The organism is Vibrio sp. S17_S38 (genome assembly GCF_014694375.1).
Lineage (GTDB): Bacteria > Pseudomonadota > Gammaproteobacteria > Enterobacterales > Vibrionaceae > Vibrio.
This window is the reverse complement of sequence record NZ_JAAUWW010000013.1, coordinates 57,672-115,342: the sequence shown is the minus strand read 5'-3', so window position 1 is coordinate 115,342 and position 57,671 is coordinate 57,672. Positions and strand designations below refer to the sequence as shown.

46 protein-coding genes and 1 pseudogene (1 of these 47 only partly in view) are annotated in these 57,671 nt (G+C 40.1%); 31 read left to right on the top strand and 16 right to left on the bottom strand.

The window, feature by feature from the left end; all coding sequences use genetic code 11:
* On the top strand, positions 1–883 hold the 3' portion of the coding sequence (locus HC725_RS11525) for an IS256 family transposase (RefSeq protein ID WP_190331966.1). The gene continues 371 nt to the left of window position 1, outside the view; the window shows 883 of its 1,254 coding nt (coding positions 372–1,254); the start codon falls outside the window, past its left edge; the stop codon is at positions 881–883.
* A gap of 129 nt (positions 884–1,012) precedes the next feature.
* Here the strand turns inward: HC725_RS11525 and HC725_RS11520 are convergent, their stop codons facing one another.
* Together HC725_RS11520 and HC725_RS11515 are read right to left on the bottom strand one after the other, a co-directional pair.
* Positions 1,013–1,864, bottom strand: a complete 852-nt coding sequence (locus tag HC725_RS11520) for a patatin-like phospholipase family protein (RefSeq protein ID WP_190331965.1) — start codon at positions 1,862–1,864, stop codon at positions 1,013–1,015.
* 22 nt (positions 1,865–1,886) lie between these two features.
* Complete coding sequence (locus HC725_RS11515) at positions 1,887–3,068, bottom strand: sugar efflux transporter (protein WP_190331964.1); 1,182 nt, start codon at positions 3,066–3,068, stop codon at positions 1,887–1,889.
* A 196-nt stretch (positions 3,069–3,264) separates the two neighbouring features.
* On the opposite strand from HC725_RS11515, the gene HC725_RS11510 reads away from it, so the two are divergent.
* The 3 genes from HC725_RS11510 to udp all read left to right on the top strand — a co-directional run bounded on the left by HC725_RS11510 (position 3,265) and on the right by udp (position 6,459).
* Positions 3,265–4,806: a bifunctional GNAT family N-acetyltransferase/carbon-nitrogen hydrolase family protein gene (locus HC725_RS11510; protein WP_190331963.1), complete on the top strand. Its 1,542-nt coding sequence runs from the start codon at positions 3,265–3,267 to the stop codon at positions 4,804–4,806.
* 177 nt (positions 4,807–4,983) lie between these two features.
* Positions 4,984–5,400, top strand: a complete 417-nt coding sequence (locus tag HC725_RS11505; RefSeq protein WP_190331962.1) for a CBS domain-containing protein — start codon at positions 4,984–4,986, stop codon at positions 5,398–5,400.
* A gap of 288 nt (positions 5,401–5,688) precedes the next feature.
* Positions 5,689–6,459 (top strand): uridine phosphorylase, encoded by a 771-nt coding sequence (udp, locus tag HC725_RS11500; protein ID WP_190331961.1) that lies wholly within the window; start codon positions 5,689–5,691, stop codon positions 6,457–6,459.
* Positions 6,460–6,615: 156 nt separating this feature from the next.
* Here udp and HC725_RS11495 read toward each other — a convergent pair whose 3' ends face one another.
* Positions 6,616–7,776, bottom strand: a complete 1,161-nt coding sequence (locus HC725_RS11495; protein WP_190331960.1) for a DUF1887 family protein — start codon at positions 7,774–7,776, stop codon at positions 6,616–6,618.
* A gap of 500 nt (positions 7,777–8,276) precedes the next feature.
* Here HC725_RS11495 and HC725_RS11490 point away from each other — a divergent pair, with 500 nt between their 5' ends.
* The 7 genes from HC725_RS11490 (at position 8,277) to HC725_RS11460 (ending at position 14,376) form a co-directional block, all read left to right on the top strand.
* Complete coding sequence (locus tag HC725_RS11490) at positions 8,277–8,627, top strand: HIT domain-containing protein (RefSeq protein WP_190331959.1); 351 nt, start codon at positions 8,277–8,279, stop codon at positions 8,625–8,627.
* Between the two features lie 65 nt (positions 8,628–8,692).
* Entirely contained in the window at positions 8,693–10,102 is a 1,410-nt protein-coding gene (locus HC725_RS11485; protein ID WP_190331973.1) for a COG3014 family protein, read from the top strand.
* The gene (locus tag HC725_RS11480) at positions 10,099–10,485 is read left to right on the top strand and encodes a YcfL family protein (RefSeq protein WP_190331958.1); all 387 of its coding nucleotides are present in this window, start codon (positions 10,099–10,101) and stop codon (positions 10,483–10,485) included. Before HC725_RS11485 ends, HC725_RS11480 begins: the two co-directional genes overlap by 4 nt.
* A 15-nt stretch (positions 10,486–10,500) precedes the next feature.
* Positions 10,501–11,091 (top strand): penicillin-binding protein activator LpoB, encoded by a 591-nt coding sequence (gene lpoB, locus HC725_RS11475; protein WP_190331957.1) that lies wholly within the window; start codon positions 10,501–10,503, stop codon positions 11,089–11,091.
* 20 nt (positions 11,092–11,111) lie between these two features.
* On the top strand, positions 11,112–12,011 hold the full coding sequence (locus HC725_RS11470; protein WP_190331956.1) for a phosphotransferase: 900 nt from the start codon (positions 11,112–11,114) through the stop codon (positions 12,009–12,011).
* 160 nt (positions 12,012–12,171) lie between these two features.
* Positions 12,172–12,711 (top strand): alpha/beta hydrolase YcfP, encoded by a 540-nt coding sequence (gene ycfP / locus HC725_RS11465; protein ID WP_190331955.1) that lies wholly within the window; start codon positions 12,172–12,174, stop codon positions 12,709–12,711.
* 375 nt (positions 12,712–13,086) lie between these two features.
* Positions 13,087–14,376 (top strand): NAD(P)/FAD-dependent oxidoreductase, encoded by a 1,290-nt coding sequence (locus HC725_RS11460; RefSeq protein WP_190331954.1) that lies wholly within the window; start codon positions 13,087–13,089, stop codon positions 14,374–14,376.
* Positions 14,377–14,439: 63 nt separating this feature from the next.
* Here the strand turns inward: HC725_RS11460 and HC725_RS11455 are convergent, their stop codons facing one another.
* The 3 genes from HC725_RS11455 to mfd form a co-directional block, all read right to left on the bottom strand.
* Positions 14,440–14,982, bottom strand: a complete 543-nt coding sequence (locus HC725_RS11455) for a GNAT family N-acetyltransferase (protein ID WP_190331972.1) — start codon at positions 14,980–14,982, stop codon at positions 14,440–14,442.
* Between the two features lie 62 nt (positions 14,983–15,044).
* Positions 15,045–15,806: a peptidoglycan binding protein CsiV gene (locus HC725_RS11450; protein WP_190331953.1), complete on the bottom strand. Its 762-nt coding sequence runs from the start codon at positions 15,804–15,806 to the stop codon at positions 15,045–15,047.
* Positions 15,807–15,899: 93 nt separating this feature from the next.
* Positions 15,900–19,382, bottom strand: coding sequence for a transcription-repair coupling factor (gene mfd / locus HC725_RS11445; RefSeq protein WP_190331971.1), 3,483 nt, complete (start codon positions 19,380–19,382; stop codon positions 15,900–15,902).
* A gap of 291 nt (positions 19,383–19,673) precedes the next feature.
* Between mfd and lolC the strand changes: the two genes are divergently transcribed.
* Genes lolC through lolE form a run of 3 tightly spaced genes read left to right on the top strand, consistent with a single transcriptional unit; the run spans position 19,674 to position 22,893 of the window.
* Complete coding sequence (gene lolC, locus HC725_RS11440; protein WP_190331952.1) at positions 19,674–20,885, top strand: lipoprotein-releasing ABC transporter permease subunit LolC; 1,212 nt, start codon at positions 19,674–19,676, stop codon at positions 20,883–20,885.
* 44 nt (positions 20,886–20,929) lie between these two features.
* Positions 20,930–21,646, top strand: a complete 717-nt coding sequence (gene lolD, locus HC725_RS11435) for a lipoprotein-releasing ABC transporter ATP-binding protein LolD (protein ID WP_190331951.1) — start codon at positions 20,930–20,932, stop codon at positions 21,644–21,646.
* A gap of 2 nt (positions 21,647–21,648) precedes the next feature.
* A complete protein-coding gene (gene lolE, locus HC725_RS11430; RefSeq protein ID WP_190331950.1) occupies positions 21,649–22,893 on the top strand; it encodes a lipoprotein-releasing ABC transporter permease subunit LolE in 1,245 nt (414 codons plus the stop codon).
* 162 nt (positions 22,894–23,055) lie between these two features.
* On the opposite strand, the gene HC725_RS11425 is transcribed toward lolE, so the two are convergent.
* Positions 23,056–23,565 (bottom strand): DUF2062 domain-containing protein, encoded by a 510-nt coding sequence (locus tag HC725_RS11425; protein WP_190331949.1) that lies wholly within the window; start codon positions 23,563–23,565, stop codon positions 23,056–23,058.
* Between the two features lie 83 nt (positions 23,566–23,648).
* Here HC725_RS11425 and HC725_RS11420 point away from each other — a divergent pair, with 83 nt between their 5' ends.
* Genes HC725_RS11420 through kdsB form a run of 5 tightly spaced genes read left to right on the top strand, consistent with a single transcriptional unit; the run spans position 23,649 to position 29,668 of the window.
* A complete protein-coding gene (locus HC725_RS11420; RefSeq protein ID WP_190331948.1) occupies positions 23,649–25,919 on the top strand; it encodes a DNA internalization-related competence protein ComEC/Rec2 in 2,271 nt (756 codons plus the stop codon).
* 30 nt (positions 25,920–25,949) lie between these two features.
* Positions 25,950–27,716, top strand: coding sequence for a lipid A ABC transporter ATP-binding protein/permease MsbA (msbA, locus tag HC725_RS11415; protein WP_190331947.1), 1,767 nt, complete (start codon positions 25,950–25,952; stop codon positions 27,714–27,716).
* Between the two features lie 32 nt (positions 27,717–27,748).
* A complete protein-coding gene (gene lpxK / locus HC725_RS11410; protein WP_190331946.1) occupies positions 27,749–28,747 on the top strand; it encodes a tetraacyldisaccharide 4'-kinase in 999 nt (332 codons plus the stop codon).
* Positions 28,737–28,916: a Trm112 family protein gene (locus tag HC725_RS11405; RefSeq protein ID WP_190331945.1), complete on the top strand. Its 180-nt coding sequence runs from the start codon at positions 28,737–28,739 to the stop codon at positions 28,914–28,916. The genes lpxK and HC725_RS11405 overlap by 11 nt, the downstream gene beginning before the upstream one ends.
* Positions 28,916–29,668 carry a 3-deoxy-manno-octulosonate cytidylyltransferase gene (gene kdsB, locus HC725_RS11400; protein WP_190331944.1) on the top strand — a complete coding sequence of 251 codons (753 nt, stop codon included), beginning with the start codon at positions 28,916–28,918 and terminating at the stop codon, positions 29,666–29,668. Before HC725_RS11405 ends, kdsB begins: the two co-directional genes overlap by 1 nt.
* A 367-nt stretch (positions 29,669–30,035) precedes the next feature.
* Here kdsB and HC725_RS11395 read toward each other — a convergent pair.
* Positions 30,036–32,247, bottom strand: a pseudogene (locus HC725_RS11395) (YgiQ family radical SAM protein); the annotation flags it as partial.
* 439 nt (positions 32,248–32,686) lie between these two features.
* On the opposite strand from HC725_RS11395, the gene HC725_RS11390 reads away from it, so the two are divergent.
* Positions 32,687–33,367, top strand: a complete 681-nt coding sequence (locus HC725_RS11390; RefSeq protein ID WP_190331942.1) for a hypothetical protein — start codon at positions 32,687–32,689, stop codon at positions 33,365–33,367.
* Positions 33,368–33,454: 87 nt separating this feature from the next.
* Complete coding sequence (locus tag HC725_RS11385) at positions 33,455–33,655, top strand: DUF4250 domain-containing protein (RefSeq protein ID WP_190331941.1); 201 nt, start codon at positions 33,455–33,457, stop codon at positions 33,653–33,655.
* A 46-nt stretch (positions 33,656–33,701) separates the two neighbouring features.
* Here HC725_RS11385 and HC725_RS11380 read toward each other — a convergent pair whose 3' ends face one another.
* Positions 33,702–34,631, bottom strand: coding sequence for a LysR substrate-binding domain-containing protein (locus HC725_RS11380; RefSeq protein WP_190331940.1), 930 nt, complete (start codon positions 34,629–34,631; stop codon positions 33,702–33,704).
* A gap of 248 nt (positions 34,632–34,879) precedes the next feature.
* On the opposite strand from HC725_RS11380, the gene metE reads away from it, so the two are divergent.
* Complete coding sequence (metE, locus tag HC725_RS11375; RefSeq protein ID WP_190331939.1) at positions 34,880–37,264, top strand: 5-methyltetrahydropteroyltriglutamate--homocysteine S-methyltransferase; 2,385 nt, start codon at positions 34,880–34,882, stop codon at positions 37,262–37,264.
* 112 nt (positions 37,265–37,376) lie between these two features.
* On the opposite strand, the gene HC725_RS11370 is transcribed toward metE, so the two are convergent.
* A complete protein-coding gene (locus HC725_RS11370) occupies positions 37,377–37,814 on the bottom strand; it encodes an META domain-containing protein (RefSeq protein ID WP_190331938.1) in 438 nt (145 codons plus the stop codon).
* A gap of 222 nt (positions 37,815–38,036) precedes the next feature.
* Here HC725_RS11370 and HC725_RS11365 point away from each other — a divergent pair, with 222 nt between their 5' ends.
* Positions 38,037–38,294 (top strand): DUF1289 domain-containing protein, encoded by a 258-nt coding sequence (locus HC725_RS11365; protein ID WP_190331937.1) that lies wholly within the window; start codon positions 38,037–38,039, stop codon positions 38,292–38,294.
* A 278-nt stretch (positions 38,295–38,572) separates the two neighbouring features.
* Here the strand turns inward: HC725_RS11365 and rplY are convergent, their stop codons facing one another.
* Positions 38,573–38,851: a 50S ribosomal protein L25 gene (gene rplY, locus HC725_RS11360; protein ID WP_086959752.1), complete on the bottom strand. Its 279-nt coding sequence runs from the start codon at positions 38,849–38,851 to the stop codon at positions 38,573–38,575.
* 319 nt (positions 38,852–39,170) lie between these two features.
* On the opposite strand from rplY, the gene HC725_RS11355 reads away from it, so the two are divergent.
* Positions 39,171–40,016, top strand: a complete 846-nt coding sequence (locus HC725_RS11355) for a LysR family transcriptional regulator (RefSeq protein ID WP_190331970.1) — start codon at positions 39,171–39,173, stop codon at positions 40,014–40,016.
* Here the strand turns inward: HC725_RS11355 and HC725_RS11350 are convergent.
* The 5 genes from HC725_RS11350 to HC725_RS11330 form a co-directional block, all read right to left on the bottom strand.
* Positions 39,967–40,746 (bottom strand): TSUP family transporter, encoded by a 780-nt coding sequence (locus tag HC725_RS11350; RefSeq protein WP_190331936.1) that lies wholly within the window; start codon positions 40,744–40,746, stop codon positions 39,967–39,969. The two genes, HC725_RS11355 and HC725_RS11350, sit on opposite strands and share 50 nt — an antisense overlap.
* 212 nt (positions 40,747–40,958) lie before the next feature.
* A complete protein-coding gene (gene gndA, locus HC725_RS11345) occupies positions 40,959–42,458 on the bottom strand; it encodes an NADP-dependent phosphogluconate dehydrogenase (RefSeq protein WP_190331935.1) in 1,500 nt (499 codons plus the stop codon).
* 237 nt (positions 42,459–42,695) lie between these two features.
* Entirely contained in the window at positions 42,696–44,486 is a 1,791-nt protein-coding gene (locus tag HC725_RS11340) for a DEAD/DEAH box helicase (RefSeq protein WP_190331934.1), read from the bottom strand.
* A gap of 167 nt (positions 44,487–44,653) precedes the next feature.
* Positions 44,654–46,936: a VolA/Pla-1 family phospholipase gene (locus HC725_RS11335; protein ID WP_190331933.1), complete on the bottom strand. Its 2,283-nt coding sequence runs from the start codon at positions 46,934–46,936 to the stop codon at positions 44,654–44,656.
* A gap of 17 nt (positions 46,937–46,953) precedes the next feature.
* Entirely contained in the window at positions 46,954–48,189 is a 1,236-nt protein-coding gene (locus HC725_RS11330) for an outer membrane protein transport protein (protein ID WP_190331932.1), read from the bottom strand.
* 612 nt (positions 48,190–48,801) lie between these two features.
* Between HC725_RS11330 and rsuA the strand changes: the two genes are divergently transcribed.
* The 7 genes from rsuA (at position 48,802) to nhaA (ending at position 57,299) form a co-directional block, all read left to right on the top strand.
* Positions 48,802–49,500 (top strand): 16S rRNA pseudouridine(516) synthase RsuA, encoded by a 699-nt coding sequence (gene rsuA, locus HC725_RS11325; protein ID WP_190331931.1) that lies wholly within the window; start codon positions 48,802–48,804, stop codon positions 49,498–49,500.
* Positions 49,501–49,611: 111 nt separating this feature from the next.
* Entirely contained in the window at positions 49,612–50,799 is a 1,188-nt protein-coding gene (locus HC725_RS11320; protein ID WP_190331930.1) for a Bcr/CflA family multidrug efflux MFS transporter, read from the top strand.
* A gap of 52 nt (positions 50,800–50,851) precedes the next feature.
* The gene (locus tag HC725_RS11315; protein WP_190331929.1) at positions 50,852–51,499 is read left to right on the top strand and encodes a DUF2913 family protein; all 648 of its coding nucleotides are present in this window, start codon (positions 50,852–50,854) and stop codon (positions 51,497–51,499) included.
* Between the two features lie 164 nt (positions 51,500–51,663).
* Positions 51,664–52,338, top strand: a complete 675-nt coding sequence (locus tag HC725_RS11310; protein ID WP_190331928.1) for an ABC transporter ATP-binding protein — start codon at positions 51,664–51,666, stop codon at positions 52,336–52,338.
* Positions 52,319–54,775: an ABC transporter permease gene (locus HC725_RS11305; protein ID WP_190331927.1), complete on the top strand. Its 2,457-nt coding sequence runs from the start codon at positions 52,319–52,321 to the stop codon at positions 54,773–54,775. The genes HC725_RS11310 and HC725_RS11305 overlap by 20 nt, the downstream gene beginning before the upstream one ends.
* Positions 54,772–55,887 carry a lipocalin-like domain-containing protein gene (locus HC725_RS11300; protein WP_190331926.1) on the top strand — a complete coding sequence of 372 codons (1,116 nt, stop codon included), beginning with the start codon at positions 54,772–54,774 and terminating at the stop codon, positions 55,885–55,887. Before HC725_RS11305 ends, HC725_RS11300 begins: the two co-directional genes overlap by 4 nt.
* A gap of 248 nt (positions 55,888–56,135) precedes the next feature.
* Positions 56,136–57,299 (top strand): Na+/H+ antiporter NhaA, encoded by a 1,164-nt coding sequence (nhaA, locus tag HC725_RS11295; RefSeq protein WP_446751366.1) that lies wholly within the window; start codon positions 56,136–56,138, stop codon positions 57,297–57,299.
* Positions 57,300–57,671: the final 372 nt, after the last annotated feature.

The window sequence follows — 57,671 nt, the reverse complement described above, 5'->3', positions numbered from 1 at the left end:
CTTCAACGAAGCGCTGTCGGCTCTGCTCGGCGAAGGCGCTTCCGGCCTCTCAGCCAGCACCATCAGTCGTTTGAAGGCGCAGTGGTTGGATGAGCACCATGCCTGGGCGCAACGCGACCTGAGCGATACGCGGTATGTCTATCTTTGGGCGGATGGTATTTACAGCAACGTACGGCAAGACGATCGTCTGTGCCTGCTGGTTGTCATCGGCGTCACGGAACATGGCCGTAAAGAGCTGATTGCTGTTGAAGATGGTTACAGGGAGTCGGAGGCGAGCTGGTACGAGCTTCTGAGCGGCCTGCGCTCACGTGGCCTGACGAGCTCTCCTAAGCTGGCAACCGGCGATGGGGCTATGGGCTTCTGGAATGCATTGGCTAAGGTGTTTCCGGATACCCGCCACCAACGCTGTCTGGTACACAAAACGGCGAACGTACTGGCGTCGTTGCCGAAGTCGGTGCAGCCGAAAATAAAAAGTGAGCTGAGGGATATCTGGCTGGCAGAGAACCGCAAGTCAGCAGACACAACGCTGGATGCGATGCTGGTGAAGTATGGCGACAAATATCCGGCAGCGATGAAGAAGCTGAAGAAGGATCGCGAAGAGTTGCTCGCTTTCTACGATTTTCCGGCGGCGCACTGGGCGTCAATAAGGACGACAAATCCCATCGAGTCGGCGTTTGCGACAGTGAGGCTACGCAGCAAACGGGCTAAGAACTGCGGTTCAAGAGCGACGACGCTGGCGATGGTATTCAAGCTGCTCCAGACAGCACAGAAAAGCTGGAATCGACTTAAGGGATTCGAACTGCTGACTCTGGTGGTCAACAACGTGCCGTTCAAAGACGGCGAACAGGTAAAAGATGAAGCATCAGATCGGAGCGTTGCCTGATGGCTTCATACACCAGATTTGACAATAACTCAAAAGTTATCATTGCATGTGATGATTAATTAATCATTAACAATTTGAAACTTTATATATTTATCTGCAAGTATTATGGTTTTAGTCGGTGAAAAAATTTCAGCTGACGATTATTTTGGCCAACCAGTTTTTTGATTGTTCTATCCCCATTTGGTATCCAATATCCAATTTTTGACGATCTTTTGTCAGGCGCCCGACAGGAAAGTTCTCAGGTGGTGCAATGACATGGATAATGCAATCTGACGGAGGGTTGTTAATAAAGGTAATAGTGCGGTTATAAATATTGGCACGTTGAAGTGCGGCTTCTGCCAATTGTGGATATTGTGATAAAAATTTACGAGTGAGCCAAGGGGTTTTACTGGCTTTCTTCACATAGCCGAGAGGCCTAGATAAAATAACTGTAATTTCTTTTGCACCCATTTGGTAGGCTTTTTCAACAGGAATAGAATCTGCAACTCCACCGTCTGTCATGGCTTGTTCTTCAATAATAGGAAAGTTCCGATACGCAAGAGGGACAGAACAAGAGGCTTTTAATAGTTCGACAATATTATCTGGAGTGGCTTGGATATAATGCGCTTTACCAGTATTGATATTGGTAGTGACAACATAAAGAGGAATATCCTGAGCGAATAGAGTGTTAATATCGATGGGGATTTCATCGATAGTAATTCGCCATAACCAATCTAAATCAAGCCAATGACCACCTTTGATAAAACGTTTGAAACTGATGAAATCAGGTCGGCAAGAGTAATCGGTAATCACCGTATAAGTTCGACTTTTTTGATGACTTAACCAAGATGTTAAGCTGGTTGAACCGGCAGAGACGCCAAGACAAAAATCAAAGTTTGTGTAATTAACATCGAGGAAATGATCGAGCACACCAGCTGAAAATATACCTCGCATTGCACCACCTTCTACAACTAATGCATGTGGTGTTCCTCTATGCTTCATATGATTTCCTCTCGAATAAAAGTTAGGCTTCTTTTACGGTCAAAATAGCTAAAAACGCCACGACACTCATAATGCCAGAAACAATAAATACGGCATGAAATCCAAAATACTCAGCAATACTGCCTGCAAATGCGCCGCCAAGTACACCACCAGTTTTGATGGCGTTGGAATAAAGGGTGGTGACTTGTCCCATCTTTTGGGGTTTTAAATCTTGAAAAAAAGAAATTCCAAGGGCTGCGGTTACACCAATAAAAATACCATTGAAGGCTTGCAGTGCAATAAATCCGATTAAAGTGGTATTAATGATTATACCTACATAAAACAGAGTTCCAGCAATGATAGACGCCATGATCATCCGCTTTTTGCCAAACCGTGTTGCGTAACTTCCGCAAAGTAACATTATGGGAATCTCTATAAATGCGGCAGCTCCCATCATTAAACCAGCCACAGACGAATCCATGTTTAAATCGTTAGTAATGTATAAAGGCATACTGATCAAATACATATTATTTGAGCAGTACATAAAAACAAAAGAAATGGACAATAAAATAATATTCTTGTCTTTCCAGAGAGAGTCTTCAATTTCTACTGGATTTTTTGGAGTAGGTTCAATACTCGGTAAAGTTTGGTGAGTAATAAAACATAATAAAAGAAACATCGCGGCGGCGAGTAGAAATAAATGCGTAAAACCAAATCCAGTCGCAATGAAAAAGGCAATTGGAGGGCCAATGACCCAACCCAGTGAAATTTGCGCCCGAAGTACGGCACTGAATTTTTCAGAAGGTTTGGTGCTACGGTCTAATATTTCTCTCGCTAAAGCAAAAATTTGTGGAACAGATGCTGATGTGGTGCTGATAAAAATGGCGGAGCACACGAGTAAAATCCAATAGTTTCGATTAAATGCAAAGATGATAAAACCGATTGCTCCCATAAGGTTGCAGACAAGTATTAAGCGTTTTCTGTCAATGCCATGATCAGACCACCATCCAATAACTTGGCTTATTACTACCCCTGAAATAGTCATTACCATAAAAAATAAGCCGATTAAAAATGGTCTAGCACCAACTTCTTCCGAAATAAAAAGGCTCATGGTTGGGGCGGTGAATGCACCAGCAATACCTACAAAAAAACAGCTGAACAGTAAAGATGTCGTAATTTTATCGGGTTGGGAGCCTGGAAATAATGAGTAAATTAAACGCTTCATGATCACAATAAGTTATGAGGAAAGGGCGATGAATAGTTTAACAAAATCAATATTCTAAAAATATAGACAACTGAAATTAAAAGATAATTTTTAATCAGTTTAAGATTGATGATGTTACGATGAAGATAAGTCCTTGTTTGGTCCGAATAATTCGTTACTCTAGAATACATGAATGGAAAAGAAAGGAATTATATCTATGGAAGAAAATAATACTCCGCTGCTTAATCTTAGAATTGTAATGCCTGAAGATTATCTAGAATTAGCCGCATTAATGGATTTAGTTTTTCCAGATGTTGGGGGAGCATGGCCAGAATCAACGATTATGGAGCTCGTAACTCAGTTTCCTGATGGTCAAATTTGCATTGAAGACAGTGGTAAAATTATTGGCGCGGCGTTAACTATCAAGGTGGACTATTCGCGTTTTTCTCTTCCACATAAGTACACTGATATTGTTGATTTAAAAAATGTCGCTCAACATAATCCGAATGGTGATGCTATTTATGGGTTGGATGTTTTTGTCCACCCTGACTATAGAGGTTTACGCTTAGGTCGCCGTTTATATGAAGCACGTAAAGAGCTATGTCGTGCCGATAATTTAAAAGCCATTTTAACCGGTGGTCGAATTCCGGGCTTCCAACAATATTCAGATCAAATGAAAGTCAGTGACTACATTGAAAAAGTAAAACGCCAAGAGTTCCACGATCCGATTTTATCCTTTCAGCTTTCTAATGATTTTGACGTCAAGCGTCTGATGCGTGGTTACTTACCTGAAGATGAAAAATCTCAAGGATATGGCACATTATTAGAGTGGGATAATATTTTCTATGAAGAAGAGCTTGAATCAATCCACCAAAACGAAAAAAGTATCGTGCGGATTGGTGTTGTTCAGTGGCAAATGCGCCATGTGATGTCGTTGGACGATTTGGTGAATCAAGCTGAATTCTTTATTACTTCACTCGCTAATTATCAGTCTGATTTTGCGCTATTTCCTGAGTTCTTTAGCGCGCCATTGATGGGGCTTGCACCGGATCTTCGCTCGGTTGAAGCCATGCGCTATTTGAGTGAATATTCAGAGGAAATCATCCAGAGGTTTTCGCGCTTAGCGGTGACATACAACATTAATATTATCTCAGGCAGCCTACCAGTGCAGCAAGATGGGAAGATGTATAACGTAGCTTATATGTTACATCGGGATGGTAGTATTGAAGAGCAATATAAAATCCATATTACGCCGCATGAAGAATGGGATTGGGTGATTGAAGGTGGTGATAAGGTTAAAGTTATCGAAACTGATGCAGGCAAAGTGGGAATATTGATTTGTTATGATGTTGAGTTTCCTGAACTTGGTCGCATGTTGGCTGAGCAAGGTGTTCAAATTTTATTTGTTCCGTTCTGGACGGACACTAAAAATGGCTATTTGCGAGTACGCATTTGCGCCCAAGCCCGAGCCATTGAAAATGAATGCTATGTTGCTATTAGTGGTAGTGTTGGGAATTTGCCGCGAGTCGATAACGTAGATATTCAATATGCACAATCCGCGGTATTTTCACCATCAGATGTTTATTTCCCACATGATGCCATTATCGCGGAAGCGGATCCTAATACTGAAATGATGATTTACGCCGATGTGGATTTGTCTAAATTAAAACTTTTGCATAGTGAAGGCTCTGTGACGAACTTAAAACATCGCCGTCCCGATCTCTATAAATTTGCAAAAACTAATCCGGCAAAGAAGTAAATAATGGTCTCATTGGTTTTAACAATGAATAAAATCGTTGAAATCCATTTAGTAAAATCAAGAAATTAGACGACACTTAGATAAAGGGTTAATACATTGTCCAACTAAAATTAATAATAGAGCCAATGATACTTTAAGTAATATGAGTATATTAGGCGATCATAATAGGAGAGAGTTATGGCATCTTTAAAAGTACGAGATTATATGCGTCCTCGCGCTGTGACGTTTACTGAAAATATGTCACTTTCTACTGCCTTGGATAAAGTGTTGAATGCGATCAATATTGGTGGGCCAGTTATTAATGAAAAACAAGAAGTCGTCGGTTTTTTATCAGAACAGGATTTACTCAATCGCCTAGTTCAAGTGAGCTATCACTGTCAGGACACCCATACTGTGGGTGATTGCATGAATAAAGATGCTCTAACCATTAGCCCTGAAATGTCAGTGTTAGCTTTAGCTGAAATGATGGAGGTTGGTAAACCTAAAGTGTATCCAGTGGTTGAAAATAAAAAGCTTGTCGGAATCATTTCACGCCGCGAAGTGCTGAAAGCTGTTAGTGATAATTTTAATAGTTGTTTTAAGAAGCCGCTTTAAATGAATAACCTCATCGAAGGTGATAATTGAATGTTCTTCAAAGCAATGCGGTATTTTTACCAATAGAGGAGCACTCTCATTAGCTTTATAAACCAGAGATGAGATAATCTAAGTCGTAAAATAGTGTGATGGCAACCGTTTACTTATGTATTCGGTTGCCTTTTCTCATTCTGAGATGGGATTTTGATCACTAAATTGCCATGGTTTATTGGCTAGATTGAAGGCAAGCATTTTCCATTGTATTTAAGGATCGTTTTAGCGAATCCATTTTTAGTTAAGGAGCCACACGTGACGGCATCAAATTCTTCTAACGTTTTCCACTTAGGTATTAATCAGCAAGATCTAAATGGCGCAACCTTAGCCATTATTCCGGGTGATCCTGCTCGTGTTGAAAAAATTGCACAGCTGATGGATGAACCTGAGTTTTTAGCAAGCCACCGTGAATATACGGTTTTTCGAGCCAAGCTAAATGGCAAATCGGTCGTTGTATGCTCTACGGGAATAGGTGGCCCTTCGACTTCTATTGCTGTTGAAGAACTCGCTCAGCTTGGTGTGCGTACTTTCTTACGTGTCGGTACGACTGGCGCTATTCAGCCACATTTGAACGTTGGCGATATGATAGTGACAACAGGTTCTGTCCGTCTTGATGGAGCGAGTACGCATTTTGCACCGTTGGAATTTCCAGCCGTCGCAGACTTTGATGTTGCGACTGCAATGAAGTTGGCAGCAGAAGAAACGGGTAGTGTCGTTTATACCGGTATTACCGCTTCGAGTGATACATTTTACCCAGGCCAAGAACGTTATGACACCTATACTGGCCGTGTTGTGTCCCGTTTCCAAGGCTCGATGAAAGAATGGCAACAAATGGGTGTATTGAATTTTGAAATGGAATCAGCAACGTTATTGACGATGTGTGCAAGTTCTGGTTTACGAGCTGGCTGTGTTGCTGCTGTGATTGTTAACCGTAGTAAAGATGAAATACCAGATCATGAGAAACTAAAAGCTGCTGAGAAGAACTCTTTGCGAGTGGTGATTGGCGCGGCTGCGAAACTGCTGTAATCATCATGATTATTGATAGATAAGGGCTATAAATTCCAGTGCTAAGTGTATAAATCAGATAGCTTTAATAGAATATAATGAAAAATGCCCAAATGAAGTGATTCACTTGGGCATTTTCTATCAGGGTTGATTTTCTACTACGTTAAAAAGATGAAGTTAAATATCTTCTTGGCCACCCGCTTCAGTAAACCAGTTTGTTAAGTAAGTTTTGAGATCCTTTAATTCATCTGGCCCTATTAGAGCTAAACCTAAATCTTCAGCGCGAGAAATATCATTATGACGCATAGGACGGAAACTAACTAACATTGCTCTAGCCTGCAAACCACCCAATAAATCACGCAATGACTCTAATTTATACAAAGTATCATCACCATCATCTCGCATACCTTTGGTTTTACATTCGATGATGTGAAGCTTGTTATTTACTACAGTGGCAACATCAAGTTCATTTCTTACTTCTCGGTCGCCTATTTCGCGGTAAACCTGAACATTTAATGAGTGATCTTGAATGGTGCTCAGTTCGTCTTGAATTTCACGTACGGTGTTATGAACTAAGTTTTCTAACCATTCACCATTCGAAAAGCGACGAGCATCTTCGTTATGGAAAGTAAGAACACCATTTTCGTAGGTGGCAAGTTGAATATCAACCAAATCACTTAATAGCATATCAAGTTCTTTATAGCCTTGTTGCTTCTCGGTTAAGGAAACATCAAGTTTTTGCTCCTTTCGGCATGTTGTAGCTAAATAATTTAGTGTGGCTAAGCCAGGACCTAACTCTAGAGCATTACTAGCCCAACGTTTTCCTAATGTGTGCAACTTGGCATCTAGAGGAGCAGGGATTTCGATGGTTGGAAATTCACAGCGAGCACCAAAAATAGTCAGGTAATCACTAATTCGAATATGATCTTGGACTTGTCTATCTGCTTTATCTGAAGGGTAAAGCCAACATTGTTTGTCACTAAAGGGTTCTACTACGAAAATAGGCCAGTTATAACTGCGAAATACTTCATAAGCTGAGAGTAAACGGTGTCTTAAGCCACAGCTTGCATTAAAGTAAATAACTTGATTTTGCTGTTGTAAGTTTTCCGCGAGGAGTTTGACATTTCTCTTTATTTCAGAGGTATCAACGGCACTTGGTATTTCAAAAAAATCAGAACTAAGGCCTCGGCTTTCTAAAACAGAATGCAATCGAGAGTACATACCGCTTTGGCTGTTGTCTCCAATGAAAATCATGTGAGTACATTCAGAGCGGCTATCAAGTAACGGGGTAATTAATCTCACAGGATCTTGGTCAATAATACCAACATGAATCGCCATACTACTTCCTTTTTAGACCTATGGGTCTCTATAAACATATACGGATCATCAATCTTGGTGTGTATCAAAATGAGACTAAAAGGTAACGTTACACCAAAAGATAAATGTCAGAGCGGGTAAAGAACATAATTAATATGAGGTTAATATGATTAATTAACAAGTGCATTCAAATTTTATTATATTGATCAATTGGTTTGAATAAACATACATTGCTACCTCGGTTAAATAGATAGACTCCATAATGCTTGTGAGGTTCAACATAGCATTCATTTATTTTGGTTTTTTGTTATGACAGTAATAGGGGGTATGCATTATAGGCAGAAAATATTGTCATATCACAAACCTTGACGCATACTATTAGACTTGATATTTACAATCGATTTATTAATAACTTAAGCCATAAATACGGTCGTATTGCTACCAGTTCAAAGTGAGCGGATTTAGCAAATAAAGCGGCAATGATATAAATATGGTGGTAAACCTTATCGCATGGAGGCCACATGGCTGAAGAAACAATATTTAGTAAAATCATCCGTAAAGAAATTCCTGCCGATATTTTATATCAAGATGATTTAGTGACTGCATTTCGAGATATTAATCCACGAGCACCAAGCCATATTCTGATCATTCCCAATAAATTGATACCAACGACCAATGATATTGAAGAGGAAGATGAAGCCGTTATGGGGCGTTTGTTTACGGTCGCAAAAAAGCTCGCTAAAGCGGAAGGTATCGATGAAAAAGGCTATCGTTTAATTGTGAACTGCAACGGATATGGTGGCCAAGAGGTATACCACATTCATATGCATTTAGTTGGCGGTCAGCCTTTAGGGCCTATGTTGGTTAATTAATTTGTGCCTTAACCATGAAAAAAATGAATAAATTAAATTTACAAATAGGATTTTCTGATCCTTTGATGTCAGCGGTTTACTCATCATGGCGTGTGGTGATCGTATTCGTCTCAACTTTGGTTTTATCGGCTTGTGCTAATTTATCAGCTGGTGGTTTATTTAGTCATTATTCAGCTCAAAATCGTGACGCTTATAAAGATGTCATGGTTGGCGATTATCAAGATGCAGTTTCAGAGCTAAAAGATTCAGATGTCGGCGGGCCGATCTTAAGCAATATGGAAAGAGGGCGAGTTTCGTTCTTAGCGGAAAGCTACCCTGAAAGTTTTTCTTCCTTTCAGCTAAGTGATACTGCCGTTAATGTTCTGGAGCAACGAGCAACCTTATCGGTGAGTGAAACGGCAAATCAAGTTGGATCGCTTGCGACTAATGATAATTTAACCACTTACGAGCCTGCCGATTATGAACTTGGTTATTTACATCTTTATTTAGGACTAAACTATTTGCAGCAGAATGATTTGCAAGGTGCTTTAGTTGAAGTCCGACGTGCAAACCAAGTCCAAGAGAAAGCTAAAAAACGACGAGAGAAAGAGTTACAAGAAGCCCAATCGAACATGAAAAGTAATGGTGTTCAACCAAATGTTGGGAGTATTTTATCAAATTATCCTGATGCGGGAAAAACATTGCAAGCCATACAAAATGCCTATTTATTGTATTTATCAGCCACACTGTATGAGGCCGGTAACCAACTAAATGATGCATATATTGATTATAAACGAGCGCTGGCGATATACCCTGATAATCGACAAATTATTGAATCTACGTTACGTGTTGCTAAAGCTTTAGGTATGCGGCAAGACCTCGCCTCATTAACCAAGCAATATGGCCAACCGGATGAGGTTCCTAAAGGGCAAGGTCAAGTTATTTTTATTGACGAGCAAGGTATTGTTGCTGCAAGAGATAGCTGGCGCTTAGATTTGCCATTATGGCGCTCGGGTCAGGTACGATTTTATAGTGTCACGTTGCCTTATTATAAATCATTTGAAAAACAGAGCTTCCCATCGATTCATATTGACCAAGGAACATTAAAACCAAGTTTGCTAGCGGATACTAATCTAATGGCGCAAAATGATTTATCTGAACGTATTCCGACCATGGTACTAAAACAAGGGTTACGTTTATATACAAAAGATCAATTACGCCATGAAGCTCAAAAAAATGATGATTCAGGTATTGCCAATTTATTAGTGAGCATTTGGAATATAGCAACAGAGCAACCGGATACTCGTAGTTGGCAAACTCTACCTGGAAAAGTTTATAGCAGCAGCGTTAATTTACCGGCAGGTGATCATTCGGTTACGCTTAATGGAAAAGCTTATACGCTACCAGTAAGAGAAAACCGCAGAATGCTTGTATGGGTTTCAAGGCAAGGAAATTCGGTTACTATGTGGCATAAGCAACTAGGAGAAATTAAATGAGAAAATTGATAATTGCCTGTTTAGGTATCGTAATATTAGCTGGTTGTTCAAACAATACAGCAGGTTTACGAGTCGATAGCAGTAGTCAGAAGGTGTTGTTCGGAGATAGTGCTCTTGATGATCGCTTAGCGATTAATGATATTAGCACTCAAGATATGAATGGCAATACTCGTGGTGTGGTTCAAGTTGAAAGTAAATACGCAAGTGATCAGCAGTTGCAGTATCGTTTTTATTGGTATGATGATAACGGTATCGAAGTGAATGCAAAGCAAGGTGCTTGGCGTCAGTTTATGCTACGTGGTTATGAGTCAATCAGTCTTTCTGAAGTATCGGTGAATCCAAATGCGAAAGAGTTTCGTATCCAAATTCGTCCACAAGATTAATAAAGGAAATTTGTAATGAAAAAAAGTGCGATTGCATTATTAAGTTTAGCTGTGATCCTTGGTGGCTGTGCGAATAAAGTCCAATATGGCGATGCCAATTCAGCAGAAACAACAACGGTAGATTTTGGATCAACCGATCTACAAAAGATTGCAAACGAGATGGTAGACAGCATGCTAGCATCAGGTTCTGTTGCCGCTATTACAAAAGATAGCCGCCCAATTGTGTTTGTTGATTCAATTAAAAACAAAACCAGCGAGCATATTGATACGGAATCGGTTACTGATTCGGTAAGCACCAAAATGCTGAACTCAGGTAAGTTCCGTTTTGTTGATATGGATAAAGTGGAGACAGTACGTAAACAACTGAACTTCCAAAATAACGATGAATTAGTTGATCAAAGCAGTGCGATCAAATTTGGTCAAATGGTTGGTGCGCAATACATGTTGTATGGCAATCTTTCTAGTATCGTGAAGCAAGCAGGCAGCGATAAAGATGTATATTACAAAATGACGATGCGTTTGATGGATCTAAAAACAGGTTTAATTGAATGGGCTGATGAAACAGAGATTCGTAAACAAGAATCAAAAAGTTTCTTTGGTATGTAATTGCGTTGGTATAGATAATAATGACTACTGATGGTTGGCAACAGACTCTTGAACAAGAGCCAAGCTTACGTATATTACAAGATCAGTGGTCAAAACAGCTCGTGAGTGCTCAGCCTCTCACGGGCGGTTTGACCAATCAATGCTGGAAAATTTCTACCCAATGTGGCAATGATTATGTTTGGCGACCACATTCGCAATCCACTGAATATTTTTCTCTACATCGTTCTGATGAGTATCAAGTATTACAATCTCTCCAAAATGCCCCTTTTTCACCAAAAGTAGAGCTATTGATTCCAGAAGGGCTGTTGATAGAGTGGATCGATGGTGAGTGTTTAAATAGTGTTGCAGATAGCAGCCTTAACCTTGTTATGAGAGCACTTTCAGATTTACACCAGTACCCTGTTACCTCTTTATTGAATGCTGAAAATATCCGAACATTTGATTATAAAGAGTGTATTCATGCTTATTGGCAGCGTTTAACTTACCTTCAGCAATCGACGACCCAAAAGAAACGGTTTGATTATTTTTATGCGCATGCCGACGAGCTATATCAAGAAACTTTATCTGTTACGCCTTTATGTTTATGCCATTTTGATTTAGGTGATTACAATATAATCCAAACGACCTCTCGTCATTTGATGGTAATTGATTGGGAATATGCCGCTTTTTCTTCACCTATCATTGATCTAGCTACGACTATTCTTGCAGGGCAGTTTGATGTGAAGCAAGGGGTCCATCTTTATGCTCAATATTACAATATAGAAGAGTGCCAATGGTTTGAGATAGTCCAGCAATGGATTCCATATCTACGCTTTATGGCAATGTTATGGCATCAAATATCTTTTACTCTTCATTCTAGACAATCAGATCAGGATGCGATTAAGATATTAAACAATCAGTTAGAATTAGATGGATATTAATTTAATCCTCGGATGACTTTATACTTTCAAGAAAAGTTAGACACATAGATCACTTTATCGAGCAATAAATACATAAACACCAGTTTAAAACCTTATCAATCGTGGTAGATTGAAGTCATTAAACGAAAAAGTGCAGCAATCAAGAACTGAGGATGGTTCAATGATCATTTATTTACATGGCTTCGACAGTACAAGCCCGGGTAACCATGAAAAAGTACTGCAGTTTCAATTTATCGACAGTGATGTACGCTTTGTAAACTACAGCACATTGCATCCTAAGCATGATATGCAACATTTATTAAAGGAAGTGTCTAAGCTAGTTGAAGAAAATAAAGATGAACAACCTCTTATCTGTGGGGTGGGTTTAGGTGGCTACTGGGCTGAACGTATTGGTTTTTTATGTGGCGTTAGACAGGTAATTTTTAACCCAAACTTATCCCCAGAAGACAATATGCAAGGGCGAATTGATCGTCCGGAAGAATATACCGATATTGCTACGAAATGTATTAGTGAGTTTCGTAGCAAGAACAAAGATAATTGTTTGGTTATACTATCTAAAAATGATGATATTCGTGATAGTGATTTAACTTATGAAGCGTTGTCGCCTTATTACTCAATAATTTGGGACGATAAAGAATCGCATAAGTTTAAAAAAATCTCTCAGCATCTACAGCAAATTAAAGCATTTAAAGTGAGCTGAATTTTACATAAATCCTCTCTATTGTTCCTAAAAGAGCCTTCTGTGGCTCTTTTTTAATATCTCTACTTTATTTTTCAGTATTGTCAGCTTTTCATTGATCCTGATTTTTGGGTGGATATAATGAGCTAGATCAACTTTCATTGCCTATTATGATAATAAAACGCTATCTAGCTCAAAAATTTAATCATCAATACCATTCACATTTCATTTTTGGTCACTTACTTACCTGTATAAATAGAGGTAGCTTCTTTACAGAGTGCAACTAAAAAACCCATTTTGTGTATTGATGAACAATCAGATTTATTGGTTTGGCAGAAACATAATTAATCGAGCCGAGCCAGCAACATTTTTATTTTTATCATTTAGGAGTGTCAAATGACGCGTATAGTTGTAGTTGGCGGTGGCGCTGGTGGTCTAGAGTTAGCGACTAAGTTAGGCCGTACTTTAGGACGTAAGCAACGTGCTGAAATCACCTTGGTGGACAGAAAAACCAGCCATCTATGGAAACCATTGCTGCATGAAGTGGCGACAGGATCTTTAGATGAAGGTGTGGATGCATTGAGCTATCGTGCTCACGCTAAAAACCATCATTTTGATTTTCAGATGGGGAGCTTAGATGGAATAGATCGTGAACGTAAGGCGATCTCTTTGAGTGAAGTTCGTGATGAGAATGATGACCTTCTGATCCCTAGTCGTGAAATTGAATATGATATTTTAGTGCTAGCTATTGGCTCTAAGTCGAATGATTTTAATACGCCAGGTGTTCGTGAAAATTGTATTTTCTTAGATAGTCCAGAACAAGCACACCTTTTCCGTAAAGAAATGAACAACCTGTTTCTAAAACTGCATGCAAATCATGGCGAAGGTACTGTGGATATTGCCATTGTTGGCGGCGGCGCAACTGGTGTTGAATTATCTGCTGAACTCCATAATGCGATTAAAGAATTACATACTTATGGCTTTGAAGATTTAGATTCAACAAAACTAAACATTAATTTAGTTGAAGCGGGTGAGCGTATTCTTCCTGCATTACCACCACGTATTTCTGCGGCTGCCCATCATGAATTAGTTAAGCTGGGTGTTAATGTACGAACTCAAACAATGGTGACGCAAGCTGATAGCGAAGGTCTTGTGACTAAAGATGGCGAACGTATCTCAGCGCAATTGATGGTGTGGGCTGCAGGCATTAAAGCACCTGATTTTATGAAAGATATCGCAGGCCTTGAAACTAATCGTATTAATCAGTTAGTGGTTAAGTCTACTTTACAAACAACTCGAGATGATGATGTATTTGTGATTGGAGATTTGGCATCTTGTCAGCAAGCAGATGGTTCATTTGTACCACCACGAGCTCAAGCTGCGCATCAAATGGCAAGCCGTGTTTATCGAAACATTGTGGCAAAGTTGAATGATCAAGATCTTAAAAATTACGTATATAAAGATCATGGTTCGTTAGTCTCATTAAGCCGCTTTTCTACTGTGGGAAGCTTAATGGGGAATTTGACGAAAGGCTCAATGATGGTTGAAGGGCGAATTGCACGTATCGTCTACATCTCATTGTATCGTATGCACCTTGTCGCGCTTCATGGGTACTTTAAAACAGGTTTGATGATGTTGGTTGGTCGTATTAACCGAGTATTACGACCTAACCTGAAGTTGCATTAATATTACGATTTTTAGCCGTTAACTATTTGAAATAATAAAAAACGAGGTGATTTAGCCTCGTTTTTATTTGTCTGGAATTAATGAAAAGACCAATCCATCTCTTGGCTTCCCATTGAAAATATAACGATTTTTTGCGATCCCTTCTTTTTGTGCGCCACAGGTATAAGCTAACTTGTGACTAATGATATTGTCTGGGTCGCAAACGAATTCTAAACGAGTTAATTTTAGCTGCATAAAACTAAACTCTATCACCGCTCTTATTGCTTCGGTTGCATAGCCTTGCCCTTGGTGATCATCACTTATCCAGTAACCCAAACTGCCAAGGTTAAAACTTAATCTTTGATCTGTCAGGGCCGCCATCCCGATAAACTGACCAGTTTGTTTATCAAAGATCCCAAAGCCATAGGCGGAATCTTTCACCCAGTTTAATCTTGTAAAAAGAATGAATTCTTGGGCATCGTTAGTGCTAAATTCGTTACTACACCAATCTAGCCAAGAGTATAGAGAAGGGGAGTGTTGAATTGTATCGGCAAAGATTGTAGCCTCATCGGCTTCAATGAGTCTTAAAATTAAACGATTCGTTGTTAAAATGAAATCTGGAGGCATAGGCTTTTGGCTGGTTATTTTCATTTTAAAAGAAGAGGCTCATTGAGCCTCTTCTTTTATGCTTATCTTGCTTTACGTACTTGGATGATCATGCCCAAATACGGGTTATCCAGGTAGTGTGTCTCACCGCTTCGCATCTGACGTTTTTGCTGCATACGGTAGCTATTTAAAAAGTCTTTTACTTCCGTTTTTGGCTTGATTGGTTCTAGGTTACCGACTTGCACTTCATCGTCGTCATTGTCATTTAATGGTGTATCAGTGATGGCATCTTGTAAAATGATCTCGTGTTGTCCTGGGATTTTTAGGTCCAAGTTAGTTTGTACATAGAGATAGTGTTGAACATACACTTGCATAGTGCCGTCAAGTTCATCGACAGGGCCTTTGGCTAAAGCAGCAGGAACTGTACCATCGGGTGATTCATCTCTAATTTGCGCTAAAGAGCGACCATCGTTGGCAAAAGTGTTAGAAAAATCTTGGCCAGCTTGAATATGGAAAATAGGTGAGCGGCTTTGTCCACGATCGGTTTGGCGCCATGCAACATGTACTAGTGGTTTGAACCCAGCATGATTATTTAATGCTTGGTACTGTTTATTGAGTTTGTAATAGCCACTTGGCAGTAAATATGCACCATTTGATGACATTATCTCTTTATCACGATAGGAAAATGAACGCTCAAAATTGATAGGTTTAAGGTTACTTGGCCATGCTTCGTTTACTTGTGATGGTTCAACATTACGCTTAAAAATAATCACTTCAATATCAAATGATCGTGCAAATGTTGGTAAAGAAATAAAAACCAATAGGAATAAAATCAGCTTTTTCATTATTGCTCCGTTGTAAAAGGTACGATTATGATGTTGTACCTTTGTTTTATTGGGTGATGATGCATTAATTTGGTTGCTAAAACTTGTTTGATTCTACACTTTAGGCAGTTGATTTTGCTTAAACTGCGCTAATAAATCGTTAATAAAAGCAATGCGCTCGCGTCTATCTACTAATGGTACAGTAAACTTGAACTTAGTGGGTCCTTCCATGCCATATTTTTTGGGTGCTGATTGCAGCAACTTGACTAAAAACATTGGATTTATATCCGCATTAGGTGAAAACTCGATATAACCACCTTTGGCATGGCCCTCTATTTTCTTAGCTTTTATGCTGGCTGCTTGTAACTTCATATCGCTGATAACTAATAAATTTTTTGCAGAATCGGGTAGTGTGCCAAATCGGTCAATCAGTTCTACCTTCATCTCGGCTAATTCATTTTCATCCGCAACACTGGCTATGCGCTTATACATCGACAAGCGAGTATTGATATCCGGAATGTAATCATCCGGCAGCAATGCTGGCAGGCGTAATTCTACCTCAGTTTGTTCACGTAAAAGTTCGTCCAATGACAATTCTTTACCTTCTTTTAAGGCTGCAACCGCTTGTTCGAGCATTTCCATATACAAAGAAAAGCCAACCGATTGAATTTGGCCACTTTGGTCATCACCTAATAATTCTCCCGCACCACGAATTTCAAGATCGTGTGTCGCTAAGGTAAACCCTGCGCCTAAATCTTCAAGAGAAGCGATTGCATCCAATCGTTTTATCGCATCTTTACTTAATGCTTTTGGATGCGGTGTGAGTAAATAAGCATAGGCTTGATGGTGAGATCGCCCAACTCGGCCGCGTAATTGGTGCAATTGAGCCAAACCTAGTTTATCCGCTCGATCCATAATAATGGTGTTCGCAGTCGGAACATCAATACCAGTTTCGATGATGGTCGTACAGACCAATAGATTAAAGCGTTGATGATAAAAATCATTCATGATGCTTTCAAGTTCACGTTCACGCATTTGCCCGTGAGCGGTGGTGACGCGAGCTTCTGGGATTAGTCTTGCCAAATCTTCGGCAACCTTCTCGATGGTTTCGACTTGGTTATGCAGGAAGTAAACTTGGCCTCCACGCATTACTTCACGTAAGACAGCTTCTCTGATAACTGCATCATCGTTTTGGCGCACAAATGTTTTTATGGCTAAGCGTCGTGCGGGTGGTGTGGCGATAATAGATAAATCACGCATACCACTCATAGCCATGTTCAAGGTGCGTGGAATAGGGGTTGCGGTCAAGGTTAGGATATCGACATCGGCTCGCATGGCTTTCATTTTTTCTTTTTGGCGAACACCAAAGCGGTGCTCTTCATCAACCACTAATAAGCCTAGATCGCGAAACTTAATATCATCTTGCAGTAATTTGTGAGTACCAATAATGATATCAACCTTACCTTCGGTGAGATCGGCTAAAATTTGCTTTTGTTCTTTAGCAGATTTAAAGCGCGATAACACTTCTACACGAACAGGTAAGTTGGCAAAGCGGTCGCGGAAGTTTTCAAAATGCTGTTGAGCCAGCAAGGTGGTTGGTACTAAAACCGCCACTTGTTTACTATTATCAACGGCAAGAAAAGTCGCCCGCATCGCCACTTCCGTTTTACCAAAGCCGACATCGCCACACACTAAACGGTCCATTGCTTTGGCTTGACACATATCAGACAACACCGCATTAATCGCAGTATCCTGATCGTCAGTTTCTTCAAATGGGAATGTGGCTTTGAAATTGGCGTATTGCTCTCGATCATGCGCAAACTTGAAGCCTTTTTTGACTTCTCGTTTGGCATAAATATCCAGAAGTTCAGCCGCCACATCGCGGACTTTTTCAGCTGCGCGAGTACGAGCCTTGTTCCATGCGTCGCTGCCTAATTTGTGCAATGGAGCGGTGTCTTCCGCGCCACCAGAATAACGACTGATTAAATTGAGCGAAGAAACAGGAACATAGAGTTTGGCATTATTTAAATATTCTAACGTAACGTATTCCGTCATCATTCCGCCAGCTTCAAGCGTTTGTAGCCCGATGTAGCGACCAATGCCATGATCTAAATGCACGACTGGTTGGCCGGGTTTTAGCTCTGCTAAGTGGCGAATAATGGTGTCACTATTTACAACTTTACGGTCTTTTTTGCGGCGTTGTATAACGCGATCGCCCAATACATCGCTTTCACAAATAAAGGCAAAATTAGGCAAAGGTGAACCATTGGCATGGTGGATAAAGCCATGCTCAGTTGAACCTAAAATAAGAGAGAACTGTTCTGTGCTGGTTAAGGCATCTTCGAGTGATTTTGCTTCTTTAGGGCGAACTTTACTGCTTTTTAATAAGTCATTGAGTGCTTCACGGCGACCTTCTGACTCTACGGAGAAAATAACTTTGGCGTGAGTATTTTCAGATAAATAGCTTTCTAAAAATTTTCTTAATTCTACGAGTGGTTCTTTTAATTGGTGCTGAGCATGTAAATTCGGCAGCGAGCTGACACTGGCATTAGTGCGTCCGGCTTTTTCTTGTAAAGGCTCAATACTAAGAGTTGCTTGCGGCATCACTTTTAAATGGCCAAACAGTTCATCTTTTTTAAGCCATAGTTCACTTGGTTCTAGTAATGGACGTAGCGGATCGACTTTCCGTTGATCGTAACGGTAATCGACATCCGCTAAGAAATTATCAATAGTCGTTTCCAAATCGCCGATAGTGAGCAATAAGGTGTTATCAGGTAAGTAATCAAAGAGAGAATCAGTATGCTCAAAAAATAGCGGTTGCCAATATTCGATACCGGCAGGCCAAATTGCTTTGGATACTTGCATATAAACCGATTCTGGTTCGCGACGCGCCTCAAATCGTTGACGCCAGCGGATCCGAAAATCTTCAATTGCCGCTTCTGTTGTTGGGAATTCGTGCGCTGGCAATAAACGTATTTCGTTAATATCTTCAATAGTGCGTTGTGATTCGGCATCAAAGGTGCGAATGCTATCGATTTCATCATCAAAAAAATCAATGCGATAAGGATTCTCGCACCCCATTGGGAATAAATCGATGATAGAGCCACGATGAGCATATTCACCCGGCCCAAAGACTTGATCAACGTGTCGATAACCAGATTTTTCCAGTTGTAGGCGCAGTTTTTCAAGTGAATATAAATCACCATTTTTGACCATTAAGGTGCTTTGCAATAAATATTCTTTTGGAGACTGACGCTGAAGTAAGGTGCTAACCGGTATGATGATTAGCCCTGAAGTCTGAGTCGGTAATTGATATAGCTGTGCAATTCGGTCAGAAATAATATCTTGATGGGGAGAAAAGCTATCGTAAGGCAGTGTTTCCCAATCCGGAAATAAAGACACGGAATGTTGAGTAAATTGGGTAACTTCGTGTTGTAACTTAATGGCGAGTTGGTGGTCAGGAACGGCAAGTAGAGTCACGCCGGGATGCTGTTGTGTGTAGTTGGCAATTGATAATGCTAGCGAACCACCAACAAGTTGACCTAGGTGTTTTTTATCACCGGCTTTGGTTGGCATCAGAATATTTAGCAGAGCCATTGAGTTGATATCTGAATGTGACGAAGTCTTAGTCATAATTTTGATTGGGCTTTCTTTATAAGTCTGAACCAGAATAAAAGATCTGAACGCGATATTGCCTTTGATTATCGTCATGTGGCGCAACTAATCAAGTTCATCTGATAAATTGTGCATATATTGATCGAGCATTGAGTTATATCGACTAAAAAATTTCAAAATGACGTAAAAGTGACGTTAGAGTGATTAGATATTGGTAAATCCATGCCACAATCGTTATTCTTTGTTTTCTTTCTTGTTTGTAGGGTCCACTTCATGTTTCATCCAGTATCGGCCTTTATAGGGTTACGTTATTTACGAGGTCGTTCCGGTGATAAATTCAGCCGTTTTGTGTCTTATATGTCAACCGCTGGTATTTCTATCGGTGTCCTGTCATTGATCACAGTATTGTCGGTAATGAATGGCTTTGAAGGTCAATTAAAACAAAAGATTTTAGGGGTTTTACCACAAGCAGTGGTGAGTCAATCTGAGGATAAAACAGATTTTACTTCAGATAAACCGCCAAAATTTTTGCTAGAACTTCCTTATGTTGAGCAGATATCTCCAGTGGTACGAAGTGAAGCCGTAATACAAAGCTCATCACGCTTGAGCGCCGGTCTCATGATTGGGATTGAACCAAAGGAGTCAGATCCTATTGCCGCTAAAATGATGATGGGGCGAGTTTCCGACCTTTCATCAGGCTCTTATCATGTATTTTTAGGCCATACACTTGCCAGAACGTTAAATGTAACGCTAGGCGATAAAGTACGTTTAATGGTAACAGAAGCCAGTCAATTTACCCCATTAGGACGAATACCTAGTCAACGTAACTTCACTGTTGCCGGAATTTTTAATACTGGGTCTGATGTTGATGGCATGTTGATGGTGACCAATATCCAAGATGCTGGCCGTTTGTTACGCTATTCTCCGACAACGATTTCTGGTTGGCGTCTATTTTTCTCAGATCCTTTTGTCGTTTCTGAACTTTCGACTAAAGCCTTGCCGGAAGGGTGGCATTGGTCTGATTGGCGAGATCAAAGAGGAGAATTATTTCAAGCAGTTAGAATGGAGAAGAACATGATGGGGCTTATGCTTGGTCTTATCATCGCGGTCGCGGCATTTAACATCATTTCTGCTTTAATCATGGTGGTCATGGAAAAGCAATCTGAAGTAGCAATATTAAAAACTCAAGGTATGACCAATCATCAAATTCTTGTGATTTTTATAGTACAAGGTGCTAGCAGCGGTGTTATTGGTGCGATTGTTGGTGGGTTACTGGGTACTTTACTAGCATCTAATTTAAATGATGTACTCAATGCCGTTGGTTTTTCATTATTCGGTGGTGGCACTCAATTACCAGTCATCATTTCACCGATGCAAATTGGTATCGTGATTATTTCAGCGATTGCATTAAGTTTACTCGCTACGTTATTTCCGGCTTATCGTGCTGCGTCAGTGAAACCTGCTGAAGCGTTGCGTTATGAATAAATTTTTGTCTGTTAAGTCAGATTGTCAGATATAGAGTACAGATTATGAAAGTGTTATTAAGCTGTCATGGAGTGTGTAAAACGTATCGTGAAGGTAGCCTTGAAACTGAAGTATTAAAAGGCGTCAGTCTGGACATTCAGAAAGGTGATTTTTTAGCGATCGTCGGTTCGTCAGGTTCAGGGAAAAGTACGTTACTGCATATATTAGGTGCATTAGACAGTGCGACAAAAGGCGATGTGATATTGCTTGATCAATCTTTATTGAGTTTAAGTGCTAATAAACAAGCAAAATTGCGCAATCAACATATTGGTTTTGTGTACCAGTTTCACCACCTGTTAGCTGATTTTACGGCGCTCGAAAATGTGTCGATGCCTTTATTGATTGGTGGAACTAAACCTGCGCAAGCTAAAAAAATGGCAAGTGATGTACTAGAACGAGTCGGCTTAGGGCACAGACTTGAACATCGGCCTTCTGAATTATCTGGTGGAGAAAGACAGCGCGTTGCGATTGCTCGTGCATTGGTGAATAAACCCGATCTCGTGCTTGCCGATGAACCAACAGGAAATTTAGACCAAACGACAGCATTAGGCATTTACGATTTAATGCGTCAGTTAAACCGCGATTTTGGTACGGCATTTTTGGTGGTTACCCATGATGATGATCTTGCGCAAAAAATGGATCAGCAATATACCATGCAAGATGGCATTTTAGACTGGTCTGTCCGCAGTGATGCTACGGCCGATAGTTTGATGAGTAAATAACGATGTTGTTATCTTTTTTTATTGGTAAGAAATTTAGTCGAGCAAGGCAGCGGAATAAATTAGTTTCATTTATATCGCTATCTTCTACTTTAGGTATCGCCGTTGGTGTTGCCGTTATCATCATTGGCTTGTCTGCGATGAATGGCTTTGAGCGTGAATTAGAAAACCGCGTGTTGTCGGTGATCCCTCAAGCGGAAATTGAAGGAGTGCGAGGTCCGATTAATGATTGGCAACAAATCGCAAAAATTGCGCATAAGAATGAAGATGTTAAAGCGGTTGCACCCTACGTTCGATTCACGGCTTTGATTGAGAGAGGCAGCAAATTGAAAGCGGTTGAAGTTCGTGCTGTCGATGCGAGCTTTGAACGTGCAGTATCAACAATGTCTCATTATGTTGACCAAAGTGCGTGGCAAAATTTCAGGCCCGATCAGCAACAAATCATTTTAGGCAAAGGGGTTGCAGATAAACTTAACGTAAAAGTAGGGGACTCCGTATCCGTATTGATTCCGCCTAGCAATACAACGAATACGGCGCAATTAAGCGCCCCTAAACGAGTACGTTTAACGGTTACTGGATTCTTAGACCTTGGTGGGCAAATTGATCACAGTTTAGTGTTAATACCACTAGAAGATGGCCAACAATATATGAAGTTAGGCAATGGTGTGACGGGGGTGTCATTAAAGGTTAATGATGTTTTCAATGCGGATGTTGTTGTGCGTCAGGTAGGATCTAAAATTCCAGTTTATGCGTATTTAAAAAGCTGGAAAGAAAAATATGGCTTTTTACATCATGATATTCAAATGGTACGCACGATTATGTACTTGGTGATGGTATTAGTCATTGGTGTGGCAAGTTTTAATATTGTCTCAACCTTAATGATGGCAGTGAAAGATAGGGCTTCCGATATTGCGATTTTACGAACAATGGGCGCAAGTGATGGTTTGATTAAACGGATCTTCATTTGGTATGGAGTATTGTCTGGCGTATTTGGTAGCATTGTCGGCAGTGTATTTGGCATCTTGGTTGCTATGAATTTAACGCCGTTAATACAAGGTTTAGAAATATTAATCGGGCATCAATTTTTGTCTGGAGATATCTATTTTATTGATTTTCTACCATCGCAAGTGGTGTGGTCTGATGTTTTTCTAGTATCGGGAACCGCTATCACATTGAGCTTACTTGCCACATGGTACCCAGCATCCCGTGCGAGTAACTTGAATCCAGCGACGGTTTTGAGTGCTAAATAAGGGATAAATTAAAAGAGAAATATAAGATTAGCAAGACAGGTATAGAGTCTTAAAAATAAGAGTGCTATCAGTTTGGTTCATTAAGAACTTTAATTGGGTAGCACTTTTTTTATGTCGTCTATTTTTTATTGATGTAACAGTCTTAATTGTGCAGTTAATCGGTTAACGTAAACGGCGTTTTTGCCAGCTTCGTACCACCGAGTAGCGCCATAAGCCTTGAATGCCAAAGTAACCGACGATAGATAAAACAAGGCCACAAATAAAGCAGCCAAGTAGCAATGGCGGCCCAATAGTATGAAGTTGTTCTATGAAAAAATGCCACGACAATTCGAAATGAAAATCTTGTGGTGGTGTATGCATTATCCAAGCCCCAATACGGTAAGCAAAATAAAAGAGGACTGGCATGGTCAGTGGATTACTGACCCACACTAATGCAACTGATAAAGGCAAATTAACACCGCATAGAATAGCCGCACCCGCTGCCATGATCATCTGACTTGGAAGAGGGATGAAGGCAATAAATAAGCCGACAGCAAAAGCACCTGCTGCAGAGCGTCGGTTCAAAGACCATAAATTTGGGTTGTACAAAACAGAGCCAAATATCTTTAAGGCTTTTTGGCGCTTTATCGTTTCATGATCGGGCATAAAACGTTTAATTAATTTTTTTGGCATAAGTCAGGGGGGCTCACATTAATCGCAATTGGAATCTGCTCAGTTTTATTATTAGCATCGCAAGTGGCTCATTTTGGCCATGGATGCCGACACTGTTCTGGCTAGTACCGATTGTTTTTCTTTTTATTATTAGCTACTTCACTCACTGGGCTTTCGCTAAGTGGTCGCGTGGTTTGATTTTAGGCTGCTTAGTTGTGATCACGCAAGCCAATTACTTCAGTTTAATGACTCAAACACTTTTTCAGAGTGGCGATGATATTATCATAAAAGGTCAGGTTTCCGATTTTTTTAAGCCACAGTATCATGGCGGTAAATTTACTTTTCAGGTAAGGCAGATAAATCATCAACATTTACCATGGTGGTATTCCCCTAGGCTTAACGTGTTTTTGCCTCAAAATTCTGAAAGTACATTACCTTTACTTCCTCAGTTGGGTGAGAATTGGCAATTCAAAGTCACGATTAAACCGGTAATCGGTCAGTTGAATCAAGCAGGGTTCGACAGTGAACAATATTACCTCGCAAATGGTTGGCATGCGAAAGCCGTTGTCGATGCCAAATCACTGGAAAATAACAAACATCAAGATAGCCGATCACCGCGTAACAGGCTGCACCAACAAGTGGAATCTATGATTTCAGATATGACTGCTATGCCTTATTTATTAGCTTTAAGTTTTGGTGATCGCGCATCAATGTCATCGCAAGATTGGAAATGGCTCAGAGATAGTGGTTTATCTCATCTGATGGCTATTTCAGGGTTGCATATTGGCTTAGCATTTTTTATTGGATGGTGGTTAGGAAAGAGGCTGATGAGTTTAGTTTTTATCTATACTAATTTTGATTCAGTTGCTTATTTTTTACCGTATATTTTTGCCATTTTATGTGCAGGGAGCTACGCCTATTTAGCGGGTTTTTCATTGCCAACAGAGAGAGCGTTTATTTTTGGTTTATGCTTTCTATTTCGTAATGCATTCCATATTCATTGGTCGTTATGGCAAGTGTTATTGTTTTCCTTAGCGATTATCTTAGTGATTCAACCGTTCGCAGTTCTACTGGCGAGTTTTTGGCTATCTTTTTCTGCTGTGGTGGTAATTTATATTTCGTCATGGTTTTGTCTGAAAGCTCAATCAAAATCTCGTAGCTTGTGGATTAAAATTATCAATACTTTCATTATCCAACTTGGCTTATTTATCGGTTTGGTTGTGACGACTATTTTCATTTTTGGTGGATTTAGTTGGGTATCACCTTTGGTGAATATTATTGTGGTTCCATGGGTGAGCTTGATAACAGTTCCGATCATTTTCATTGCTTTAATGATGACTTTATTGACGGCACTAGGCTTACCGTTTGATTGGGCAAAGGCCTTATGGCAATTGGCGGATTGGAGTTTGTCGCCTGTTTTTATGGTAATGAAGGAAGTTGAAGGGAGCTGGGTCCTAGCTTCACATGCTTGGGCTTACAGTGCATTACTAATAGCTATGTTGCTATTAGTCGCGAAATGTTTAGGTTGGTATCGAAGTTTTGTGGGGCTAAGCATCCTTGGAACGATGACTTATTATGGATTCAAACCCCCGGCCAAGTGGCAGGTAGAAGTATTGGATGTAGGGCAAGGACTGGCAATATTAATTGGGCAGCAAAAAGAATGGGTGCTTTATGACACTGGTAATTATTGGGAAGGTGGTAGCATGGCGCAATCCGTTATTTTACCTGTGCTGCAACAAAAAGGGATAAGTCAGCTAGAGGGAATGATCATTAGCCATACTGACGCAGATCATGCTGGTGGTAGAGCAATTATAGAGCAAGCGTTAAAGCCTAAATGGAAACGGAGCAGTCAATCTATCATTGGTTATCAAGCTTGTATTGCTGGAGAGGCTTGGGAATGGAAGCAACTTACGTTTACGGTAATATGGCCGCCTAAGCTAGTACCTCGTGCTTATAATCCTCATTCCTGTGTCATTAAAATTACGGATGGTCGATATAGCGTATTACTGACTGGTGATATAGATGCTATTTCAGAAATGCTTATTGCCAGAAACTCATACCAATATTCTTCTATTTTATCGTCCGATATTATTGTTGTGCCACACCATGGAAGCAAAACTTCATCGTCGATCCATTTTGTGCAACAGATACATGCCAAAGTGGCTATTGCGTCTTTAGCGAAAAATAATCAGTGGGGGTTGCCATCACCGATTGTGACGCAACGATATAAGGATCAAGGAATAAATTGGTGGGATACAGGGGACGCAGGACAAATCAGTATTCAATTTGAAGAAAACAATTGGTCTATTCGGTCATTAAGGCAGCAGCAATATGACCCTTGGTATAGGCAGATTGTGCGTAAGGGGTTAGAATGATAGCAATTGTCTATTAAATTATAAGCCTCTATGACTACCCAAAAAGACACGACATTGGAAAAAGACGAAAGCACGTTCCAAACCTTTAAAAAATTATGGCCAATGATCAGCATTTATAAAGCGGGTCTTATTGTTGCCAGTATTGCGCTTATCATTAATGCCGCGAGTGACACTTATATGGTGTCATTACTGAAACCATTGCTGGATGAAGGTTTTGGGAGCGCGGAATCTAATTTCTTGAAAATCCTACCATTCATCGTTATGGGGATGATGATAGTCCGTGGTTTGAGCGGGTTTGTATCGACTTACTGCTTAAGTTGGGTATCTGGCAATGTGGTGATGCAAATGCGCCGCAAGTTATTCAATCATTTCATGCAAATGCCCGTTAGCTATTTTGATAAAGAATCGACGGGCTCGTTATTGTCTCGTATTACTTATGATTCTGAGCAAGTTGCTTCTGCTACCAGCAAAGCATTAGTCAGTATTGTGCGTGAAGGTGCAAGCATTATAGGCTTGTTATTTCTAATGTTTTATAACAGCTGGCAGTTATCGCTTGTCTTGATTGCGGTTGCACCTGTTGTGGCTTGGGCAATTGGACTGGTTTCTAAGCGCTTCCGTAAGATCAGTAAAAATATGCAAAACATGATGGGTAATGTTACTTCATCCGCAGAACAAATGCTTAAGGGTCATAAAGTTGTACTTAGTTATGGCGGGCAGCATGTTGAAAAAGAGCGCTTTGATAAAGTCAGTAATCAAATGCGCCAACAGTCGATGAAAATGGTATCTGCACAAGCTGCTGCTAACCCTATTATTCAAGTAATTGCTTCGGTAGCTCTCGTGGTTGTCCTGTATCTTGCTAGTATTGATTCAATTAAAGAACAATTAACCCCTGGTACTTTTTCGGTTATTTTTTCTGCGATGTTTGCAATGATGCGCCCACTTAAATCTCTTACGAATGTAACCTCTGACTTCCAAAAAGGTATGGCCGCTTGCCAAACACTATTTAACTTGATGGAAATGCAGGCAGAAGTGGATGATGGTAAAGTTGAAAAAGCGAAAGCCGTCGGTAATATTAAAGTAAAAGATGTGACTTTCACTTATCCAAGTAAAGACTCTCCAGCATTGCGTAACGTCAGCTTTGATTTGCCCGCGGGAAAAACAGTCGCGCTAGTTGGCCGTTCTGGCTCTGGTAAAAGTACAATTGCGAATTTATTTACTCGCTTTTATGATATCGATGAGGGTGAAATTTTCCTTGATACCACTGAAATTCGTGATTATACCTTGTCAAATTTACGTACTCAGTTTGCTTTGGTGTCGCAAAATGTGCATTTGTTTAATGATACGATTGCCAACAATATTGCTTATGCAGCACAAGACCAATACACCATCGAACAAATTAAACAAGCTGCGACATTAGCGCATGCTACGGAGTTTATCGAAGGTATGGATCAAGGGTTTGATACCATGATTGGTGAGAACGGTGTCAGCCTTTCAGGTGGGCAGCGTCAACGTTTAGCCATTGCTCGTGCATTACTGCGTGATTCTCCAGTCCTGATTTTAGATGAAGCGACATCGGCGTTAGATACTGAATCAGAACGTGCAATTCAAGCGGCTTTAGATGAACTTCAAAAGAATAAAACGGTACTCGTGATTGCTCACCGACTATCAACGATTGAAAGTGCTGATGAAATTTTAGTTGTCGATGAAGGTGAAATTATTGAACGTGGTAATCATGCTCAATTGATTGAAAAAAATGGGGCGTATGCGCAACTACACCGCATTCAATTCGGTGAGTAAGGTATTTGTTATTTTAACTGAATGTTGTGAATATGATTGAAAAAATTTGGTTTGAACGCTACTGGCTGGGATCTCTATTATCACCAGTGTTATGGCCTCTGAGCATCTTATTTAAATGGATTAGCCAACGTCGTCGCAATCAGTTTTTATCAGGGGATAAACTCAGTTACCGAGCCAGTGTTCCGGTTATTGTTGTTGGTAATATTACGGCAGGTGGTAATGGGAAAACGCCAGTTGTGATTTGGCTGGTGGAAACATTATTGGATCTTGGTTATAAACCTGGTGTGGTATCGCGTGGTTATGGTGGTACAGCGGCAGAATACCCATTCTCGGTGCAACCAGATTCAAGACCATCTGAGTCTGGTGACGAACCTTTATTGATAAAGCGTCGAACAGGGGTGCCTGTCGTTGTAGATCCTATTCGTAGTCAAGCGGTCAAAACGCTGGAATCACAAGGTGTGGATATTATTGTGACCGATGATGGTTTACAACATTATGCCTTGCAGCGTGATGTTGAGTTTATCGTCATTGATGGAAAGCGCCGTTTTGGTAATCAGCAGTTCATTCCATTTGGCCCATTACGTGAAGGGTTAGATCGCTTAAAGCAAGTCGATTTCCTTATCACTAATGGCGGGAATGCTCAAGGTAATGAAATCTCAATGAGCTTAAAACCGAGTTTGGCGGTAAACCTAAAAACGGGTGAAAAAAAATCCGTTACAGAGCTATCTCAGCTTGTTGCTTTTGCTGGTATTGGCCATCCACCGCGATTTTTCCAAACTTTAAATGATTTAGGTGCTCAGGTAATAAAAACGAAAGGTTTTGCCGACCATAAAGATTTTGATAAAACAGAATTGAATGAATTAGCGGAGAAAGGCAATAACCTGATCATGACAGAAAAAGATGCGGTTAAATGTCATCAATTTGTACAAGATAATTGGTGGTATTTACCGGTTTCTGCCAATATCAGTGAAGAAAATACACAACGAATTATTCAAAAAATTATTAAGGTAAAAAGCGGTTATGGATCATAGATTACTTGAAATAGTGGCGTGCCCTGTATGTAAAGGCAAAGTGATATTGGATAAAGAAAAACAAGAACTTATTTGTAAACTAGACCGTCTTGCTTACCCAATCAAAGAAGGTATTCCCGTGATGCTTGAAGTAGAAGCACGTAAAATGGCAATGGATGAGGGCAGATAATGTCTTTCACTGTTGTTATTCCTTCTCGCTATCAGTCCTCTCGTCTGCCGGGTAAACCATTGGCGGATATTGCTGGCAAGCCTATGGTTCAACGGGTTTACGATCAAGCTATGCAATCTGGTGCAGACCGAGTTATTGTGGCAACGGATGATGCCCGTATCCAATCAGTCGTTGAGAGTTTTGGCGGGGAGGTGTGCATGACATCACCCGATCATCAATCGGGCACTGAACGCCTAGCAGAAGTGATTAAAAAGATGGCGATTGACGATGATCACATTATTGTTAATGTTCAAGGCGATGAACCTTTAATCCCTCCAACGATTATTAAGCAGGTGGCTAATAACCTTGCAAATAGTATTGCACCAATGGCGACTCTCGCGGTAGAAATCACGGATGAAAGTGAAGTGTTCAATCCCAACGCAGTGAAAGTCGTCACCGATAAAGATGGCTATGCCTTATATTTTAGCCGCGCTTCTATTCCTTGGGATCGCGATGCTTGGGCGAACGATCCTAAAATGGTGAACAACGCTTTAATGCGTCATATTGGTATTTATGCTTATCGTGCTGGCTTTATCAATACTTATATTAGTTGGCAGCCTAGCAGCCTCGAACAGATCGAATCATTAGAGCAATTGCGTGTGCTTTGGTACGGTGAAAAAATTCATGTGGCCGTAGCAAAAGAAGCACCAGCAGCAGGGGTGGATACACCCGAAGATTTAGAGTTAGTGCGTAAGATCATCGCAAAAGAGTAAATTTAGCGCTGATTGAATGAAATTAAAAAAGCTCAGTTCATTAGTTTGAACTGAGCTTTATTTTTAATCGAAACATGCCCTAGAAAACATAATCTAGAAATATCAAACCTGTAAATTATCGATTACTGGCTTGATATTACGTGATAGATAACATTAACTTAAAATGGCTGCCTAGCTCTATTCGGTACCTTGTTATTCATTGGTTTGTTACCCGCGTGCGCTTTACCTGCTGAGGCAGCTTTCCCTAAGCTAGTCTTACTTTGGCCCGAGGGTGTTTTCTTAGAATTACTTTTCGTTGTTGTTGAATTTTTAGTCTGACTAACCGTATTTTTCTTTCCGCCAGCTTTAGGCTCTTTTTCTTTACGCTCATGCTCTTTACGAATGTCAGGCTGACCGCCACCGTTTTTACTGGTGAAATTGGTATGTTTAGTGGCAAAACGTTTTGCCCCATGACGACCCGTTTGGCGGCGTTGCGCTGGCGTTAAAACATCAATTGCATCTTCTGTTGGGATTAAGCAACTTGGCTTATCACCAATTAAATGTTTTTTACCCATATTGATCAAAGCTTCACGAATAATCGGCCAGTTAGCTGGATCATGATAACGAAGTAAGGCTTTATGTAAGCGACGTTGACGTTCACCTTTGGCAACCACAACAGTTTCACGCTGCTTATATTTTACGCGTTTTAATGGGTTGGTTTCTGAGTAATACATAGATGTTGCATTACACATCGGTGATGGATAGAAGTTTTGTACTTGATCACATTCGAAATTATTACTTTTCAGCCATAGCGCTAAGTTCAGCATGTCTTCATCTTCTGCGCCCGGATGCGCTGAAATGAAGTATGGGATCAAATATTGTTTTTTACCCGCTTCCTTGCTGTATTTTTCAAACATGTTTTTGAAGGTATCGTAAGCGCCCATACCAGGCTTCATCATTTTATCTAATGGACCTTTTTCAGTATGTTCAGGTGCAATCTTCAAATAGCCACCAACATGGTGCGTCACTAATTCTTTGACATATTCAGGCGATTGAATCGCGAGGTCATAACGTACACCAGAGGCAATCATGACTTTCTTTATTCCCGGTACTTTACGAGCAGCGCGGTATAAATCGATAGTGTGTTGATGGTCGGTATCTAGCTTGTTACAAATGCCAGGGAAAACACAAGAAGGGCGACGACAGTTGGCTTCTGCTTTTGGATCTGAGCAGCCTAAACGATACATGTTCGCTGTTGGGCCACCAAGGTCGGAAATGGTGCCAGTGAATCCTGGGACTTTATCGCGAATTTCTTCGAGCTCATTTAAAATAGATTCTTGTGAACGGTTTTGAATGATTCGACCTTCATGCTCTGTAATTGAACAGAAAGAACAACCGCCAAAACAGCCACGCATAATATTGACCGATGTTTTGATCATGTCATAGGCTGGAATTTTCGCTTTGCCATACATCGGATGGGGAACACGTGCATAAGGAAGGCCAAACACGAAATCCATTTCTTCTGTGGAAAGTGGGATCGGAGATTGGTTGACCCACAATTCACGATCACCATGTTTTTGAATGAGAGCGCGACCAGAATAAGGATTGGTTTCCAAATGCATGACACGCGTAGCATGAGCATACAAGATGCGATCGTTATTGAGTTTTTCGAAAGGTGGTAAGCGTACCGCTGTCGTTTTTGAATCATGACGAGGTTTGCGATCTAATTTGATCGGAGCGGGTTGCATTTCCACGATTTGAACAGCATTTTTTGCTTCATCTTCTGCTTGCTGATCTTTAGATTGGGTATCGCAATTGCTTTCGACTTCATAAGGGTTGATAGCAACAAAGACTGCTTTGCTTGGTTTCTCAATGCGAGATGAGTCGATCACGTTGTAGTGTTCAGGTGCGGCTGCAATATTAATTGCCGTACCACGAATATTGGTCATATCTGAAACTAATTCATTGTTGGCAAGGCGATGCGCCACTTCAACTAATGCACGTTCCGCATTACCAAATAATAAAATGTCAGCTTTTGCATCAAATAATACTGAACGGCGAACTTTATCTGACCAATAATCATAATGCGCGATACGACGTAGACTGGCTTCAATACCACCTAGAATAATTGGGGTTTCTTTGTAAGCTTCACGGCAGCGTTGAGAATAAACTAAGACTGCACGATCAGGGCGTTTACCACCTTCATTATTTGGTGTGTAAGCGTCATCGTGGCGTAGCTTTTTATCAGCAGTATAGCGATTTATCATGGAGTCCATGTTGCCAGCGGTGATGCCAAAAAAGAGATTTGGTTTACCGAGTTGCATAAAATCGTCTTTATTATCCCACTTAGGCTGCGCAATGATCCCAACGCGAAAGCCTTGTGCTTCAAGTAAGCGTCCAATCACCGCCATGCCAAAACTTGGGTGATCAACATAAGCATCGCCAGTCACAATAATGATGTCGCAGCTATCCCAACCAAGGGCCTCCATTTCTTTTCGACTGGTCGGTAAGAGTGGGGCTGGGCCAAAGCACTCCGCCCAATATTTTGGATATTGGTTGATTGGCGTTGGCTTAGATGAAAGTGGGATGTCGCTGTACATAAAATGACCTCTACATAATGAGGTGCGGATTATAGCTAGTTATGCTCTAGGCTACTAGGGGGAAACCAAACTATTCTTATAGCATGAAGTAAGATTAACCATAGTAAATAAAGGGGCTAAGGTAAGATTGAGGTCGATTTTTTATCACGTTTATGTTTAGGATAAGATGTAAGGTAGTTGAAAAAATAGAATAATTATATTTTTATTTATCTGTAAAAGAGTAAATGAAAGAATTAGGTTCCTCATTGGGCCTGATGTAGTGATGGGATCAGTAGTGGGTCATATTATAAACCTCACGAATATTGATGATGTGAAAATGGCTATTCTCCAGTTGAACCGAGATTCGATATGATAAGAAGTAATTTAATAAGTTTGCTTTTGGTACTAGCTCATATTTGATAAAGTCTGCGCCTAATTTAGGTCCTCAAGGAAAGCAAATATGTTCATCCATATATTTAGTATTATTCCTCCGATGCTACTTGGCACGCAGTTGGTGCTGTTATTGGTTTTAGTGAAAGGTGATATTTGTCCGGGACAACGTGGGCGTATTCATAAACAGTTGCCGATTATTGCTCTTGGTTGGTTGGGGTTGGGTTTTCTATATTGGCCGTTGGCTCTAGTCGGTGTGTTAATTTTAGTCTTTTTCTCTCAAGTTAAAGTAAGTAAAACTCGTGATTCTGGCCCTATTTGGTTATTGTATTTTGCCATCGCAGTAGCAAGTCTCTTTAATGTACAACTGATGTTGGCGGGCGACTGGGGCAACATGCTATTCATGTTAAGCACTGTGGTGATATTAGGCGCAAGTTTGAGTCATTTTTTATTATTACTCGCCCGTACTCGATTACAAGCTTTTCACCGTCTATTACCGATTGCTGTGATTATTGGTGCAATTCTCATTACCGTTGTGGTTTTGCTGCAAGCTTTTCAATACAGCATGAGCTATGTAGATCAAATTATCGTACCTCTTATGGTTTGCTTTATGTCGTTAATTGCTAGTGTTGTCTTTTCTAGTTGGCATTTATTTACCCAACAAACCATTCAAAAAACGCAGCCTTTCTGTGGCTTTGCTGTTTGTTTAACTTCATTACTCGGATTTAGCGCTTTGCTTTTTCAGTTTTAACTTATAGCAAATGATCACAGAAAGTTTCTCTCTCTCGGTCTATGCTTATTAGGCTATTTATATAGTTTGATAAGCAGGAGAGTTACAATGGATTTAAGTAATGTCAAAAACATTGATAGTGTGATTTTGCTTGGAATCGTGAACGAAAAATTACGCTTAGAATGTGATAGCTTCAATGAACTGATCAGTATGTATGAAATGGATATTGGAGATCTGACCGGTAAGTTGGATATATTAGGTTATCAATATGATCCACTTACCAATCAATTTAAAGCTTATTCTCGATGAGTTCCGTCAATACTTTAGTTTAGTATGCGAGCTTACGTGAGTTCGATTAAGCCATTTTTATCCCATCTAAATGACTTTGGCACTGCTGTTTAGCGGTGCTGAAGAATGCCTCTAAATAACGTTTATCTTTTTCTGAATTTCTAACCGCTGCAAAAAGCCTACGCCATAATCCTGTGTTATTGGGCGCATGAGAAATGAGCGGTTTACTGGTAATTAACCCTTGACGAGAAAATTCACTAATTGCCCAATTAGGTAAAGCCGCCACACCTAAACCCGCAGACACCATTTGCACCAACATCAAGGTATTATCGGCTTGTTTCCATTTAGCTGGTTCAATCCCTGCTGGTTGTAAAAAGTGTTTCACGACATCTAAACGCTGTTTTTGTACAGGGTAAGACAGCATAGTGAATTGGGCTAAATCTTCAGGTGTAATAAACTCTTTTACGGCGAGTGGATGATTGGTTGCAGTGATCAAGCGCATTTCAAAATCAAACAAAGGCTCATAATGCACCTCAGATCTAGGCTGAATATCAGAAGTAATCACTAAATCCAATTCACCGGAGACTAAAGCGGGAAGAGGTTCAAAACCAAAACCGGATGAAAAATCCAAGGTAACGCTTGGCCATGTCACTTGATATTCTTTTAGGGCGGGCATTAACCATTGAAAGCAAGAGTGGCATTCAATTGCCATGTGTAACCGACCATTTATGTCCTCTTTTAAACTGGCAATATCATTTTCCGCTCGAGCGAGCTTTGGTAATACGTCTTCAGCGAGTTTTAATAAAATCGCTCCTTCTGATGTGAATTTTACAGGACGAGTTTTCCGTAAAAATAATTGTCCACCAATACGAGATTCGAGATCTTTTATTTGATGAGACAATGCAGATTGAGTGAGATGCAGTGTGGTTGCGGTCGCAGTTAGCGAACCTGTGTCACGTAAAGTGGTGAGTGTCTTTAAATGCTTTATCTCAATCATGAATAATCCTCATCACATCAGTTAATTCCTTTCGGTATATCCATTAAACTACGCGCTAAAATGCATATTGTAAACGTCTAGATGTCCAACCATGTAAGGTAAATATTATATTTATGAGATATATTCATAATCAATGTGAATGAATAGAGTTTGCTCATGCGTGATCAAAGAGTGATTATTTAGCCATCTAGACAGCTTTATTAGGCTGTTAGAAAGTGAATTATTACTCTTTTAGAAAGGAATTCAGCATGACTACAGCAACGTATTCTACTAACAAAACCATCACTCATATTCTTGGTTATCCACGAGTTGGAGATAAAAGAGAGCTGAAATTTGCTCAAGAACAATATTGGAAAGGCGAGATCGATCAAGCTCAACTCAAGCAAGTGGGTAGTGAACTACGTCAGCGTCATTGGAATGACCAAGCGGTTAGCGGATTAAGTTATGTTACTGCGGGCGATTTTGCGTGGTATGACCATGTATTGACCACCAGTTTGTTAGTTGGACATGTTCCGGCAAGGCATTCTAATGGTGGTACACCCGATCTTGATACTTTATTCAAAGTCGCACGTGGTCAGTCAACATCAGATGGTGAAAGCTGTGGTTGTTGTTCAAATCATGGTGATGCCAACAATGGCGCTGCTGCATCGGATATGACTAAATGGTTTAATACTAACTATCACTATATCGTGCCTGAATTTAGCGAAGGCGACAGTTTTACAGTCAGTTGGCCGCAATTATTTGATGAAGTAAACCAAGCCATCCAAGCTGGGCATAATGTCAAACCGGTGTTGCTTGGACCACTAAGTTATTTGTACCTTGGTAAAGAGGTGAACAGCGAGGAAGTTGAAAATGGCTTTGATCGTTTGAGTTTATTGCCACGATTGTTATCGGCTTATCAGGCTATATTGAGTAAATTAAAATCGTTGGGTGTTGAGTGGGTACAAATCGATGAACCAATTTTAAGCTTAGAATTAGAAGATAAATGGTCTAATGCTTTTAAACTGGCCTATCAGATCCTTGGCGGTGACGTGAAGTTATTACTCACCACGTACTTTGATTCTGTAGAAGATAACTTAACGAAAATTATTGAGTTAAATGTTGATGGTTTGCATATTGATTTATCCGCCTCACCAGAGCAACTTGATGCCGTAAATTCGACCATTCCACACCATTGGGTATTGTCTGTCGGCGTGATTAATGGCCGTAATGTTTGGCGTGCGGATCTACAATCTTGGCTAGAAAAATTACAACCGTTAAAAGAACAACGTGGAAATCAATTATGGGTGGCAAGCTCATGTTCGTTGTTACATAGCCCAATCGATGTAGATCTAGAAACAGATTTAACTGAAGAGGTAAAAAGCTGGTTCGCCTTTGCAAAACAAAAACTTAATGAAGTGAGTTTACTTGGTGCAGCATTGGATGGAAATAGTCATGCGATAGCTGCATGTGGCACTTACAGCCGCCCGATTAAGGAGCGTTTAACCGCGACTCATGTAAATAAGCCACAAGTTCAACAGCGCCTAAATGGGTTAACCAAAGCATTGACCGAACGTAGCGCGCCATACGCAGAGCGCGCCCATTATCAAGCGAAAGTACTAGGTTTACCATTACTGCCAACGACGACGATTGGATCATTTCCGCAAACCGCTGAAATTCGCCAACAACGCAGTGCATTTCGTAGTGGTCATCTAAATGCTGTTGATTACGAACAAGCGTTAAAGGGTCATATTCAAGATGCCGTTAAACGCCAAGAAGCATTAGATTTAGATGTATTAGTGCATGGCGAGGCAGAACGTAACGACATGGTGGAATATTTTGCTGAAAACTTAGCTGGTTTCCAAGTGACTCGGTTTGGTTGGGTGCAAAGCTATGGTTCTCGTTGCGTCAAGCCAGCGATTGTTGTGACGGATATTGAGCGTGAACAACCAATGACGGTGGATTGGTCGGTGTATGCGCAATCTTTGACTTCTAAGAAAATGAAAGGGATGTTAACTGGACCAGTCACGATTCTTTGTTGGACTTTCCCTCGTGAGGATATCACCCGTAAGCAAATAGCGGAGCAATTAGCCTTCGCCTTACGAGATGAAGTTGATGATTTACAACAAGCCGGAATTAATATTATTCAAATTGATGAGCCAGCTATTCGTGAAGGTTTGCCATTGAAAAAACGTAATCATAAAGAGTATCTAGAGTGGGCTGTCGATGCATTTAAGATTTCGGCGGCAAGTGCAAAACCTGAAACTCAAATACATACACATATGTGTTATAGTGAGTTTAATGAAATTATTGATTCGGTGGCTGCATTAGATGCTGATGTGATCACTATTGAAACCTCGCGTTCTAATATGGAATTACTGAAAGCCTTTGAAGAGTTTAATTACCCAAATGAAATTGGGCCAGGAGTCTACGATATTCACTCACCCAATATTCCCACTCAAGAATGGATTGTGAGTTTGCTTGAAACCGCGGCAACGAAAATTCCAGTTGAACGTTTATGGGTGAACCCAGACTGTGGTTTGAAAACGCGTGATTGGGCAGAAACGGAGGCGTCTTTGAGGAATATGGTAGAAGCGGCTAAAACCTTACGGGCACTTTATAAAATAGATGAGAAGACGAAAAAGGCAAGTTAACCAGAATCTGTTAAAACCTAGAATTGATACCTAAAATAAAACACCGATGCAGTCTTTATGTGACTTTCATCGGTGTTTTTGTATTGGATTCCCAGCTTAAAAGATAAAGTGCTTATTGAACCCAATCTTTTAATGTAAAGGTAAGTGTGTGCTCATCATTGGAAAGTTTGAGGGTTTGCTTATCTAAATCAATCTTGCTCCAAGCCGATAAAGTGCTGGCAACCGCTCGCTCTGTCATCATAGCATCATCCATACACATCTTCATCGTCATTGCCATTTTACTGACGCGAAATTCGCCTGTTTCGGCATTGATTTCTGCCATTCCACGATAACCATTACAACCAGCGAAACCATGAGTATTTAGATTTTCACCAATTTCAATATCAGCTATTTTACCTAATTTATCTTTGGTCACAGGTTTTCCATCTATTTCAGAAAGCTCCCAATGATGATGCTGTAAATCACTGGCAGTCACAAAATTAGTCTTATCATGAGAAGAACAAGCCGCGAGTAACATTGATAATCCAACTAAAGGAATTATTTTTTTCATTATCATCTCCGATGTAATAGGTAGAAAAAAGCAAATATGCAATTGAGTTAGTATAATGAAATGAGGAGAAAGATGACAAATTTAACTCTGTTATTTTACATTCATTTACTGAACGCTTATTTTATAACAAAGTGATGACGGAGATCGTTCGAATTATAAGCCGTTACCTTTAATGTTTGGCATCGTTTGAATCAATCATGAAGCCGCTGGATAGGAGGACGTATGGAACAACTTGAATTCTTTACCGTACCAAGTCCTTGCGTTGGCGTTTGTACTGTCGATGATAAAGGCCTCTGCCAAGGTTGTATGCGTAAACGAGAAGAGCGTTTCAATTGGTTGAGCTTCACCCCTGCAGAGCAACGCTATATTATTAAATTATGTAAACAACGTTATTATCGAAAGCGGTTAGCACAGAGGCAACAAATTCCAATTGAACAAATACAAGAAGAGCAATTACCGCCTCAAGGGAGTTTGTTCTAACTCTCAAGTTTGTTTTAGCAACCAAAAACAACTCATTACTGAGCTAGATTTATACTTAATTGGTATAGGCGTAATAAGTTAGTTGATGATGCTACTGACTAGAAGGTGATGCGGTTGAGAAATCGAAGAGTGTTAGAACGGTGAAAGCCCGATAGTTGGTAGCTATCGGGCTTTCTATGTTTTTTGCTATTTCTAGCTGAGTATCGAGTGGTAAATTCGAGTCTCATTTTTCCTTTTATGCAAAAGGTGGATTCAATCGAATCAAAGACAGGTAAGTCTTAGATGCGGATGAAGTCCATGTGCTCAACTTTTGGCTTAAACGCGTGACGTTGAACATCTTGTGGCTTAACTTTTACTTCTTTGCCATCAACTACTAGAGTGATTGCTTCGTAAAACTCAGGCTTATCCATTTGGTTGATCACGTCAGAGTGAACCAATGCGATAGATACTGGCTCTGCTTCACCACCGTAGATGATTGCAGGGAATTGGCCAGTTAGACGTAGGCGGCGGCTCGCACCCTTACCTAGTTCAGTACGTACTACTGCTTCAAATTTCATAGTATTTACTCTCAAAATTAGTAAATTAAAAGATGTTTAATCACATAGCGACCTTGTGATTAAGCGTTGTTTCAAATCCATATCAATAAAATAAGGTCTGAAACGAGCGCGGATACTACCATTCAAGGTGCGTTTGAGCAAGTCATATACGGTCCAAAACATCTTATTATTCACACTTAAAAAACGTTGCGATCAGCAATAATGGTTGAAGTGATTGTCGCTTGTATGAAAATAGCTAACGTGACTAATTTTAGAGCGATTGACGCCTGATTTTAAGTTATTATTGAGCTACCGATTTCCAACCGATATTAGCTTTATTATGTTACTTGAGGGTATTGAAACTCTGTTAATGCTGAGCCAAGAAAAAACCATGAGTCGAGCGGGTAGTCAGCTTTATATCAGTCAATCAGCAGTGAGTAAGCGAATTTCGTTATTGGAAAAAAAACTGGGGAAAAAGTTGATTGTGCCGGATGGGCGCTACATTCGTTTAACGGCAGATGCGAAAGAATTAATTGATAGCGTGGCTCCAACTTTTCAAGAGCTACAAGGCCGACTTTATGATCAGCACGCTTTGCAAGACGATACGCTTATTCGATTAGATTGCTCTGAAACGTTAGTGGCAGGTTATTTGAACCAAATGATGGGGGATTATTTACAGCAGGACTCCGCTGTTACCATTACCACGCACCATACGCCAAGAATTGTTGAGCGAGTTCAATCGGGCAAAGCCACATTAGGGTTTTGCGCTGGTTACATCACTTCAGCTCATGGATTAAAGGTGACTCAGTTGTGGGAAGAACCTTTTGTAATCGTGAGTCAGCAATCATTGACTCAGCTACCAAAACAGATATTAACTAATGATTTAGGAAATCCAGCCAACCGTTATCAGTTGGATATTTTATCTCAATTGGGGATCGAGCCTTTGATGCAAATGGATTCCTATACGGCCAGTGCTCAGTTAGCTTTAGGTGGGGTGGCGGCAGCGCTTGTGCCACTTTCCATTATTAATGCGTTAAAAATAGAGTCTAAGTATTGTTTTAGTTTTGATGAATTGAAGCCTTTATATCGCCCGGTTCACTTATGTGTCCGAGCGAATACTTACCGAAGCGAAAGGATTAAAAAATTGATGAAAGCCATTGCGGATGTTGTTCCCACAGAATCTTAATGGCCATTGTCATTGACATAATAATGACTAACGGTCGGATCCATTTTTGACCGTTACCCAAGACCATTTTAGCGCCTAGACGTGCGCCAATAAATCCACCAACCGCCATGGTTAAGCCCAACTCCCAAATAGGTAAACCCGCAATAATGAAAAACGACAAAGCGGCAATGTTGGAAGTGAAGTTGAGTACTTTAGTGTGCGCGGTGGCAGAAACAATTGAATAACGCGCCAGTGCAACAAAGCAAACACTGAAAATGGAACCCGTTCCCGGGCCTAAAAATCCATCATAAAATCCTACGCTTCCACCCACAACAAAGGCAAAAGTAGCTTCAGATATTCTTGGTGTTACATCAGAGTTTGGAGTGGAAGAATACAGCAAGAAATATGTAGAGATGGCAATTAATACGATAGGGATCAAACTCATTAATACACTGGCATCAATGTATTGAACGGAAAGTGCCCCACAAGCGGAACCGACAAAAGTACATGCAATTGCAAGCCACATCGATTTAAGTTTTACAGCGCCACTGCGAATAAAATATAAACTTGCAGAAAAACTGCCGAAAGAGCTTTGTAATTTATTTGTGGCTAAGGCTTGAGTTGGTGGAATACCAGCAGCGAGTAATGCGGGTAACGTTAATAACCCACCACCACCGGCAATAGCGTCAATAAAGCCTGCTATCCCTGCGACACCAACTAGTAGCGCCATAACTTGAAGCGAAATGTCCATTTTCTTTCCTGTAGATAATCAATTGTCATCAATATAACACTAATAAAACTGGTCAATTAGTAAAATGGTGGAAAGTGAACCATTCCTAAAATTCATAGGTCGTAAGGGACACAGAAAATAAAGTCTTAGCTGCCAACAATATCACATTGTCATAGGTGAAAAGAGCACAAAAAGTAGAAGAAAATCACTAAGAAATGATCTTCTTCTGATGGTTATTTCTTGATTTCGACTCGTGGATTTTGGCTCCACTCTACATGATATTTTTGTGCTTCAGGCTGATCAATTCGAGAATAAGTATGAGATCCAAAATAATCGCGTTGGGCTTGTAATAAATTAGCCGGCAGTGTGGCGCAACGCATGGAATCAAAATAACTCAAGGCTGAACCAATACCTGGGATTGCAACGCCGTATAAGCTGGCGTGGGCAACACATCGACGCCAATTGAGTTGACGAGCTTTGATTTCATCCCCAAATTTTTGGTCAAAAAGGAGGTTATCCAATTGTGGAGTTGCTTCAAATGCTTGTGTGATGCTTTGTAAGAATATTGCGCGAATAATACAACCAGCGCGCCATCCTTTGGCTATTTGGGCAAAATCAAGTTGCCATCCTTGCTGCTCTGAGGTGGTTTTCATTAAATCGAAACCTTGCGCATAAATGCATAATTTAGCGCAATATAAAGCATCATGAAGTTCATTTATTGTCGTATTTAGTGAGTCTTGTTGATGAGGTTCAGTTACTACAGCAAGTTTTTCCTTACCTTGCAGGCGGCGCTCTTTTAAGCTGCTAAGAGAGCGAGCATAAACGGATTGGGCAATACTGGGGGCAGGGCAACCGACTTCTAAGCTGTTGATTGCCGTCCAAACGCCAGTGCCTTTTTGACCCGCTTTATCTAAGATCATTTCAACTAATGGCTTGTCGCTGTGAAAATCTTTTTGCTGCAAAATATCGGCACTGATTTCCATTAAGTAGCTATTAAGAACGCCTTGATTCCACTGACTAAAAATGTCACCGATTTTTGTCGCTTCTAATCCGACGACTTGATGCAAGTATTGATACACTTCGCAAATGATTTGCATATCAGCGTATTCAATACCGTTATGCACCATTTTGACATAATGACCAGAGCCACTTGGCCCAGTGTAAGTGGCGCAAGCTTCGCCGTCTTGCAATGGTTCAACAGGCAGCCCATGCTGATCCACTTTTGCAGCAATAGCATTCCACATCGGCTTCACATATTGCCATGCTTTAGAATCGCCGCTAGCCATTAGAGCAGGTCCAAAGCGAGCACCTTGTTCTCCACCAGAAACAGCCGTGCTGAAGAAGTTGAGCTGGCCTTGATATTTTTTATCGCGTGCAATCGTATCTGTCCATAAACTGTTGCCAGTATCAATGACAATATCATCAGGATCTAGACCCGCATTTAATAAGTTTTGAATGACGGTATCAACAATATCGCCAGCAGGGACGGAAAGCGCAATAACACGTGGTAAGGGTAATTGATTCAATGCATATTCTAATGATGAACACGCAATGAATTGTCCTTTATTTAGGTTGGATGCTTCATGCGCAGTGTTATCCACATTGGCGCTGTTTAAGTCAAAGCCTGCTACATTAAAGCCGTTATCTAATAAATTTAGGGTTAGACTTTTACCCATCACACCAAGACCGATCATGGCAATATGACATTGGGAAGTTTTTAAAGTGCTGGTCATGGGGGTTCCTTGTTCTAATTAATAGGCATCAAGTTGTTGGTGAGTATTGGCAATAACGTCTGAAATTGCGGTGAGATATTGACAAAATCACTTCAATTTTCTGATGGGCAATGTTACTGGTAACTGTGTGGCGATGCAATATCATCGATAACTAGGTCTAGTAAGCGATTAATTGGATCACATAATAATATTTTATGACGACTAATTGGTAGATAATATTTAAATTAAAATAGCGGCTTAATTTAATTCATCTGCAAAAACCTTATCTCTTATCTTCCAAAAGCGACCTGATTTTCTGGCAATAATAAATAGTGGCAACCGGAACCGATGTTGATGGTTGACGACTTTTGTGGGAGAGCTTTCCTCAAAGGGACGGTGCCTGTCTGCAAGGTGGGGACGTACAAATTGGTTAGCAAAATTTTGTTTTTGTTTTTTTGTGGTTAATGGCCAAAATTCATGCACTTGAGAGTGTTTCGTTTCCTCAGTTGAATCACCTAAGTAAGTGATTTTGAGTTGAGATTTACCATTTGCATCTTTATGAACATCGAGTTGCATATCGGTGCATTCGAAGACTAACGCATCTTTCAGGTTGAGTGCATCGCGCAGCTTTTTATCTGGGTCAACTAACGTGGCATCACATTGATGGCAGATACGCGCTGCAATATCGTTATCAGCACCGCACTCCCCACAAAACTTAGCTTTAAAGCGATAGCCGCAATGTTCTCTTTCGTCTGTTGGTTGGTCACTGTTATCTAATATTTCAAAATAACCTTGGCAGCGTCGTCCATAATGCTCCAACAGCATTCCATTACTATCGAGTTTGCCCCAAAAGGTGTTATTGAAGCCACAGGCGGGGCATGGAATGGTTACGGTGTCACTTTTTGGGTCTGGTTTTGGTTCGCCTACTTCTGGTTGGTATAAGTCGTAATTGTTGCCAGCGTAATCCAACACTAAGCATTCTTGTTTTCCATCGGCTAAACGAAGTCCGCGCCCAATGATTTGTTGATATAGACTGACCGATTCGGTTGGGCGTAATATCGCGATTAAATCGACATGTGGTGCGTCAAATCCAGTCGTGAGAACGGAAACATTGACTAAATATTTAATTTGCTTATTTTTGAATGCATTAATAATGCGATCGCGTTCAGTTTGATGGGTATCGCCGATCACCAACGAAGATTGATCTGACGGCAATAACCCTAAGATTTCTTGTGCATGGCGAACGGTAGCCGCAAAGATCATGATGCCTTGTTTATTTTTGGATAACTCAATGATTTGTGCCACGATCTGTGGTGTTGCACGTTTGGATTGTTCGATCACTAAATCCAATTCAGATTCTTTATAACGCCCTGCCAGTGCAGGTTTTAAGTGGGAGAAATCATAGCTTAATACTGGCGTGTCAATCATTTTAGCTGGTGTTAAAAAGCCTTCATCGAGTAGATACTGAATCGGAAGTTCGAAGATGCAGTCACGAAAAAAGCGTGGTTCTTGTGATTTGACTTGGCCACGTTTTCCGCGCACATGATATTGATAAATCCAGCCCATGCCTAAACGATAAGGGGTTGCGGTGAGCCCTAAGACTTTAATACCAGAATTTATCGATTGAAGATGAGAGATAACTTTACGATAACTGCTTTTAGGATTATCTGGTACGCGGTGGCATTCATCGATAACGAGTAATGAAAACTGATTAGCAAACGAATCTAAATTTCGCACCACGGATTGAACGGAAGCAAATACAACTTGTTGCTCGGTTTCCTTGCGACCAAGGCCTGCTGAAAATACCGAACCTTTAATTGGGCGATCTGGCGTGGAATAACTTTCATATTTGGCATGGTTTTGTTCAACCAATTCTTTCACATGCGCTAATACTAATACTCGCCCTTTGGCTAAACGAGCTAATTCAGCAATGACCAAGCTTTTACCAGCCCCAGTGGGCAATACGATCATGGCAGGATCGCTATTGTGCCTAAAGTAATGAATTACGGCTTTGACTGAGTCAGCTTGGTAAGGGCGTAGAGTGAACATGGGTGCAATAACGATAAGAAAGGTGGCGAATAGGTTTAGTTTACTGGCTTTAGGTCATATTGCTAGAAAAAGCCTAAATAGGAGTATTTTACTTTAAACAAAAAATTAAAGCCCACTCATGAATGGGCTATAGGATAGGGATTAAGGTTCGTACTTTATATCAATGCTTATTTTAAAGTCGTCGTATCACTCACACCAGTAAGTTGGTTGTCTAATAAGAAATCAATTAGCTCTGTTTGCATTTCAGTATGTTGGCTAAGATCACTGAAATCACTGGTAGGTGCAATAACTGTACTGTGGCTTGCACCGTTATTAAACTGTACCCAATTACGAGTGCCGTCAACGGCGGTATTACTTGCATTGGTTGCTGTTAACCCTAATGTAAGCGCTAAAGGTTCCGTACCTGCGAAGGTATTTGCCACTTTATTCGGTACCACTTTATCGCCATCTACTTCGCTTAAATAAACAGGAAGTGCAGGGTCGATATAGCTTGCCGTATTGATAGGATCTACCGTATCTAACACGGTTTGCGCCGCATAAGAGAAGGCGGCAATAGTGGCAGCATCACCGATTTGTTTTTTAATCGCAGGGCCAAAAGTATCGGAATTAATCAGCAACGGTGCAATTTGACCACCAGCATTAGCAAAAGCGCCTGAGCTGAAACTAAATAATTGATCAGCATCTGCATTACCTAATGTTTCGTTGGCTGCTGCAACCGCAGAAACCCCAACAATCCCACCAAGTGAGTGCCCCATAAAGCGCGGTAGCTCACCAAAATTGACCTTGGTTAGTTCTGCAAAATTAATGGTGGCACCAAGACTAGGCTTTGCTTGTAATGTTTTAGCGGTAACCGAAAGCGCGGCACGTAAGCCAATAATATCGAGAATACTCTCGCGTACATTGTCACGAGCAACAGGCAAGTAGGCTAAGTTAATATAAGCGGTTGGGTCTACATTAGCAGAACGTTTTGCATCTAAAGAACGCTGACCGTGCAGTGGGTGATCAATGGCAATCACTGAAATTCCACTTGCAACCATATTAGCAGCGAAGGCATAAGCGGTTTCTTTGACAGAAGTAATACCGTGCTGATAGATGACAATTGGAGTCGATCCAACTGCGGCACCTTTTGGCGTAAAGAGTAAAAATGGGACTTCTTCTAACGACTTAATTTTAGGCACAGGGCTGTACTGAGTAATAATACGCTCGGGATCTAAAGGTTGTCCGGAATCATCTTTTAAATCTACACCAATAAGCTTGAGCTGTTCGGTTGCATCGGTAAACAGCTTGGCTGGATCGATACCATTTTCAACAAGCTGTTGGATGACAGTACTTCTATCATCACCTTCTAAAGCATTTTTAATAATGGCAAGACTAGGCATGGCCGATTGGAAAGGTTGGCTATTCCAAGTCGCGCCTTTTTCTAGGAAGTACGGCAGATTCACGATTCCTTTAGAGACGGTAACAGCAGCAGCTGCCGCTTGAGAGTTTAAAGCTGTTTGGGTTGCGCCTGTTGGATCTATGTAAGTTGAAAAATTCTCATCGTCATTAAGTACATCGTCATAATCACCAGAGCTAGTGATACTTAATGTATACGCAGCACTTAAATCAACATTATTTGGGTTGGCACTGCCTTTCCAGATATCGCCTAAACCGTTACCACCAGCTAGTTTAGATGCAAGACCAGTTGCAACCGCTGCCTTGGTTGCATATAAAGTATCACCAACAGATTGAGTGGTGAACCAAGTAGAATAAACGACCTTTTTCAAGTCGGCCACTTTGGTACCTTCAACAATTGATCCAATGCCGCTTAATACTTTTTGTAGCTGTGCTAATGAACCAGAAGTAAAGGTTTTGGTTTTGGTAATTAAAGTGGCATAAGACGAAGACATCCCAACCGAATCGCCATTTTTATCTTTAATATCATCCGTTATAGCAACGACGTAATTCGTTTTTTCTTCTAAAGGCTTACTAAATATAATGTTTAAGTTATTGCCTTGTGCTACTACCGTAAAATCGGTGTTTTGTTTTAATATCCCAGTTGGTGTTGGCGAGCCCGTTAAGCTCTCACTGAGTTTAATAATATAAACACCAGAAGTTTGGACTCCAGTAGTAAACCCCGCACCTTTAAACGGAATCGTCATTGGTTCGGTGGTTGACCATCCATCCATTTGGCTAAGCGCCGCTTTTGGATTTGATAAACTATCGTCGCCACCTGTTGGGATCTCTAATGTGCCATCTTTTTGATTCATCAGAATAAAGGTTGGCAAAGGTACGCTTGCATTAGCGCCTTGTAGAGTAAAGTCGACCTTAGTTTTTTGCGCTAAAGAGGCATTAATATAAGGTTCATATTGAGTGCTGCTATCGGTACCAGTGCTGCTTTTTTCGTTCCCACATGCGGTAACCAGTAACATTGCCGAGCAAAGGGCAGTAAGCTTTAAATATTTATTCATGTGATATATCCCTTCACTTAAAATGAGTAGTTAACTTGGACTGAGGTAATGTACGCAGGGCCACTTGATTTGAAATTATAGGTTTGGCCTAGAGCATTGGTTTCATCAAACTTTCCGTCTTTACTGTCTATGTACGCAAAGCCAGCATCGAATGAAAGATCCTGCGTCCAAAAGTAAGTCAGACCTGCTGTGTACCAATAACGGTCGGTATCGGGAATACTTAATGTCGCAGTTCCTGCTTGCTCATCATACGCAAAACCTGCGCGTAAAATTAAACTATCTGTTGGTTGGAAAGTGGTACCAATCGACCAACGTTGGTTATCTTCGTAATGTTCTGTTTTTGTAAAGCAAACACCGTTAGCACAATTATCACTCGTGGCCTCTAATTGTTGGAATTTGCTCCAGTTAGTCCACTGCCAGCTATAGTGAATAGCCCATTGGTTGTTGAGTTGATGAAAAGCCGACAATTCGACGACATCAGGCAGATCAATCTCTAAATCAGCATCGGTTTTCCCCGGAGCACCTAATACTGCTCCGGTGTAATCTTTAAAATCACCGTCTTTAAATTTTAACTCGGTAGAAGAATGGTAAGACGCGGCAAAACGATTATTTTCATTAATTTCAAAAAGGGCACCGACATTCCAGTTGTAGCCGAACGTATCGCCTTTCATGGATATTAATGGGTCAGAAGCGCTACCACCGGTTAGTGCACTGATCGCACCTTGGCTTCGTTTTAGTTCAGCTTGAGCATAAACAAGGCTAACACCGGCGCCAACACTAAAATGTTCATTGATTCGATAGGCAATATTGGGATTGATATTAAAAGAAATTAAAGATGTTTTGCCTGCCATATCGCCTGCTGCGATATCTGTTGGGTAATCGGTTGTCACACCATAAGAGGTAAACATGCCAATTCCCCAAGCCCATTGATCATTGATAGGGCTAACAAAATATGCCGCTGGGACATATTGAACTGGCGCTATATCATTCGCGCCTTGGCTATTGGTTTCATCATAAACATCGATTTCAGGATCAATAACTGAGATCGCACCAGAGAATTGTGCTTTTTTAAATAATGTCATAACGGCAGGGTTGGCGGACATCTCTGTGGCATTATCACCAATAGCACCATCGCCAGAGAAAGCTCGTCCTAAACCGGATGCAGAATGTTCTACCACTTGGAAGCCAGCTGCATGTACTTGCGATGCAAGTAAAATAGAAACTGCTAATAGTGAATATTGTGTTTTTTTCATGCTTAATCCCTTACACATTATTATTTGTTTTATAACTCTGCTGCGAGTCAGCAGTTGTTAATAATATTATTACTAATTATTGATTGTGTGTATTTTGTTTTTCAAAAGTGTTACGAGGTTAATACTTTTAGTGTTCTTTGTTATTAAACTTAATTAAACAGGTAGGACCAGTTTAGGTTGTTGTTTATATTGATAAAATCAAATAGATTATTTTCCAACCAAAATATGGTGAATTTATGTCTTTAGACTTAAGTCTTATTATGAGGGGTGAAATCAAAGCGGGCTAAGACTAAAGTCTAGGTGGTTATTTTTCGATATAAAAAATGTTTCTATTTATTTCAGCATAATGTGGTGCTGAATAATGATAATTTTATATATTGAAATTTGAATCTTAATAATCAAGTTTATTTCAATAAATAGAAATGTATTTTTATTGGCATTAAAAAATCATGTTTGATTACTTGTATAAAATGGTGGATTTTTCTTCACCTTAATATTGGTTTTCTAATAGTGTCCGTACCTAAAAACACTCTTTTTTTGTAAAGATTGTGAAATAGCTCAACTCTTTGCTTAAAGACGCTTATAATGACCATCAATTAATTCGAGGTATACATGCGTTTAGACAAATTTTTATGTGAAACATTAGGGGTAACTCGTCGTGAAGCGACTATTTTACTGCGTCGTGGTGAAGTTAGCGTTGATGATAAGGTTATCAAGGTTGCTTCTGTCCAAGTCACCGAGCTTTCTAAAGTAGAATGGAAGGAGCGGGTTTTACCTATGCCGGGGCCACGGTATTTTATGCTCAACAAGCCTGAGGGTTTTGTTTGTTCGCATGAAGATAATACCAATCCGACAGCCTTTACCTTATTAGATGAAATAAAAATTGATAAACTGCATTTTGCTGGCCGATTGGATGTTGATACCACCGGTCTTGTGTTAATTACCGATGATGGTCAATGGTCGCATAAAATCACATCACCAAAACGTAAATGCAGTAAAATTTATCGTGTCTGGTTAGAAGAAGCGATTGGGGACGATTATGCAGAGCAACTAACCACTGGTCTTCAATTGCATAATGAGAAAGGCTTAACCTTACCTGCTAAGATGGAGGTGGTCGATTTTTCTCAAAATGAAGTGCTACTCACTATCTGCGAAGGTAAATACCACCAGGTGAAACGTATGTTTGCCGCATTGGGTAATAAAGTTGAGCGTCTGCATCGCGAATCTATTGGTCAAATTGGATTAGATGAAACTTTAGAGCCAGGTGAATATCGAGTATTAACTACCGAAGAAATTCAATCGATCGGGTAATCATCCCGATGTCTAAGGCTCCTATCGTAAATGTTATTGCGGTATAAAGGAGCCTTTGTTTTTTTGTCCCAAGCACTTATTTGCTTTCTCTTATTTTCTATAAGGCGTTCTATGTCCCAACAAGATTCTAAAAGCCATTTTGTTCTTTTTCTTATTCTAGGATCTATCGGTTTACTTACGCCTTTTGCTATTGACATGTATTTACCCGCGATGCCAACTATTGCAAAGGATTTTGGTGTAGATAACGGCCTAATCCAAGGGACATTAACGGCTTATACGGCAGGTTTTGCGATTGGTCAGTTATTACATGGACCTTTAGCCGATAGTTATGGCCGTCGCCCTGTGATGTTACTTGGTACGGTTTTATTCGCAATTACTTCTGTAGTGTGTGCAACCACGACTAATATTGATGCTTTGCTTTATACTCGTTTTGCCCAAGGTTTTGTTGGCGCAGCATCCGCTGTTGTTATCCAAGCGGTGGTACGTGATATGTTTAACCGTGAAGATTTTGCTCGTGCGATGTCTTTTATTACTCTTGTTATTACTATTTCTCCATTATTGGCACCAATGATAGGCGGGCATTTAGCCGTTTGGTTCGGTTGGCGTTCAATTTTCGCAGCTTTGGCGATAGTGGCATGTTTGGTTTTGGTGGCTGTTTTTATCAAAATTCCGGAAACGTTAGCACCAGAAAATAAGCAGCCATTACGCTTTAAAACCACACTGAAAAATTACTATAAATTATTTACTAACCCAGTTTCATTTGGTTTGATTTTTTGTGGTGCTTTTTCATTTGCTGGTATGTTTGCTTTTATTACCGCAGGATCGTTTGTCTATATAGATATTTTCGGTGTGGCACCAGAGTCTTTTGGCTACTTATTTGCACTTAACGTTATTGGTATGGTTCTCATGACCAGTTTTAATGGTAGAGCGGTGCGAAAAATGGGCTCACATTGGATGCTGCGATTTGGGTTAAGTTGCCAAGCTATTGCTGGAGTAGCTTTATTTGTGAGTTGGGTATTTGATTGGGGTTTGTGGGGAGTAGTACCAAGTGTCATTTTATTTGTGGGTACGATTTCAATTATTGGTAGTAACTCAATGGGTTTATTACTAAATAATTATCCTGCGATGGCCGGCACGGCATCATCATTAGCTGGAACATTACGTTTTGGTATTGGTGCAATAGTAAGTGCGATGATTGCGATTCTGCCTAGTGGATATTTATGGCCAATGGTATTTTCTATGTTTGGCTGTGCCATATTGTCATTGTCTTCATATTGGCTATTGAGTCGTAACGCTTAACCATTTATATCCCGATTAATTTAATACAAGAAATAATAGAGAAGTGAGAACGATGCAATATTCTATAGAAATTCAAAATGTTGTTAATAGCGCGTTAGCTGAGTTAAGAGATCTTCATCAGAAAAAAAAACTTGCTAATACACCTATTACCAACACTCACTTTCTATCACGTTGGGTCACAAAAAGTATTAAATCTCAATGTTTTGATGGATGTGTTAAAAATGATTTGATCCGCTGGCAAAAATTAAGTCGCAGCAAAGGAGCAGGCAGCGAGTTAGTGAGTTTGTTTGAACGTATTTCCGCGTTATACCATCGACTAAATCCTATTGGTCATGAACCAAAACCGGTAACGGATAAGCAAATAGAAATATTTATGGATCATATGGAAGCTCAAGGTTGGGAAGTGGTGAATGAGTTCGAATTAACCGAAAAAACCCAAGTTTTTGCAGATCAGCCGAATTCATTCGTTTTATGTGCTAAACAATGTGAAGAGTGTTTTGATGGTGAAAATTTGTCTAAACCAATGAGTTTTTATGTCCGAGGTAACCATGTTGCATTTGTTGAAGAAGCAAGTAAAAGTGGTTTTCTATTGCATAAGCAAACGGATTATAAATCTATTGTAAAATATCATGGAGAGTACGTGGTATTTCCAGATAATGTAGGTAAATCCTTGGCTGAGATACCATGGCTGTCAATCTAGAAATCGTATTAGACCGCTGAAATTAAGCCTTGATATATGTAGCTTTGATTAACTATTCAATTTTTTAAATGACCATACACTATTTCCCTTTGTTTAATAGGCTTTCTAAAGCAAGATAATTGGTGTAGATTTCCTCACGGATAAACGATAACGGCGAGAATGTAATGTTACAGCTTAAAAATCTTTGTAAAGGCTATATGGATGGGGGGGTATTTACTCCTGTTTTACAAGGGGCAGAGTTAGCATTAAATCGTGGCGATCAGTTAGCATTAATGGGTGAAAGTGGGTCAGGGAAAAGTACATTATTGAATCTTATCGCAGGTCTTGATTCTTGTGATTCAGGTGATATCTGGTTTTCTGATTTTCCAATGCACTCGGCCGCTGAAAGAGAACGAACGGCTTTTCGTCGTAATAATATCGGTCTTATATTCCAGCAGTTTAATCTCCTAACCACTCTTAATATTGCCGATAACATCCGATTCTGCCGTCAATTAAAAGGCTTACCTGAAGATCCTAAACTTTGGCGTCAAATATTGTCCTCGCTTGATCTTATGCCGTTACTTGGTCGTTATCCTGAAGAAGTGTCTGGTGGGCAACAGCAGAGAGCCGCGATCGCTCGTGCTTTATATATGGAGCCATCCTTGCTGCTTGCAGATGAACCGACTGGAAGTCTTGACGAAAAAAATGCAGAAGCGGTGATGCGCTTATTAATCAGCTTAACCACCAAAATGGATTGCACATTATTATTGGTCACGCACTCTGAAAGGGTGGCTTTGCATTTAGAAAACGGTTGTGTCCGTTTACAAGGAGGGCAACTCAATGTTATGGCCCGTAGCTAAAGCTCTACTTGGCCATTATCGTCGTCATCCTTTTCAAATATTATTAGTTTGGCTAGGGTTAACACTCGGCATTTCCTTATTGGTCGGGGTGCTTGCGGTTAACTACCACGCAAAACAAAGTTATGCTCAAGGCGAAAAACTTTTTTCTAATCCTTTGCCTTATCGTATTCAAACCAAACATTCAGGTAATAAGATCCCTCAAGGGCTTTATATTCAATTACGCCGTAATGGTTTTAATCAATGTGTACCTTTTGATACTTATCGTGTTTCGACAGAAAAAGGTACGCAACTTAATATTGTTGGTTTTGACCCTGTTTCTATGATGTCTTTTCGTTCAGGAAAACCACTTTCTGAAGTCGATATTCTTTCTTTGATGCGCCCTCCATATCCTGTATTGGTCAGTCGTCAGTTATCGACATATTTAGATCTTGATGATGGAGACTATATACCTCTTCATGGTGGGCAAACCTTAGGTCCGATAAAAGTAGATACCATGGAGCGGATTTCTGGTTCGCGTTTAGTGGTTGATATTGCGCTACTTCGTCAACTTAATCCAAGTGGTGGATTCGATATGGTGGCATGCAGTGCGATGTCTCCAGATAAGCTAGAGCGATTGCGAAAATTCTTGCCGCAAGGTATTTCGATGCATCGTAATACTCGGGTAGAGTTGGGAGCATTAACGAAAGCTTTTCATATGAACTTGACGGCAATGGGGATGCTATCCTTTTTAGTCGGCCTATTTATTTTTTATCAAGCAATGTCTTTGTCTTTTACTCAACGACAACCTTTAGTTGGACTTCTTCGTTTAACGGGAGTTTCAGGCTGGCAATTAACGAAAGCGTTATTATTAGAAATTAGTGGCTGGATTTTGGTTGGTTGGGTCAGTGGAACGATGCTAGGCCTAGAGCTTGCCAATAGGTTAATGCCATCAGTATCTGCCAGTTTAAGTGACTTATATAAAGCCGATGTTGGGTTAAAAATTGATTGGAACTGGGAATGGAGTCAATACAGTTTATTAATGTCTATTTTTGGCTGTCTATTATCTTGTGCATGGCCGTTGGTTCGGTTGGTTAGAACACAACCTATTCGATTGGCATCAAAGCTATCTTTGATTCGTTTTGCTGGCCGTGAATTTACATTACAAGCTATTTTTGCCTGTATTTGTATAGTAGCAGCGGTGGCTTTATATCAAACAACGAAATCTCAAGCAGAAGGTTTCACCCTGATTGCATTATTATTAGTGAGTGTCGGGTTGATGATGCCGTTTTTCTTATGGCGATTATTCTTAAGTTTTTCATTCACGATGCCTTGGGTCAAAGTGCGTTGGTTCTTTTCAGATCTTGGTGCGAGTTTAAGTTATCGCGGTGTGGCTGCCATGGCATTTATGCTGGCATTAGCAACCAATATTGGTGTGGAAACTGTTGTAGGAAGTTTTAGACAAACGACAGACCAATGGTTAGTTCAACGCTTATCCGCCGATTTATACATCACACCAACGATTGCTTCTTCTGCTCGAATTGGACAATGGTTGCCTCTTCAACCTGAAGTGAAAAATGTATGGTGGCGTTGGGAGAAATCGCTTCAAACGGATACTGGAAGCTTACAAATTGTGAGTTCGGGGAGCTCGGAAGGTGAGCAGACGGCTTTAACGGTTAAGCTTGCAGTACCCGATTATTGGGAGCATCTGCATAATTCTCGTGGCGTAATGGTCAGCGAATCGATGGCGTTGAAAGAAAACCTGCATCCAGGTGATCGTATTATTTTACCTGAACCCTTAGGGCATAATTGGCAAGTGCTCGGCATCTATTATGATTATGGTAATCCTTATAAGCAGGTCATTATCTCTGAACATATGTGGAGTAAGATTTTTCCTGAAGGGGGAAATGTCGCATTAGGGGTAGTATTGAATTCTAAAGTTAATACCCTTGATTTTACACAACGAATTGAGCATAGGTTTAGTCTCTCAACAGATCGTATTTATAACAATATGATGATGCATAATCAGGCTATGATGGTGTTTGATCAAACCTTTAAAGTTGCCGACACTCTAGGTAAGTTGACCTTATTTATTGCTATATTTGGATTGTTTTTTTCAACAGTAGCTGGTGAGATCTCACGGCAAAGGCAAGTCGCTTTATTACGATGCTTTGGTATTTCAGGAAAGGAATTAGTGCTACTTGGTGCTCTGCAATTATTGGTTATAGGGCTATTTACTGCTTTTATTGCATTGCCATTAGGCATTATTCTCGCTCAGTTAATGGTTGACGTAGTGTTGAAAAGTGCTTTTGGGTGGACAATGCAGTTGCAGATTTTACCATGGCAATATTTATCAACTTTTGCATGGTCATTATTGACCTTATTTATTGCAGGTGCTTGGCCAGTATGGTTAATGGTTAAAACGACACCTATGAAATTATTAAGGGGCTCATTATCATGACTAAGAAGCATTGGTTGTGTATTAAACTTGTGAGTTTGTCTGCTATTGTCGTATTTAGTCTATGGTTGCTTACCTATTTTTTCTTCCAACACCTAATCACTACCCAACCTGAATCAGCTATCAACTCAAATGTGAAGAAAGAAGCATTAATTTTTGAACCAGTCGTGCCTGGACAAGCAGTTTCTGTTGCAAGCGACATGAATGAGCACACTGGTTTTCATTATGAAACTTGGCATTATCGAGCGAATGTAAAAGGTTCTGATGGTAAAGACTATGGCATCCAATTTCTGGTTTATCGTGTTGCCAATAGCGATGAAAATGGTGTGGGGTGGCATAACACACAAATTTATACTGCTCAACTTGTTGTTTCAACAGGAGGAAAGTCATGGTCGCAGCAAAGAATTGCTAGAGGCGGTGTAGGACAAGCTGGTGTGTTTATGGATCCATTTCATCTTTGGATTGATAACTGGACGTTGCAATCACGCAATAATACTGCACTGCCAAATTATTTATCAGCACATACGGATGATTTTTCTGTTGATCTAAAATCAGAAGCTTACGGCCCTTATGTTTTACCTGGGGATAAAGGCTATAGCGTGCTGCATAATATCCCAGCTAAAGTGAGTTATAAGTTTAGTGCCCCTTTTTTAAGGACCAAAGGCACATTAAATCTTAATGGTAAAAGTGTGATGGTGCAGGGATTAGCGTGGATAGATAAAGAATGGGGTAATGATTTACTACCAGAAAATGGTTTCGAGTTAAATTCATTTTCTATTCATTTGACTGATGGTCGAGTATTAGTTTTAAATCAATATCACAAACAAGATCAAATGAAGTTCGTAACTGGCATGCTTGCCGATAGAAGCGGGTCTGTTACTAAGATCTCTAATGACGAAATTCGACTTTATCCTTTAGAGAATGCAACGCTTTTAAATGGTAAAACATTAGCACTTCGATGGGTAATCGAAATACCTAAGTACAATATTAGCTTAATCACTCAAACGATTGAAAATGAATTATGGTTGCCTTTTTGGATACCTTCTTGGGAAGGGCCGATTAAAGTTACTGGTAGTCATATAGGGGTTGGGTTTATGCGCTCAACATCGGAGTAAAAACTTAGATTCAACGTATAAATTATTTGAGTGTTTAATTACGGGGGAAAATTTAATCGGTTCATAATCACTTCATCAAATTTATTGTGCTATCAATATCGAATCATTCACATGTTAGATCGGAAAATCCGATCTGTAGGCTCCAAACAATCGATTTTTACTTATTCTAATGACTGATAGTATGAATACTTCTTTGACCTCATCTAAATAAGCTAGTCTTAAAGGAACAATAATTAATGAGTGGTAGTATGTTTAATTTTTTTAAAAAGGAATCGGCCAGTGGCATTATCTTAGTGATTGCGGCCGTACTTGCTATGTTTGTTGCCAACTCTGCTTTTAACGAAACGTACCAAGCAGCATTACATATTGATATTTTGGGTATGTCTTCTTCGCATTGGATTAATGATGGCTTGATGGCGGTATTCTTCTTATTAATTGGATTGGAAGTAAAACGTGAGTTATTGGAAGGTGCTTTAAAATCGAAAGAAACAGCGTTGTTTCCTGCGATTGCAGCCATAGGTGGAATGTTAGCTCCGGCTTTGGTCTATCTTGCTTTTAATGGTAATGATCCTATTGCCGTGAGTGGTTGGGCAATTCCTGCTGCAACAGATATTGCTTTTGCATTAGGTATTATGGCTTTGTTAGGTAGCCGTGTGCCTGTTAGTTTAAAAGTATTCTTATTGGCATTAGCGATCATTGATGATTTAGGTGTGGTCGTGATCATTGCATTGTTTTATTCAAATGATCTTTCAACTTTAGCACTATTGGTTGGCCTCATCTCAACCGCGGTATTGTTCGTAATGAATCTTAAGAATGTCACACAAATTCGCTGGTATTTATTGGTCGGCTTTATTCTATGGGTGAGCGTTTTACAGTCTGGTGTTCATGCAACTTTAGCGGGTGTCGTGATTGGTTTTACCATTCCTTTGAAAGGCAAAGAAGAACAAAGATCGCCATTAAAGCATTTAGAACATGCCTTACATCCATATGTGTCTTTTTTGATTTTGCCATTGTTTGCGTTCGCCAATGCAGGGATTTCGCTACAAGGTGTATCCATGAGCGGATTAACTTCAATGTTGCCACTTGGTATTGCGCTTGGTCTACTCGTTGGTAAACCTCTTGGTGTATTTAGTTTCAGCTGGATTTCTGTAAAGCTGGGTTTTGCCAAATTACCCGAAGGGATTAATTTCAAACAGATCTTTGCAGTATCAGTGCTATGTGGTATTGGCTTTACTATGTCTATATTTATATCGTCTTTGGCTTTTACCAATGTAGATGCAGCTTTTGATACTTATTCACGCTTGGGTATTTTGATTGGTTCTACAACAGCAGCAATTTTAGGTTATATTTTACTGCATATTTTCTTACCGAAAGATGAGCCGTCAAAAGCAGCATTATCAAAAGAAAAATAGTTATAACGACTTTAGGCATTCACGAAATAGATAAAAAAAAGCCCATATCAATTTGATGTGGGCTAAAACAATATAAGGGATTAAGTATGAAAAAATTACACTTTAGCTGAAATCGTTGAAAGTAATTATTTCTACTGTATATAACTAAATTCAATTTCTGCTTGTTACCTATTATAAGACTCAGTTTTTTTTATTCAGTTCCAATTTTTTGATGATTATTTTAACGCATTGAAATACATACCTAAATATCACCTTCTTTAATTTTTTATTCTCCACTTGTTGCATTTGTGATCTGAACGATAGTTTCAATTGTCTGTTCTACTCTAGAATTCAAACATCTGTTTAATACGGTTATTTGATTTTATTCTGGTG

What these genes read in the sequence shown, in the direction of transcription:
- HC725_RS11390 (WP_190331942.1), top strand. Translation starts at nt 32,687, where the DNA reads ATGTTCATCCATATATTTAGTATTATTCCTCCGATGCTACTTGGCACG.
- HC725_RS11470 (WP_190331956.1), top strand. Translation starts at nt 11,112, where the DNA reads ATGACTACTGATGGTTGGCAACAGACTCTTGAACAAGAGCCAAGCTTA.
- HC725_RS11450 (WP_190331953.1), bottom strand. Translation starts at nt 15,806, where the DNA reads ATGAAAAAGCTGATTTTATTCCTATTGGTTTTTATTTCTTTACCAACA.
- lolE (WP_190331950.1), top strand. Translation starts at nt 21,649, where the DNA reads ATGTTGTTATCTTTTTTTATTGGTAAGAAATTTAGTCGAGCAAGGCAG.
- HC725_RS11510 (WP_190331963.1), top strand. Translation starts at nt 3,265, where the DNA reads ATGGAAGAAAATAATACTCCGCTGCTTAATCTTAGAATTGTAATGCCT.
- HC725_RS11425 (WP_190331949.1), bottom strand. Translation starts at nt 23,565, where the DNA reads ATGCCAAAAAAATTAATTAAACGTTTTATGCCCGATCATGAAACGATA.
- HC725_RS11380 (WP_190331940.1), bottom strand. Translation starts at nt 34,631, where the DNA reads ATGATTGAGATAAAGCATTTAAAGACACTCACCACTTTACGTGACACA.
- rsuA (WP_190331931.1), top strand. Translation starts at nt 48,802, where the DNA reads ATGCGTTTAGACAAATTTTTATGTGAAACATTAGGGGTAACTCGTCGT.
- HC725_RS11480 (WP_190331958.1), top strand. Translation starts at nt 10,099, where the DNA reads ATGAGAAAATTGATAATTGCCTGTTTAGGTATCGTAATATTAGCTGGT.
- HC725_RS11335 (WP_190331933.1), bottom strand. Translation starts at nt 46,936, where the DNA reads ATGAATAAATATTTAAAGCTTACTGCCCTTTGCTCGGCAATGTTACTG.
- HC725_RS11300 (WP_190331926.1), top strand. Translation starts at nt 54,772, where the DNA reads ATGACTAAGAAGCATTGGTTGTGTATTAAACTTGTGAGTTTGTCTGCT.
- HC725_RS11305 (WP_190331927.1), top strand. Translation starts at nt 52,319, where the DNA reads ATGTTATGGCCCGTAGCTAAAGCTCTACTTGGCCATTATCGTCGTCAT.
- HC725_RS11420 (WP_190331948.1), top strand. Translation starts at nt 23,649, where the DNA reads ATGCCGACACTGTTCTGGCTAGTACCGATTGTTTTTCTTTTTATTATT.
- msbA (WP_190331947.1), top strand. Translation starts at nt 25,950, where the DNA reads ATGACTACCCAAAAAGACACGACATTGGAAAAAGACGAAAGCACGTTC.
- rplY (WP_086959752.1), bottom strand. Translation starts at nt 38,851, where the DNA reads ATGAAATTTGAAGCAGTAGTACGTACTGAACTAGGTAAGGGTGCGAGC.
- HC725_RS11490 (WP_190331959.1), top strand. Translation starts at nt 8,277, where the DNA reads ATGGCTGAAGAAACAATATTTAGTAAAATCATCCGTAAAGAAATTCCT.
- HC725_RS11495 (WP_190331960.1), bottom strand. Translation starts at nt 7,776, where the DNA reads ATGGCGATTCATGTTGGTATTATTGACCAAGATCCTGTGAGATTAATT.
- kdsB (WP_190331944.1), top strand. Translation starts at nt 28,916, where the DNA reads ATGTCTTTCACTGTTGTTATTCCTTCTCGCTATCAGTCCTCTCGTCTG.
- HC725_RS11350 (WP_190331936.1), bottom strand. Translation starts at nt 40,746, where the DNA reads ATGGACATTTCGCTTCAAGTTATGGCGCTACTAGTTGGTGTCGCAGGG.
- lpxK (WP_190331946.1), top strand. Translation starts at nt 27,749, where the DNA reads ATGATTGAAAAAATTTGGTTTGAACGCTACTGGCTGGGATCTCTATTA.
- ycfP (WP_190331955.1), top strand. Translation starts at nt 12,172, where the DNA reads ATGATCATTTATTTACATGGCTTCGACAGTACAAGCCCGGGTAACCAT.
- HC725_RS11340 (WP_190331934.1), bottom strand. Translation starts at nt 44,486, where the DNA reads ATGTTCACTCTACGCCCTTACCAAGCTGACTCAGTCAAAGCCGTAATT.
- lolD (WP_190331951.1), top strand. Translation starts at nt 20,930, where the DNA reads ATGAAAGTGTTATTAAGCTGTCATGGAGTGTGTAAAACGTATCGTGAA.
- metE (WP_190331939.1), top strand. Translation starts at nt 34,880, where the DNA reads ATGACTACAGCAACGTATTCTACTAACAAAACCATCACTCATATTCTT.
- HC725_RS11455 (WP_190331972.1), bottom strand. Translation starts at nt 14,982, where the DNA reads ATGCCTCCAGATTTCATTTTAACAACGAATCGTTTAATTTTAAGACTC.
- HC725_RS11460 (WP_190331954.1), top strand. Translation starts at nt 13,087, where the DNA reads ATGACGCGTATAGTTGTAGTTGGCGGTGGCGCTGGTGGTCTAGAGTTA.
- lolC (WP_190331952.1), top strand. Translation starts at nt 19,674, where the DNA reads ATGTTTCATCCAGTATCGGCCTTTATAGGGTTACGTTATTTACGAGGT.
- mfd (WP_190331971.1), bottom strand. Translation starts at nt 19,382, where the DNA reads ATGGCTCTGCTAAATATTCTGATGCCAACCAAAGCCGGTGATAAAAAA.
- nhaA (WP_446751366.1), top strand. Translation starts at nt 56,136, where the DNA reads ATGTTTAATTTTTTTAAAAAGGAATCGGCCAGTGGCATTATCTTAGTG.
- HC725_RS11520 (WP_190331965.1), bottom strand. Translation starts at nt 1,864, where the DNA reads ATGAAGCATAGAGGAACACCACATGCATTAGTTGTAGAAGGTGGTGCA.
- HC725_RS11365 (WP_190331937.1), top strand. Translation starts at nt 38,037, where the DNA reads ATGGAACAACTTGAATTCTTTACCGTACCAAGTCCTTGCGTTGGCGTT.
- HC725_RS11370 (WP_190331938.1), bottom strand. Translation starts at nt 37,814, where the DNA reads ATGAAAAAAATAATTCCTTTAGTTGGATTATCAATGTTACTCGCGGCT.
- HC725_RS11355 (WP_190331970.1), top strand. Translation starts at nt 39,171, where the DNA reads ATGTTACTTGAGGGTATTGAAACTCTGTTAATGCTGAGCCAAGAAAAA.
- HC725_RS11310 (WP_190331928.1), top strand. Translation starts at nt 51,664, where the DNA reads ATGTTACAGCTTAAAAATCTTTGTAAAGGCTATATGGATGGGGGGGTA.
- HC725_RS11505 (WP_190331962.1), top strand. Translation starts at nt 4,984, where the DNA reads ATGGCATCTTTAAAAGTACGAGATTATATGCGTCCTCGCGCTGTGACG.
- HC725_RS11485 (WP_190331973.1), top strand. Translation starts at nt 8,693, where the DNA reads ATGTCAGCGGTTTACTCATCATGGCGTGTGGTGATCGTATTCGTCTCA.
- HC725_RS11320 (WP_190331930.1), top strand. Translation starts at nt 49,612, where the DNA reads ATGTCCCAACAAGATTCTAAAAGCCATTTTGTTCTTTTTCTTATTCTA.
- HC725_RS11385 (WP_190331941.1), top strand. Translation starts at nt 33,455, where the DNA reads ATGGATTTAAGTAATGTCAAAAACATTGATAGTGTGATTTTGCTTGGA.
- HC725_RS11515 (WP_190331964.1), bottom strand. Translation starts at nt 3,068, where the DNA reads ATGAAGCGTTTAATTTACTCATTATTTCCAGGCTCCCAACCCGATAAA.
- gndA (WP_190331935.1), bottom strand. Translation starts at nt 42,458, where the DNA reads ATGACCAGCACTTTAAAAACTTCCCAATGTCATATTGCCATGATCGGT.
- HC725_RS11330 (WP_190331932.1), bottom strand. Translation starts at nt 48,189, where the DNA reads ATGAAAAAAACACAATATTCACTATTAGCAGTTTCTATTTTACTTGCA.
- HC725_RS11405 (WP_190331945.1), top strand. Translation starts at nt 28,737, where the DNA reads ATGGATCATAGATTACTTGAAATAGTGGCGTGCCCTGTATGTAAAGGC.
- HC725_RS11315 (WP_190331929.1), top strand. Translation starts at nt 50,852, where the DNA reads ATGCAATATTCTATAGAAATTCAAAATGTTGTTAATAGCGCGTTAGCT.
- lpoB (WP_190331957.1), top strand. Translation starts at nt 10,501, where the DNA reads ATGAAAAAAAGTGCGATTGCATTATTAAGTTTAGCTGTGATCCTTGGT.